The 57671-nt window shown below is 63.4% G+C and carries 47 protein-coding genes and 1 pseudogene (1 of these 48 running past the window's edge); 29 read left to right on the plus strand and 19 right to left on the minus strand.

The window, feature by feature from the left end; genetic code table 11:
* The 5 genes and pseudogenes from ACIOTL_RS16490 to ACIOTL_RS16510 all read left to right on the plus strand — a co-directional run.
* Window positions 1–185, plus strand: a pseudogene (locus ACIOTL_RS16490) (serine hydroxymethyltransferase); the annotation flags it as partial.
* Window positions 186–187: 2 nt separating this feature from the next.
* Entirely contained in the window at window positions 188–1405 is a 1218-nt protein-coding gene (locus ACIOTL_RS16495; RefSeq protein ID WP_359192659.1) for a sarcosine oxidase subunit beta family protein, read from the plus strand.
* 11 nt (window positions 1406–1416) lie between these two features.
* Window positions 1417–1731: a sarcosine oxidase subunit delta gene (locus ACIOTL_RS16500; RefSeq protein ID WP_388025298.1), complete on the plus strand. Its 315-nt coding sequence runs from the start codon at window positions 1417–1419 to the stop codon at window positions 1729–1731.
* Window positions 1728–4625 (plus strand): sarcosine oxidase subunit alpha family protein, encoded by a 2898-nt coding sequence (locus ACIOTL_RS16505; RefSeq protein WP_400343740.1) that lies wholly within the window; start codon window positions 1728–1730, stop codon window positions 4623–4625. The genes ACIOTL_RS16500 and ACIOTL_RS16505 overlap by 4 nt, the downstream gene beginning before the upstream one ends.
* Entirely contained in the window at window positions 4618–5226 is a 609-nt protein-coding gene (locus ACIOTL_RS16510; protein ID WP_388025294.1) for a sarcosine oxidase subunit gamma, read from the plus strand. The genes ACIOTL_RS16505 and ACIOTL_RS16510 overlap by 8 nt, the downstream gene beginning before the upstream one ends.
* 41 nt (window positions 5227–5267) lie before the next feature.
* Here the strand turns inward: ACIOTL_RS16510 and ACIOTL_RS16515 are convergent, their stop codons facing one another.
* Both ACIOTL_RS16515 and ACIOTL_RS16520 read right to left on the minus strand, forming a co-directional pair.
* Window positions 5268–5501: a hypothetical protein gene (locus ACIOTL_RS16515; protein WP_388025292.1), complete on the minus strand. Its 234-nt coding sequence runs from the start codon at window positions 5499–5501 to the stop codon at window positions 5268–5270.
* Window position 5502: 1 nt separating this feature from the next.
* Window positions 5503–6693 (minus strand): S8 family serine peptidase, encoded by a 1191-nt coding sequence (locus tag ACIOTL_RS16520; protein ID WP_400343744.1) that lies wholly within the window; start codon window positions 6691–6693, stop codon window positions 5503–5505.
* Window positions 6694–6916: 223 nt separating this feature from the next.
* On the opposite strand from ACIOTL_RS16520, the gene ACIOTL_RS16525 reads away from it, so the two are divergent.
* From ACIOTL_RS16525 to ACIOTL_RS16535, 3 genes are all read left to right on the plus strand, one after another.
* Window positions 6917–8806, plus strand: a complete 1890-nt coding sequence (locus tag ACIOTL_RS16525; protein ID WP_400343747.1) for a BCCT family transporter — start codon at window positions 6917–6919, stop codon at window positions 8804–8806.
* 164 nt (window positions 8807–8970) lie between these two features.
* Window positions 8971–10176: an NAD(P)/FAD-dependent oxidoreductase gene (locus ACIOTL_RS16530; protein ID WP_400343750.1), complete on the plus strand. Its 1206-nt coding sequence runs from the start codon at window positions 8971–8973 to the stop codon at window positions 10174–10176.
* 50 nt (window positions 10177–10226) lie between these two features.
* The gene (locus ACIOTL_RS16535) at window positions 10227–10676 is read left to right on the plus strand and encodes a universal stress protein (protein WP_105658893.1); all 450 of its coding nucleotides are present in this window, start codon (window positions 10227–10229) and stop codon (window positions 10674–10676) included.
* On the opposite strand, the gene ACIOTL_RS16540 is transcribed toward ACIOTL_RS16535, so the two are convergent.
* Window positions 10673–11026 (minus strand): CHY zinc finger protein, encoded by a 354-nt coding sequence (locus ACIOTL_RS16540; protein WP_400343754.1) that lies wholly within the window; start codon window positions 11024–11026, stop codon window positions 10673–10675. The two genes, ACIOTL_RS16535 and ACIOTL_RS16540, sit on opposite strands and share 4 nt — an antisense overlap.
* A gap of 171 nt (window positions 11027–11197) precedes the next feature.
* On the opposite strand from ACIOTL_RS16540, the gene ACIOTL_RS16545 reads away from it, so the two are divergent.
* Both ACIOTL_RS16545 and ACIOTL_RS16550 read left to right on the plus strand, forming a co-directional pair.
* Window positions 11198–12577: an MFS transporter gene (locus ACIOTL_RS16545; protein ID WP_388025282.1), complete on the plus strand. Its 1380-nt coding sequence runs from the start codon at window positions 11198–11200 to the stop codon at window positions 12575–12577.
* A gap of 321 nt (window positions 12578–12898) precedes the next feature.
* On the plus strand, window positions 12899–13441 hold the full coding sequence (locus ACIOTL_RS16550) for a hypothetical protein (protein WP_388025280.1): 543 nt from the start codon (window positions 12899–12901) through the stop codon (window positions 13439–13441).
* Between the two features lie 7 nt (window positions 13442–13448).
* Here ACIOTL_RS16550 and ACIOTL_RS16555 read toward each other — a convergent pair whose 3' ends face one another.
* Window positions 13449–14378 carry a LysR family transcriptional regulator gene (locus ACIOTL_RS16555; RefSeq protein ID WP_400343759.1) on the minus strand — a complete coding sequence of 310 codons (930 nt, stop codon included), beginning with the start codon at window positions 14376–14378 and terminating at the stop codon, window positions 13449–13451.
* 141 nt (window positions 14379–14519) lie between these two features.
* Between ACIOTL_RS16555 and mmsB the strand changes: the two genes are divergently transcribed.
* The 5 genes from mmsB to ACIOTL_RS16580 all read left to right on the plus strand — a co-directional run bounded on the left by mmsB (window position 14520) and on the right by ACIOTL_RS16580 (window position 19362).
* On the plus strand, window positions 14520–15464 hold the full coding sequence (gene mmsB / locus ACIOTL_RS16560) for a 3-hydroxyisobutyrate dehydrogenase (protein WP_388025276.1): 945 nt from the start codon (window positions 14520–14522) through the stop codon (window positions 15462–15464).
* A gap of 2 nt (window positions 15465–15466) precedes the next feature.
* Complete coding sequence (locus ACIOTL_RS16565; protein ID WP_400343833.1) at window positions 15467–16564, plus strand: alcohol dehydrogenase catalytic domain-containing protein; 1098 nt, start codon at window positions 15467–15469, stop codon at window positions 16562–16564.
* 31 nt (window positions 16565–16595) lie between these two features.
* On the plus strand, window positions 16596–17660 hold the full coding sequence (locus tag ACIOTL_RS16570) for an ROK family transcriptional regulator (RefSeq protein ID WP_105658888.1): 1065 nt from the start codon (window positions 16596–16598) through the stop codon (window positions 17658–17660).
* Window positions 17661–17730: 70 nt separating this feature from the next.
* Window positions 17731–18540 carry a polyphosphate--glucose phosphotransferase gene (ppgK, locus tag ACIOTL_RS16575; protein ID WP_400343762.1) on the plus strand — a complete coding sequence of 270 codons (810 nt, stop codon included), beginning with the start codon at window positions 17731–17733 and terminating at the stop codon, window positions 18538–18540.
* Window positions 18541–18546: 6 nt separating this feature from the next.
* Entirely contained in the window at window positions 18547–19362 is an 816-nt protein-coding gene (locus tag ACIOTL_RS16580; RefSeq protein ID WP_105658886.1) for a Cof-type HAD-IIB family hydrolase, read from the plus strand.
* 104 nt (window positions 19363–19466) lie between these two features.
* On the opposite strand, the gene ACIOTL_RS16585 is transcribed toward ACIOTL_RS16580, so the two are convergent.
* The 3 genes from ACIOTL_RS16585 to ACIOTL_RS16595 all read right to left on the minus strand — a co-directional run bounded on the left by ACIOTL_RS16585 (window position 19467) and on the right by ACIOTL_RS16595 (window position 22186).
* Complete coding sequence (locus ACIOTL_RS16585; RefSeq protein ID WP_105658906.1) at window positions 19467–20633, minus strand: amidohydrolase; 1167 nt, start codon at window positions 20631–20633, stop codon at window positions 19467–19469.
* Between the two features lie 70 nt (window positions 20634–20703).
* On the minus strand, window positions 20704–21423 hold the full coding sequence (locus ACIOTL_RS16590) for a hypothetical protein (protein ID WP_400343765.1): 720 nt from the start codon (window positions 21421–21423) through the stop codon (window positions 20704–20706).
* Window positions 21424–21445: 22 nt separating this feature from the next.
* Window positions 21446–22186 carry a DUF5058 family protein gene (locus ACIOTL_RS16595; protein WP_105658905.1) on the minus strand — a complete coding sequence of 247 codons (741 nt, stop codon included), beginning with the start codon at window positions 22184–22186 and terminating at the stop codon, window positions 21446–21448.
* A gap of 223 nt (window positions 22187–22409) precedes the next feature.
* Here ACIOTL_RS16595 and ACIOTL_RS16600 point away from each other — a divergent pair, with 223 nt between their 5' ends.
* From ACIOTL_RS16600 to ACIOTL_RS16620, 5 genes are all read left to right on the plus strand, one after another.
* Complete coding sequence (locus tag ACIOTL_RS16600) at window positions 22410–23864, plus strand: amidase (protein ID WP_105658884.1); 1455 nt, start codon at window positions 22410–22412, stop codon at window positions 23862–23864.
* Window positions 23865–23888: 24 nt separating this feature from the next.
* The gene (locus ACIOTL_RS16605; RefSeq protein ID WP_400343768.1) at window positions 23889–25085 is read left to right on the plus strand and encodes a CaiB/BaiF CoA transferase family protein; all 1197 of its coding nucleotides are present in this window, start codon (window positions 23889–23891) and stop codon (window positions 25083–25085) included.
* Window positions 25086–25087: 2 nt separating this feature from the next.
* On the plus strand, window positions 25088–26644 hold the full coding sequence (locus tag ACIOTL_RS16610) for a carboxyl transferase domain-containing protein (protein ID WP_400343771.1): 1557 nt from the start codon (window positions 25088–25090) through the stop codon (window positions 26642–26644).
* Window positions 26641–27603, plus strand: a complete 963-nt coding sequence (locus ACIOTL_RS16615; protein ID WP_286134385.1) for an Lrp/AsnC family transcriptional regulator — start codon at window positions 26641–26643, stop codon at window positions 27601–27603. The genes ACIOTL_RS16610 and ACIOTL_RS16615 overlap by 4 nt, the downstream gene beginning before the upstream one ends.
* Window positions 27604–27863: 260 nt before the next feature.
* A complete protein-coding gene (locus tag ACIOTL_RS16620) occupies window positions 27864–30599 on the plus strand; it encodes an aminotransferase class I/II-fold pyridoxal phosphate-dependent enzyme (RefSeq protein WP_400343774.1) in 2736 nt (911 codons plus the stop codon).
* A 172-nt stretch (window positions 30600–30771) separates the two neighbouring features.
* Here the strand turns inward: ACIOTL_RS16620 and ACIOTL_RS16625 are convergent, their stop codons facing one another.
* The 5 genes from ACIOTL_RS16625 to ACIOTL_RS16645 all read right to left on the minus strand — a co-directional run bounded on the left by ACIOTL_RS16625 (window position 30772) and on the right by ACIOTL_RS16645 (window position 38037).
* Window positions 30772–32013 carry a serine hydrolase domain-containing protein gene (locus tag ACIOTL_RS16625; protein ID WP_400343777.1) on the minus strand — a complete coding sequence of 414 codons (1242 nt, stop codon included), beginning with the start codon at window positions 32011–32013 and terminating at the stop codon, window positions 30772–30774.
* Entirely contained in the window at window positions 32003–33628 is a 1626-nt protein-coding gene (locus tag ACIOTL_RS16630; RefSeq protein WP_400343780.1) for a biotin carboxylase, read from the minus strand. Before ACIOTL_RS16630 ends, ACIOTL_RS16625 begins: the two co-directional genes overlap by 11 nt.
* A gap of 226 nt (window positions 33629–33854) precedes the next feature.
* Complete coding sequence (locus ACIOTL_RS16635; RefSeq protein WP_400343782.1) at window positions 33855–35258, minus strand: NAD-dependent epimerase/dehydratase family protein; 1404 nt, start codon at window positions 35256–35258, stop codon at window positions 33855–33857.
* A gap of 174 nt (window positions 35259–35432) precedes the next feature.
* Window positions 35433–36938: a sodium/proline symporter PutP gene (gene putP / locus ACIOTL_RS16640; RefSeq protein WP_133834892.1), complete on the minus strand. Its 1506-nt coding sequence runs from the start codon at window positions 36936–36938 to the stop codon at window positions 35433–35435.
* A gap of 136 nt (window positions 36939–37074) precedes the next feature.
* On the minus strand, window positions 37075–38037 hold the full coding sequence (locus ACIOTL_RS16645; RefSeq protein ID WP_400343785.1) for a LysR family transcriptional regulator: 963 nt from the start codon (window positions 38035–38037) through the stop codon (window positions 37075–37077).
* 233 nt (window positions 38038–38270) lie between these two features.
* On the opposite strand from ACIOTL_RS16645, the gene ACIOTL_RS16650 reads away from it, so the two are divergent.
* The gene (locus ACIOTL_RS16650) at window positions 38271–41789 is read left to right on the plus strand and encodes a proline dehydrogenase family protein (protein WP_400343788.1); all 3519 of its coding nucleotides are present in this window, start codon (window positions 38271–38273) and stop codon (window positions 41787–41789) included.
* 73 nt (window positions 41790–41862) lie between these two features.
* Here the strand turns inward: ACIOTL_RS16650 and ACIOTL_RS16655 are convergent, their stop codons facing one another.
* Window positions 41863–42462, minus strand: coding sequence for a hypothetical protein (locus tag ACIOTL_RS16655; RefSeq protein ID WP_332727621.1), 600 nt, complete (start codon window positions 42460–42462; stop codon window positions 41863–41865).
* Window positions 42463–42556: 94 nt separating this feature from the next.
* Here ACIOTL_RS16655 and ACIOTL_RS16660 point away from each other — a divergent pair, with 94 nt between their 5' ends.
* The 4 genes from ACIOTL_RS16660 to ACIOTL_RS16675 all read left to right on the plus strand — a co-directional run bounded on the left by ACIOTL_RS16660 (window position 42557) and on the right by ACIOTL_RS16675 (window position 47764).
* On the plus strand, window positions 42557–43465 hold the full coding sequence (locus tag ACIOTL_RS16660) for a LysR family transcriptional regulator (protein ID WP_400343791.1): 909 nt from the start codon (window positions 42557–42559) through the stop codon (window positions 43463–43465).
* Between the two features lie 162 nt (window positions 43466–43627).
* Window positions 43628–44974, plus strand: a complete 1347-nt coding sequence (locus tag ACIOTL_RS16665; RefSeq protein WP_359192590.1) for an MFS transporter — start codon at window positions 43628–43630, stop codon at window positions 44972–44974.
* Window positions 44975–45011: 37 nt separating this feature from the next.
* A complete protein-coding gene (locus ACIOTL_RS16670) occupies window positions 45012–46295 on the plus strand; it encodes a M20 family metallo-hydrolase (RefSeq protein ID WP_400343793.1) in 1284 nt (427 codons plus the stop codon).
* A complete protein-coding gene (locus tag ACIOTL_RS16675) occupies window positions 46292–47764 on the plus strand; it encodes an amidase (RefSeq protein WP_359192585.1) in 1473 nt (490 codons plus the stop codon). The genes ACIOTL_RS16670 and ACIOTL_RS16675 overlap by 4 nt, the downstream gene beginning before the upstream one ends.
* A 60-nt stretch (window positions 47765–47824) precedes the next feature.
* Here ACIOTL_RS16675 and ACIOTL_RS16680 read toward each other — a convergent pair whose 3' ends face one another.
* The 4 genes from ACIOTL_RS16680 to ACIOTL_RS16695 all read right to left on the minus strand — a co-directional run bounded on the left by ACIOTL_RS16680 (window position 47825) and on the right by ACIOTL_RS16695 (window position 51936).
* A complete protein-coding gene (locus ACIOTL_RS16680; protein WP_359192582.1) occupies window positions 47825–48997 on the minus strand; it encodes an ABC transporter permease in 1173 nt (390 codons plus the stop codon).
* On the minus strand, window positions 48994–49875 hold the full coding sequence (locus tag ACIOTL_RS16685; protein ID WP_400343797.1) for an ABC transporter ATP-binding protein: 882 nt from the start codon (window positions 49873–49875) through the stop codon (window positions 48994–48996). The genes ACIOTL_RS16680 and ACIOTL_RS16685 overlap by 4 nt, the downstream gene beginning before the upstream one ends.
* A gap of 79 nt (window positions 49876–49954) precedes the next feature.
* Complete coding sequence (locus tag ACIOTL_RS16690; protein ID WP_105658871.1) at window positions 49955–50620, minus strand: response regulator transcription factor; 666 nt, start codon at window positions 50618–50620, stop codon at window positions 49955–49957.
* Window positions 50617–51936, minus strand: coding sequence for a sensor histidine kinase (locus ACIOTL_RS16695; protein ID WP_400343800.1), 1320 nt, complete (start codon window positions 51934–51936; stop codon window positions 50617–50619). Before ACIOTL_RS16695 ends, ACIOTL_RS16690 begins: the two co-directional genes overlap by 4 nt.
* 200 nt (window positions 51937–52136) lie before the next feature.
* Here ACIOTL_RS16695 and ACIOTL_RS16700 point away from each other — a divergent pair, with 200 nt between their 5' ends.
* Complete coding sequence (locus ACIOTL_RS16700) at window positions 52137–52688, plus strand: acyl-CoA thioesterase (protein WP_359192574.1); 552 nt, start codon at window positions 52137–52139, stop codon at window positions 52686–52688.
* Window positions 52689–52739: 51 nt separating this feature from the next.
* Here ACIOTL_RS16700 and ACIOTL_RS16705 read toward each other — a convergent pair whose 3' ends face one another.
* Together ACIOTL_RS16705 and ACIOTL_RS16710 are read right to left on the minus strand one after the other, a co-directional pair.
* On the minus strand, window positions 52740–53366 hold the full coding sequence (locus ACIOTL_RS16705; RefSeq protein ID WP_400343803.1) for a phosphoribosylanthranilate isomerase: 627 nt from the start codon (window positions 53364–53366) through the stop codon (window positions 52740–52742).
* Window positions 53363–54349, minus strand: coding sequence for an acyl-CoA thioesterase (locus ACIOTL_RS16710; RefSeq protein WP_400343805.1), 987 nt, complete (start codon window positions 54347–54349; stop codon window positions 53363–53365). Before ACIOTL_RS16710 ends, ACIOTL_RS16705 begins: the two co-directional genes overlap by 4 nt.
* Window positions 54350–54467: 118 nt before the next feature.
* Here ACIOTL_RS16710 and ACIOTL_RS16715 point away from each other — a divergent pair, with 118 nt between their 5' ends.
* The 3 genes in view from ACIOTL_RS16715 to ACIOTL_RS16725 are tightly spaced (each overlapping or abutting the next) and all read left to right on the plus strand, a layout consistent with a single transcriptional unit that may run on beyond the window.
* Complete coding sequence (locus ACIOTL_RS16715; protein ID WP_400343807.1) at window positions 54468–55451, plus strand: ABC transporter transmembrane domain-containing protein; 984 nt, start codon at window positions 54468–54470, stop codon at window positions 55449–55451.
* On the plus strand, window positions 55409–56206 hold the full coding sequence (locus ACIOTL_RS16720) for an ATP-binding cassette domain-containing protein (RefSeq protein ID WP_400343809.1): 798 nt from the start codon (window positions 55409–55411) through the stop codon (window positions 56204–56206). The genes ACIOTL_RS16715 and ACIOTL_RS16720 overlap by 43 nt, the downstream gene beginning before the upstream one ends.
* Window positions 56206–57671 carry the 5' portion of an amino acid ABC transporter ATP-binding/permease protein gene (locus ACIOTL_RS16725; protein WP_400343811.1) on the plus strand. Its footprint extends 295 nt past the window's final position, so the window shows 1466 of its 1761 coding nt (coding positions 1–1466); the start codon lies at window positions 56206–56208; its stop codon lies off the right edge, out of view. Before ACIOTL_RS16720 ends, ACIOTL_RS16725 begins: the two co-directional genes overlap by 1 nt.

A 57671-nucleotide genomic window follows, 5' to 3' on the forward strand; every position in this document is an offset into this window, starting at 1 on the left:
CCCCGGCACTGGCGACCCGCGGCTTCTCTGAAGAGGCATTCGCCGAGGTTGCGGAGATTATTGCTCAGGCGTTGATTGCTGGTGCTGAGGGTAATGCGGCGGTGTTGCCGGAGCTGAAGGATCGTGTTCTGAAGCTTGCCGCGGCCCACCCGCTGTACCCGAACCTGAAGAAGATTGGAGAATAGCCATGGCTGATCTGCTGCCTGAGCACCCGGAATTCCTCTGGGCCAACCCGGAACCGAAGAAATCCTACGACGCAGTGATCGTCGGAGGCGGCGGCCACGGCCTGGCTACCGCCTACTTCCTGGCCAAGAACCACGGCATCACCAACGTCGCCGTCCTGGAAAAGGGCTGGCTGGCCGGCGGGAACATGGCCCGCAACACCACCATCATCCGTTCCAACTACCTCTGGGACGAGTCGGCGGGCATCTACGAGAAGTCGCTGAAGCTGTGGGAGCAGCTGCCCGAGGACCTGGAATACGACTTCCTGTTCTCCCAGCGCGGCGTGATGAACCTGGCCCACACCCTGGGCGACGTGCGCGAATCCGTGCGCCGCGTGGAAGCGAACAAGCTTAACGGCGTGGATGCCGAATGGCTGGACCCTTCCCAGGTCAAGGAAGCCTGCCCGATCATCAACATCGGCGACGACATCCGCTACCCGGTCATGGGCGCGACCTGGCAGCCGCGTGCCGGCATCGCCAAGCACGACCACGTGGCCTGGGCCTTCGCCCGCAAGGCCAACGAGCTGGGCGTGGATATCATCCAGAACTGCGAAGTCACCGGCTTCATCAAGGACGGCGAGAAGGTCACCGGCGTGAAGACCACCCGCGGCACCATCCACGCGGGCAAGGTCGCCCTGGCTGGGGCAGGGCACTCCTCGGTGCTGGCCGAAATGGCCGGCTTCGAACTGCCGATCCAGTCCCACCCGCTGCAGGCACTGGTCTCCGAGCTGTTCGAACCGGTGCACCCGACGGTGGTCATGTCCAACCACATCCACGTCTACGTCTCCCAGGCCCACAAGGGGGAGCTGGTCATGGGCGCGGGCATCGACAACTACAACGGCTACGGGCAGCGCGGCGCTTTCCACGTCATCCAGGAGCAGATGGCCGCGGCCGTGGAGCTGTTCCCGATCTTCGCCCGGGCGCATGTGCTGCGCACCTGGGGCGGCATCGTGGACACCACCATGGACGCCTCGCCGATCATCTCCAAGACCCCGATCCAGAACCTGTACGTGAACTGCGGCTGGGGCACCGGCGGATTCAAGGGCACCCCGGGTGCCGGATTCACCCTGGCGCACACCATCGCCAACGACGAGCCGCACGAGCTGAACAAGCCGTTCAGCCTGGATCGCTTCGAAACCGGCCACCTGATCGACGAGCACGGCGCAGCAGCCGTCGCACACTAGGAGCAACCGCCATGATGCTGATTGATTGCCCGAACTGCGGGCCACGCAATGAGAACGAATTCAAGTACGGGGGAGAAGCCCACGTGGCCTACCCGGCGGACCCGAGCTCCCTGAGCGACAAGGAATGGTCCCGCTACCTGTTCTACCGGCAGAACAAGAAGGGCATCTTCGCCGAACGCTGGGTCCACGCCGGCGGCTGCCGCAAGTGGTTCAACGCCCTGCGCGACACCGTCACCTACGAGTTCAAGGCCATCTACCAGGCCAGCGAACCACGCCCCGAACTGAGCACCACCGACATCCGCAGCGCCGAAGGAGGCACCCGATGAGCAAGCCGCAACGCCTGCCTGCAGCGCAGAGCACCCGCGCCCGCATCAACCGCGAGGAACCACTGGCCCTGTCCATTGGCGGCGCGCAGCTCTCCGCTTTCCGCGGCGACACCGTGGCCAGCGCCATGCTGGCCAACGGGCTGCGCAAGGCCGGCAACTCGCTGTACCTGGACCGCCCGCGCGGCATCTTCGCCGCCGGGGTCGAGGAGCCCAACGCGCTGGTCACCGTCGGCGCCCGGCATGAGCAGGACATCGACGAGTCGATGCTGCCGGCCACCACCGTTGCGGTCACCGACGGGCTGGACGCCACCTTGCTTTCGGGCCTGGGCGTGCTTGACCCGGCCACCGATCCGGCCTACTACGACCACGTGCACGTGCACACCGACGTGCTGGTGGTCGGCGCCGGTCCGGCCGGCCTGGCCGCGGCCCGCGAAGCCTCGCGCTCCGGGGCCCGGGTGATGCTGCTCGACGAGCGCGCCGAGGCCGGGGGTACCTTGCTGGACACCGCCGGGGAGCAGATCGACGGCCTGGACAGCAGCCAGTGGATCGAGCAGGTCACCGGCGAACTGGCCGCGGCCGAGGAAACCACCCACCTGCAGCGCACCACCGTCTTCGGGTCCTACGACGCGAACTACCTGATCGCCGCGCAGCGCCGCACCGTGCACCTTGACGGTCCGTCCGGGCCCGGGGTATCCCGCGAGCGCATCTGGCATATCCGCGCCCAGCAGGTGGTGCTGACCACCGGCGCCCACGAGCGCCCGATCGTCTTCGAGAACAACGACCGCCCGGGCATCATGCTCGCCGGCGCGGTGCGCAGCTACCTGAACCGCTACGGCGTGCGCGCCGGGCAGAAGATCGCCGTGGCCACCACCAACGACTCGGCCTACGAGCTGGTAGCCGAACTGGCGGCCAGCGGCGGGGTGGTTGCCGTGATCGACGCCCGGCAGAACATTTCGGCCGCCGCCGCGGCCGCCGTGGCCGAGGGAGTCACCGTGATCCCGGGTTCGGTGGTGGTGGATACCGAAGCGGATGCCGAGGGCGAGCTGTCGGCCATCGTGGTCGCAACGCTCGACGAGCACCGCGAACTGGGGGCCGCCCAGCGCTTCGAAGCCGATGTGCTGGCCGTGGCCGGCGGCTTCAACCCGGTGGTGCACCTGCACTCCCAGCGCCAGGGCAAGCTGGACTGGGATACCACCATCCACGCCTTCGTCCCGGCCGCCGCGGTGGCCAACCAGCACCTGGCCGGCGCGGTGACCGGGCGCCTGGATACCGCCAGCGCCCTGTCCACCGGGGCCGCCACCGGCGCCGCGGCTGCCACCGCGGCAGGATTCGCCACCGTGGCCCGCACCCCGCAGGCGCTGGAGACCGCGCTGGGCCAGACCCGTCCGGTCTGGCTGGTGCCATCGGCCAAGGGCGATGACGCCGCGAACTACACCGCCCACTTCGTGGACCTGCAGCGCGACCAGTCCGTGGCCGACGTGCTGCGCGCCACCGGTGCGGGCATGAAGTCGGTGGAGCACATCAAGCGGTACACCTCGATCTCCACCGCCAACGACCAGGGCAAGACCTCCGGGGTAGCGGCGATCGGCGTGATCGCCGCGGTGCTGGGCATCGAGAACCCGGCGCAGATCGGCACCACCACCTTCCGCGCCCCCTACACCCCGGTGGCCTTCGCGGCCCTGGCCGGGCGCAACCGCGGGCAGCAGCTGGATGCGGCGCGCATCACCGCGATGCACTCCTGGCACCTGGCCCACGGCGCGGCCTTCGAGGACGTCGGGCAGTGGAAGCGCCCCTGGTACTACCCGCAGCCGGGGGAAACCATGGACCAGGCGGTCTACCGCGAGTCCGCCGCGGTGCGCGCTTCGGTGGGCATGCTCGATGCGAGCACGCTGGGCAAGATCGAGATCCGCGGGGCGGATGCGGCCGAGTTCCTGAACCGCATCTACACCAACGGCTACACCAAGCTGAAGGTCGGCATGGGCCGCTACGGCGTGATGTGCAAGGCCGACGGCATGATCTTCGACGACGGGGTAGCCCTGCGCCTGGCGCAGGACCGCTTCTTGCTGCACACCACCACCGGCGGCGCGGGCGACGTGCTGGACTGGCTGGAGGAGTGGCTGCAGACCGAATGGCCCGAGCTGGATGTCGTGTGCACCTCGGTCACCGAGCAGCTGGCCACCGTCGCGGTGGTCGGGCCGAAATCGCGCGAGGTGATCGCCAAGGTCGCCTCCACCGTGGACGTGTCCAACGAGGGCTTCAAGTTCATGGCCTTCAAGGACGTGGTGCTGGATTCCGGGATCGAAGCGCGCATCTCGCGCATTTCCTTCTCCGGGGAGCTGGCCTTCGAAATCGCGGTGCCGGCCTGGCACGGGCTGCGCGTCTGGGAAGACGTGTACGCCGCCGGCCAGGAATACGGCATCACCCCGTACGGCACCGAAACCATGCACGTGCTGCGCGCCGAGAAGGGCTTCATCATCGTCGGGCAGGACACCGACGGCACGGTGACCCCGCAGGATGCCGGCATGGAATGGGTGGTCTCCAAGGTCAAGGACTTCATCGGCAACCGCTCCTACTCCCGGGCGGACAACCTCCGGGAGGACCGCAAGCACCTGGTCTCGGTGCTGCCGGTGGACAAGTCCCTGCGGCTGCCCGAGGGCGCCGCGCTGGTGGCCGCCGACGCGGTGGCCGCCGAGGGCATCACCCCGATGGAAGGCTGGGTCACCAGCTTCTACGACTCGCCGGCGCTGGGACGCACCTTCGGCCTGGCGCTGATCAAGAACGGGCGCAGCCGCATTGGCGAAGTGCTCAAGACCCCGGTGGGCGGCCAGCTGGTCGACGTCGAAGTCTGTGAAACCGTGCTCTACGACCCGGAAGGAAGCCGTCGCGATGGCTAGCAACACCATGATTGACAGCGAAGTACGCCGTTCCCCCGCGCAGCACCTGGCCCAGGAAATGGAAGCGGCCAGCATCGCCGGCCGCGTGGGCCTGCGCGAAATCGCCTTCGCCACCCAGATCTCGCTTCGCTGCGCGCCGGGCAGTCCGGCGCATGCGGCGGTGGCCGCGGCCACCGGCGTGGGCTTGCCCGCCGCGGTGGGCCAGGTGGCCGGCGAGGTGCCGGGCATTGCGGTGCTGTGGCTGGCGCCGGATGAGTTCCTGGCCACCAGTGCCGGGAACGCCGAGCTGGCCGGGGCGCTGACCGCGGCCCTGGGCGAGCAGCCCGGGCAGGTGGTGGACCTCTCGGCCAACCGCAGCGTGCTGGAACTTTCCGGCCCGGATGCGCCGCTGGTGCTGCGCAAGAGCTGCCCGGCGGATCTGCACCCGCGCGCCTTCGGGGTGAACCAGGCGATCAGCACCTCGCTGGCGAATATTCCGGTGCTGCTGTGGCGCACCGGTGAGCAGAGCTGGCGGATCATGCCGCGCGCCTCGTTCACCGAGCACGCCGTGCGCTGGCTGCTCGATGCCATGGCAGAGTTCGCCGCGCCAGCGGTGCCATAGCCCGGCCTTGCGCGGTGCGCGCAGCGCACGGTGATCCTGCGCTAGCTGCCCTCGTCGATGGCCCGGTAGCGCTGCTGGGCATCAACCGATTCGACCGCGTCGAGATCCCGCAGCGCTGCGGCTACCTGCTCGCTGCCCTCGCCAATAATCTGGCCCAGGGCAGCGAGCACCTGCTTAACCTGCAGTCCGCGGGCTTGCAGCTGGTCAACGATGGATTCGGGGGCCACGCTGGCCACCACGGTGACCACGTAGATGTGCACCTGGACGCCGCACATCCTAGTGGCCTTCCGCCCCGGCCGGGGCTTGGGCCAGCCCGGCACCGGCATCCTCAGCAGGCAGCGCGGCATCGCGGGAGGTGGACAGGAGCTTGTCCCACAGCTCTTGGGCACGCAGCCCGGTGGATTCGGCCAGCAGCGCGGCCACGCCGGCCACATGCGGGGTGGCCATGGAGGTGCCGCTGATCGTGTTGTAGCGTTTTTCTCCCGGCCAAGCAGAGTAGATGTCCACGCCGGGGCCGGCGATATCCACTGCGCCGCCCTGGGCATCCAGCGCCTGTGCCGAGAAGTCGGCGACGGCCAGGTGCGGATCCACGGCGGCCACCGCCATGATGTAGGGGCTGTTGGCCGGGGCGCCGACGAACCCCGGGTTCCCGGCGGAGCGCTGCGCGTTGTTGCCGGCGGCGGCCACGATCAGCGAGCCCAGCTCCAGGGCGCGCCGCCCAGCGGTGACATAGGGCGGGTGCACGGTTCTCACGTCGGCACCGAGGGACATCGAGATGACCTCGCACTTGTTTTCCAGCGCCCAGTTGATTCCGGCCAGGATCGTGGAGTCGGAGCCCGATCCGTTGCTGCCCAGCACCTTTCCGGCGAAGATATTGGCCTCGGTGGCGACCCCATAGCCCGGTCCCTGCCGCGGGTCGCGCGGACCGCAGGCGGTGCCGATGCAGTGGGTGCCATGCCCATGGCCGTCGTTGGCGTCCTCGCCATCGACAAAGGACTTGGCATCCACGGTGCGGCCGGCGAAATCCGGGTGCGCGCTGTCGAAGCCGGTATCCAGCACAGCCACGTTGATTCCCTTGCCCGTGTAGCTGGACAGCTCTGCGCCCACCGCTTGCAGGCCCCAGGTGAATTCCGCGGTGTCCGCGAACGGGGACTGGCCCGGGGCCTTGGCGGCATCGGGCAGAATCCGGTAGACCAGTTCCGGCACCACCGAGGCCGGCAGCCGATGCCCGGCGCAGCGCTGGCGGAAGTCCTCCAGCTGCTCGGTGCCGCTGGAGACCACCGCGATGCCCAGCATCGGGAAGTATTCGCTGGTGGAGTAGCCCTGCTCGGCCAGCAGCTGGGGCAGTTCGGTGTCGCGTTGGACTTGGGCCAGGCCAGAGGCGCCGGCAGCTGGCTGGTCGAAGACGAGCACGTAGCGGCCCGGGACTTCAGCGGCTTCGGTGCTTTGGTGGCGGGAAGTATGCATGGCTGGCTCCTTAGCTGGTTTTCCGGCACACGCCGTGCGTGCTTGGCGAGTTACTTCGCACCCTACCCGCTGCGCCAGACGTTTAGCCCGGGGCGGTGAGGACTTTGCGCAAACTCCCATTCCCGGCTTCGCAAGCTTTTTATCGCAGATCAGCTTGCTTCTGGGCGCACAAGCTACAAGGGTGTAAAGCAGAAGGACAACAATGCAAGGAAGGTTGGAGACGATGACCCAGAAAATCGACGACTCGGACTCCGCGGAGTCCAACAGCGAGCTGCCAAGGCCGCTGGACGCGGAGCCGGAGGCATCCCCGCATACTGCGCCGATTCCGGTGCATATGCATATTGCAGAAAATGACACCGACGCGCAGATCACCGCGAAGCTGCGCCGGCAGGGCGTGCGCCTGGGCAAGGGCGGGATCGCTCCGGCGGTCTTCTGGCCGGCGCTGGTCGTGATCCTCGCGGTGGCCGTGTTCGCCATCGTGCTGCCGGATACCGCAAGCACTACGTTCAACGCGATGCAGAACTGGATCGTGACGAACCTGGGCTGGTACTACATGCTGATCATCGGCGGCTTCGTGGCTTTGGTGATCGTCATCGGCTTCTCCAAGCTGGGCCGGATCACCCTGGGCAATGACGGGGAGAAGCCTGAATTCGGGCTGTTCAGCTGGTTTGCGATGCTCTTCGCCGCCGGCATGGGCATCGGCCTGGTCTTCTACGGAGTGGGCGAACCGCTGATGTACGCCACCGTCGACCCGAAGCCCGGATGGGAAGGCACCGAAGGGGAACTGGCGGGCTTGGCCATGGCCCAGACCTTCATCCACTGGGGCTTGCATCCGTGGGCCATCTACGCAGTCATCGGCTTGGCCCTGGCCTATGCGATCCACCGCCGTGGCCGCCCGGTCTCCATCCGATGGGCGCTGGAACCGGTGCTCGGGGAGCGGGTCAAGGGCTGGCTGGGCGATGTGATCGACGTGCTGGCCATCTTCGGCACGGTCTTCGGCATCGCGACCTCGCTGGGCCTGGGCGTGCAGCAGATCAGCTCGGGACTGCAATCCATCGGGCTGGTGGATTCGGTGGACAACACGCTGCTGGTCATCCTCATCGTCGTGATCACTTTCCTGGCCACCATGAGCGTGGTCAGCGGCCTGGGCGCAGGCATCAAGTGGCTCTCGAACATCAACCTGTCCATGGCCGGGCTGCTGATGATCAGCGTGCTGCTGTTGGGCCCGACGCTGTTCCTGTTCCAGAACTTCGTGCAGTCCCTGGGCGTGTACCTGGCCAATTGGATGAACATGACCTTCGACGTCGGCGCCTTCCAGCAGAGCGAGGAAGCGCAGACCTGGTTCTCCGGCTGGACGGTCTTCTACTGGGGCTGGTGGATCGCATGGGCCCCGTTCGTGGGCATCTTCATCGCCCGCATTTCGCGCGGCCGCACCGTGCGCCAGTTCGTTTTGGGCGTGCTGCTGGTGCCGACCATCGTCGGTTTCCTCTGGTTCTCCGTGATGGGCGGCGCGGGGCTGTACCGCCAGTTCTTCGGAGCGGGGGACATGGTCCAGGACGGGGCGGTTTCCGCCGAGGGCTCGCTGTTCCAGATCCTGCAGGACCTGCCATTGGGATCGATCCTCTCGGTGATGGCAATCATCCTGGTGGCGATCTTCTTCATCACCTCCTCGGACTCCGGGTCGCTGGTGGTGGACATGCTGGCTTCCGGCGGGCACCCGAACCCGCCGACCTGGTCCCGCGTGCTGTGGGCGGTGCTCGAGGGCTTGCTCGCCGCGGCGCTGCTGATGGCTGGCGGATTGCAGGCGCTGCAGGCCGGTTCGCTGGCCACGGCGCTGCCCTTCAGCATCATCATGATCATGATGGCGGTGGCGACCATCAAGGGGCTGCGCCACGAGAGCAAGACGCTGGAGATCATCGAGGCCAAGCTCCGCCTCGAGCGGGTCACCGAGCACGTCTCCGACGAGCTGTGGGCCACGCTCGAAGACCAGCCGGAGCTGCGCCGCTACGTCGATGACCGCATCGACTACCGGGTGACGCGCACCCGCGGTGCCTTTGGCCGCCGCGAGGAGAACGCAGACCGCGGGCGCCGGAAGAAGGACGGCGAGCGGTAGCATCCGCCAGGGCAGGCGGATGCCTGACAGCCGGCGAGCTGGCCGCAGGCAGCGGCCCGCTCGCCGGTTTCTTCTTTTCCCGGCAGTGAACTGGCCAGAGGTTGCCAAGCTGGCCATGGGGTGTGAGGATCAAAGTACATCGTCGTTGAGCAGTGGGGTGCAGCATGGAATCGATCGTTGTCCTTGGTGGCGGCCTGGCCGCCGCGAGCGTTGTCGGCGAACTGCGCGAGCTCGGCTACACCGGGGCGCTGAGCTTGGTCAGCGAGGAAACGCAGCTGCCCTATGAGCGCCCGCCGCTGTCCAAGGGGTTCTTGCAGGGCAAGGAGGAACCGGCGGACTTCACCGTCCATGACGCGTCCTGGTACGCAAGCCATGATGTCGCATTGCGCCTGGGCGTCGCCGCCACCAGCATCGAAACCGCCAAGCGGCAGGTGCTGCTGGCCGATGGCAGCGCACTGGACTACGACCAGCTGGTGCTGGCCACCGGTTCGCGGGCCAGCCTGGGCGGCCGAACCCCGATACCCGGTTACGACCTGCCCGCAGTGCACGTGCTGCGCACCTTGGACGATGCGAAGTCCCTGCGTGCGGAACTGGTCGAGGGCGCCCAGGTGGCGGTGGTGGGTTCGGGCTGGATCGGCATGGAAGTGGCGGCCGCCGCCCGCCAGCGCGGGGCAAGGGTGACTGTCTACTCGCCCTCCGAGGTCCCTTTGGCCAAGGTGTTCGGCGAACGGCTTGGAAATCACCTCTTGGAGCTGCACCAGTCCCATGGCGTGGACGTGCGCACTGCACGGGTGCACGGCATCGAAGAAGCCGACGGGCACCTGCAGGTGCTTTCCGATGCGGGCTCCTCGCGTGCCGATCTGGTGCTGCTGGCCATGGGCGCGCAGCCGAATGTGCAGCTGGCCGAGGCTGCCGGGCTGGAAGTGGACTCCGGCGTTGTGGTGGATGCCTCGCTGCGCAGCAGCGACGCGCGGATACTTGCCGTGGGGGACATTGCCCAGGCCTTCAACACCGTATTGCACAGGCAGCTGCGCGTCGAGCACTGGGATAACGCGATTCGCCAAGGCAAGCTGGCCGCGGCCACACTGGCCGGGGAGGAAAGGTCCTATGACTGGCTTCCCTACTTCTTCACCGACCAATTCGATCTCGGGATGGAATATGTCGGCCATGGTTCGCCCGGGGATACAACGGTGGTGCGCGGGGATATGGAATCCGGGGAGTTCTTCATGTTCTGGCAGGACGGGTCGGAAATCACCGCTGCGGCGAACGTGAACATCTGGGATGTCAATGGCACCCTGCGCGGTCTGGTGGGCCGGGAGATCGACGCTGACCGGCTCAGCGATCCTGCCATAGCGCTCAAGGATTTGTGAACCGCAGTTCCTTCGACCGGAACTGCCAACAAGGGAAGCAGGTAGAGCTGATGAGCACTATGGTCATGGGCGTGGAATCGGGCATGTCCCCGGCGGTATTTGCTGCGGCCGGTTCGCTGGCACGCGGGCTGAATGCACGATTGGTGTGCATCCACGTTGATTCCGGGCGCCTGATTACCGACAAGCTGTCCGAGGGCGACCTGCTGGCTTCGGCCAGCCCGGTCTCCGAGGAACTCGCCTGGGAAATCACCTCGGTGATTACCGGTGTCGAGCTCGAGAGCTATACCGTGGCCGGCGACCCTGCCAAGGTGCTGGCCGCGGTAGCCGAGCAGCTCGATGCGCAGATGATCGTCGTCGGCACCCGCCGTCCGGGGATCCGCAGCAAGATGGCCCAGCTGATGGACGGGTCGATCGCCGTGGCGCTGGCCCACAAGCAGCATCGTCCGGTGCTGGTGATCCCGCAGCAGCCTGCACAAGAGAACGAACTGCCCTGGGACTAGCTGGCTGGCTTCATCTCGAAGTACAAGTCCAGATGCAATTTGCAGCCGGGATTGAACAGGGCCTGGCAGTTCGGGCAGGAACTGGCATCGAGGTACTTCGCCGGGCTCAGCTGCGTGCTGCAGACCCCGCAGAGCACGGCGGGTTCATCGAACCGGTCCGCCGGCCACGGCGTTGCCTCGTGATCGGCCAGTTCGCCATGGCATAGGTGGCAGGGGCAGAAGGTGGCGCAGCAGTCGTGCTTCAGCGCGATCACATCGAACAAGGAGCGGTAGTGGGCGCAACGGGTTTGCGCATCCATGCGCACGCCTCGCAACGCCACCTCGTGCACGGGGTTTTCCCAAGCCGTCATCCTCGACCTTTCATGCAGCCGCCGCTGCGTGTGCAAAAATGCACGCTGAATGTGCAGAATCCGCCTCCCAGTATGCCTCGTTTCGCCTATCTTTCGCGATGTGATCTAGGCCATACTCGCTGATGAGGCCGGTTCCAAAGGGGGGACTGGCGTGGGCGGAAGGAACGCACAGTGGCAAGCGAAACGTCATCGAAGGCCGAGCGCAAGGGATTGCGCCGGGTCGTAGCAGCCTCCATGGCTGGCACCGTCGTCGAATGGTATGAATTCTTCCTCTACGCGACCGCGGCAACCCTGGTCTTCAACAAGATCTTCTTTCCGGATACCGGCAACGATCTGGATAACATCATCAAGGCCTTCCTGACCTACGCGGTCGGTTTCATTGCCCGCCCCATCGGCGGCATCGTCTTCGGCCACTTCGGCGACAAGTACGGGCGCAAGCACCTGCTGCAGGTGGCGATCGTGCTGGTCGGCGCAACCACCTTCCTGATGGGCTGCCTGCCCACCTTCGACTCCATCGGCTATGCCGCACCGATCCTGCTGATCGTGCTGCGCTTCGCCCAGGGCTTCGCCGTGGGCGGGGAATGGGGAGGCGCGGTGCTGCTGGTGGCCGAGCACGCGCCGAACACGGAACGCGGCTTCTGGTCCTCCTGGCCGCAGGCCGCAGTGCCGGTGGGCAACCTGCTGGCCACCGTGGTGCTGCTGGTGCTCTCGGCAACGCTGAGCGAAGCGGCCTTCCTGGCGTGGGGCTGGCGCATCGGCTTCTGGCTCTCGGTGGTGATTGTGGTCGTCGGCTACTACATCCGCACCCGCGTTTCCGATGCCCCGATCTTCAAGGAAGCCAAGGCTGAGCTGGAGCAGAACGCGGCAGCCGGCTACGGCGTGGGCGAAGTCTTCAAGCGCTACCCGCGCGGGGTGTTCACCGCCATGGGCCTGCGCTTCGGGGAGAACATCATGTACTACATGGTGGTGACCTTCTCCATCACCTACATGGCCACCCAGCTGGACATGGACACCTCCACGATCCTTGGCCTGATGCTCATTGCCCACGTGATCCACGCGATCCTGGTGCCGATCGTCGGCCGTTTCACCGACACTCTCGGCCGCCGCCCGGTCTACGCCACCGGCGTGGTGCTCATGGCCGTCTGGGGCGTGGCGGCCTTCCCGCTGTTCAATACCGCCAACGATGCGGTCATCCTGGCCACCATCGTGCTGGGCTTGGGTGTGCACGCGCTGATGTACGCCGGGCAGCCGGCCATCATGGCCGAGATGTTCCCGACCCGCATGCGCTACTCGGGCGTCTCGCTGGGCTACCAGGTCACCTCGATCGTGGCCGGGTCCATGGCCCCGATCATCGCCACCTTCTTGCTCAAAGTCTACGGATCCTGGGTTCCGGTGGCCGGCTACATCGTGTTCGCCGCCCTGGTCACCCTGGTGGCCGTGTTCTTCATGAAGGAAACCAAGGGGCTGGACCTCGGCGAGATCGACGAGGCGGACCGGCTGGCAGTGAACGGCGAAAATGCCGCCCGCGATGAACTGAAGATGCAGAAGTAAGCCGCAAGATCCAGCACGACGCCGAAGGCCAGCTCCACGGAAGGGGCTGGCCTTGGGCGTGTTCGGTGGCCTGCGGGCTGGTCATTGGCTTGCGCTGCCGTTGCCGATCTGCGAGTCTGGCAGCCAAGAAGGATGGGGTTTGAGTGGACATCACTGTCCCCAGCATGATGCGATTGCGGGGTGCACGGGCAGATGGGAATCGAGTACCTGTTGGCGTTCCTGTTCGGTATTGGCTTCGTTGCCGCTTGCGCTTCATACGGGCGGCGCCGGAGCAGCAAGAAGAATAATGAAAAGTAGCCAAGTTTGCCGTCGGGGTTCGGCATGAAGCGGTGCAGGCTGCATATCTTCGGTGCCAGCGGCAGTGGCACCACGACCCTCGCGCGCGCCGTGGCCGATGCCTGGTCCGTGCCGCATGCCGATAGCGACGACTACTTCTGGGTTCCCACCGATCCTCCATACCGCCAGCAGCGTGCGCCGGCTGCCCGAACCATGCTCATGAACCAGGTCTTCGTTCCGCGCAAAGCCTGGGTACTGTCCGGATCAGTGCAGGGATGGGGAGAAGAAGTCCTGTCGCAGTGCGATGCCTTCGTTTTTCTGGCGCTGGATCCCCAAGTGCGCCTGCGCCGTCTCGCAGAACGCGAGAAGCAGCGCCTGAGCGGGCAATCCCTGGAACGCGGAGCCCTGGAAAAATTCATGGCGTGGGCAGCTGGCTACGATGACCCGGACTTCAGCGGACGCAGCCACGCCCGCCATGAGGCCTGGCTGGAGAACGAAGTCCGTCCGGTGCTCCGTCTGGACAGCGCCCGATCAGTGGCGCAGCTGCTGCAGGCCATCGTGGACTGGGAACCGGCCGGGCCAAGGTGAACGGCGCCTAGCCGGAGGACAGGTTGTACGCCGGGAATGGCGGGATGAACCAGTCGCCGGCGGTGGCCGCATCGTTGAGCGCGCGCACCGTTTCCTGGACGGCGCGGCTGCGCAAGGCTTCTTCGCGGCCCACCAGCCAGTACTCGGAATGGTAGGTGAACTGGTCATGGAGCACCGGCACCATATTCGGGTAGTGCTCCGAGAGGAAGGTGGGGAGCAAGCCGATGCCTGCATGGTTCATGGTGGCCGCGTATTGCACCGCGATGCTGGTGGAAGAAATCGCGCGGTGCATCGGCGGCAAGACGCTGGTGGCCTCGTCGAGCTTGTCCACCGTCAGTGCGGTGTCGATGTAGTAGTTCAGGCTATGCCCGGCCAGATCTTCCAGATGTTCTGGGGTGCCATGGGATTCCAGGTATTCGGCCGTGGCGTAGAGCCGCAACTCGTAATCCAGGAGTTTCGTGGAGGCTGCCTTGCGGACGCTGGGTTCGCCGATGACAATCTCCAAATCCATGCCGGTCCGCGTCTGCCGGGCCCTGGTGGTTTCCGAAACGATCTCGAAGACCAGTTGCGGATGCTTCGCCTGGAGCTTTGCCAGGGCCGGAGCCGCCAGATGGGCGCTGAAGGCGTCGGGGGCAGCGACGCGCACATGGCCGGCCAATGCGCCGGTGTCCTTCTCGGAGCCGATGGCTTCCACGGCCTGCTCGATGGCTTCCGCGCTCGACATGGCCCGGCGCCCCAGATCCGTCAGTTCCCAGCCGTTGGGGGAGCGCGTGAGCAGGTGGCCGCCCATGGCTTTTTGCAGTGCGTCGATGCGACGGGAAATCGTCGAGTGGTTCACCCCGAGAACGTTCGCGGCGGCGGTGTAGCGGCCCAGGCGCGCAACGGTGAGCAGGGCAATGAGGGATTCGAGATGGCGGTAATCGATCGGACGGTCCATGGTCCACAGTCTGCCATGCCTGGTGTGCGCTAGCGCACACTAGGCTTGCGCAATTGGCGTGCCCCAGTGCATTGAGTCTGGCACACCGCGCCCCCTACGCTGGCCTGACAAGGACAATACTCAAGGATGAGGGGTGTGCAGATGAGCACGTACGCATGGATTGGCCTAGGCAACATGGGCGGACCGATGACCGCGAATCTGGTGGCCGCAGGGCACAGCGTGCGCGGCTACGACCTGGACGAGCAGGCCTGCGCCGCCGCGGCCGACGGCGGGGTCCAGATTGCCGGATCGATTGCCGAGGCCATGGACCAGGCCGACGCCGTGTTCACCATGCTGCCCAAGGGCCAGCACGTGCGCGCGGTGTACGAAGGCGAGGCAGGCATCTGGGCCAACGCCAGCAAGGACATGCTGCTGCTGGATTCCTCCACGGTGGACATCGAAACCTCCCGCTACATCCACGAAGGCTCCGCGCAGCGGGGCCTGCACTTCGTCGACGCCCCGGTCTCCGGCGGCATCTCCGGGGCCGCGGCCGGGACCCTGGCCTTCATGCTCGGCGGGGCACCGGAACTGATGGAGCGGGCCACCGGATTCATCGCCCCGATGAGCGGGAAGACCATCGTCGCCGGGGGCCCCTCCATGGGCATCGCGGCCAAGATCTGCAACAACATGATGCTGTTCATCGACCTGATGGCCAGCGCCGAAGGTTCCCAGCTGGCCGAGGCCCTGGGCCTGGACCCGGAAGTCTTCTGGCAGATTGCCTCGGTCTCCTCGGGCCGGTCCTGGGCGCAGCAGACCTGGTACCCGGTACCGGGCATCATCGATACCGCCGCGGCGAACAACAACTTCGAGGCCACTTTCCGCACCGACTTGGCCCGCAAGGACATCGGGCTGGCCCTGGACGCGGGCGCAAGTACCGGGGTGCAGCTGCCGGCAGCCAGCTTGGCCCGCGAGCACTTCGACGAACTGATCGAGCAGGGGCTGGGGGACAAGGACTGCTCGCTGATCGTGAAGAACTTGTTGCCAGATGGTGCCGTGCGCGGGTGGAACCCGGAGACGGCCGAGACCAGCACGGCAGCTGCGGGCTGATCATGCGCCGGATCCATGCCGCGGTGCTTGAGCGCCGGGAGAACCAGCGCCCCTATGCCCAGCATCGGCCGCTGGCGATGCGCCAGCTGCAGCTCGAAGAGCCCGGGCCCGGCGAAGTGCTGGTGCGCATCACCGCGGCCGGACTGTGCCATTCGGACTTGTCGGTGATCGACGGGAACCGGCCGCGTCCGCTGCCGATGGTGCTGGGCCATGAGTCAGCAGGCATCGTCGAGCAGGTGGGTGATGGGGTGGATCTGGACATCGGCCAGCAGGTGATCTCGGTCTTCCTGCCGCGCTGCGAGAAATGCGAAGCCTGCGCCAAGGGCGGCAAGCTGCCGTGCAGCGCCGGCACCGCGTCCAACGGAGCCGGGACCCTGCTGACCGGCGCTCGCCGGTTGGCCCTCGAGGGCCAGCCGGTCCATCACCACCTCGGCGTTTCGGCCTTTGCCGACTATGCGGTAATGGATGCGCGCAGCCTCATCCCGGTGGGCGCGGATGTTCCAGCTGAAGTGGCCGCGGTGCTGGGCTGCGCGGTGCTCACCGGCGGCGGTGCACTGCGCAATGCCGCCGGGGCAACCGGTGCCCAGGACGTAGCCATCGTCGGCCTGGGCGGGGTAGGCATGGCCGCCTTGCTGGTGGCCGCGGGGCAAAGGAGCACCGGCAGGATCCTGGCCGTTGACGCCAATGAGGACAAGCTGGCCACCGCGCTGGCATTGGGCGCCGATGAAGCCTTCACGCCGCAGGCCCTGGGGCAGCGCACCGCCGAAATCGTGATCGAGGCCGCGGGGCATCCGCGTGCCTTCGAAACCGCCTTGCAGGCCACCGGCGTGGGCGGAACCCTGGTGACCGTGGGGCTTCCGGCTCCGGGCGCGATGAGCAGCATCGAGCCCCTGGGCCTGACCGCAGGAGCACGCACGATCATCGGCAGCTACATGGGTTCTGCCCTGCCGAAGAAGGATATTCCCTACTACGAGCAGCTCTGGCGCTCCGGCAAGCTCCCTGTGGAGAAACTCGTGGAAACCAGGCCGCTGGCCGAGGTCAACGACGCCCTGGATGCACTAGCCGAGGGACGGTCGGTGCGCCAAGTTCTGCTGCCCTGAAATCAGGGCAGAAGGCCAGTAGGATTGGTGGGTGACTGATTCCACTGCGGGGCCCCGTGCCCTGGCAACGCTGACTGACATCCGGGTATTCGATTACCTTTGCCAAGCCCCGGCGACCCGTACCCAGATCGCTGCGGATCTGGGGATCTCCAAGCCCACCGCATCGCAGGCGATCTCGCGCCTGCAGGAGAACGGCCTGGCCTCGGCCATCGAGCGGGACAACGAGCCCAAGCGCGGCCGCGTTCCCGAGCACTATGCGCTGGACAGCGGCTTCGGCCACCTGCTGGCACTGTGCCTGCAGGCAGAATTCCTGCAGGTCCGCGCCACCGACTTGGCCGGAAAGACGCTGGTGGACCGCTTCTACCCGCTGACGGCGCAAACCACCGCCGCGCAGGTAGAGCAAATGGGAGCCCGCGAGATCTCCCGCGTGGCCGCTGAGCTCGGCTCCCCATTGCTGGCCGGGGCCGTGAGCCAGTCAGCCCCGGTGCAACGCGATGGCGGGCTGCGAGTCCTGGCCACCCCGATTTTCCCTTCCTCCGGGGCCAACCTTGCCGGCCAGTTCGCCGGCGGGGTTCCGGTGCTGCTGGATAACGACGTGAATTGGATGGCCCTGGCCGAAGCCGGGGAGCTGGCCGGTTCCTTGATGATGATCTACATCGGTTCCGGCCTGGGCGCAGGCCTGGTCATCGACGGTGCGCTGCACCGCGGCAAGCACGGCACCGCCGGCGAGCTGGAGACCCAGCTGGTAGGCACCGCGAACCTGCGCGATGCGCTCGGCGAGGCCGGGATGTTCCAGACCCGCGTGCTCTGGGAAAAACTGGCCGATGAACGGAACTGGCCAGCCTTCCTGTCCCCGTTCGGCCGTGTCCTGGCCAATCTGATCGGCTTCGTCGATCCGCAGCGAGTGGTGGCCATCGGCCCGGGGCTCACGCCTCAATTGTGCGCGGCGCTGGAAAGCGAACTGAACAGCTTGCTGCCCAAACCGGTTCATGTTCAGCTTTCCACCTTGGGAACCGAGGCCGCGGCACGCGGCGCTTTGGCCGGCGCCCGGGAGCTGGCCTTGGCCAACTTATGGGAAAACTACCGGGTACGTTGACCAAAGTGATCCAAGCTATATATTGTAAAGAGTCCTTAAAATTTTATTTGCTTCACCGGGGAGACCACTGATGGCACCATCTGACGCATCGGCATCCACGTCGCAGTTCGCTGCCATCGGGCTTGATCTGGGCGGCTCGTCGATCAAGTACGGATTGGTTGGAACCGACGGCAAGCTTGTTGAGAGCACCTTCAGCAAGGCAGCTACCCCTGAGGGCGCGCATCCGGATGCTGTCGCCCAGGTGATGGCGGGCATCGTTGCCGACCTGCAGGAGCTCACCGGCGACGAGCTGGCAGGAATCCCCGCTGGCGTCACCGTGCCTGGCATCGTCATCGACGGCGTCGTGCACTCGGCGGCCAATATCGACAAGGCCTGGATCGGCTTGGATGCCACCGCCAGCTTCAGCGCGCTCCTGGGCCGCGACGTCTTTGTGCTCAACGACGCGGATGCCGCCGGCGTGGCCGAGATCTACGCGGGTGCCGGAGCCGAACGTGGCAAGCCGGTCAAGGGCAGCACCTTGCTGCTGACCCTGGGCACGGGCATCGGCTCGGCCTTCTTCCGCGACGGCGTGCTCTTCCCGAATGTCGAATTCGGCCACCTCGAAATCGACGGATTCAATGCCGAGAGCAAGGCCGCCGCGCGAGTCATGCACGAGGAAAACCTCAGCTGGGAGCAGTACATCGCCCGCCTGCAACGCTACCTGTCCCACGTGGAATTCCTGTGCAGCCCGGATTTGATCATCATCGGCGGAGCGATCTCGGAAGACCATGAAAAGTTCCTGCCGCAGCTGGAACTGCGAGCCAGGATCGTGCCTGCCCAATTCAACAACGCCGCCGGGGTACTGGGCGCTGCGCATCGCGCGCTGAAACCCGGCAACTAGGAACCTATGCATACGATTGACCCGAAGGCCCAGATCAAGCTCGTCGCCGTCGACATGGACGGCACTTTCCTGGACGGCGAAGGCAAGATCCCCGAGGCATCGTGGGCTGTGATCGACAAGCTCCAGGCCCGCGGCATCAAGTTCGTGCCAGCTTCCGGGCGCCAGTTCGCGACCCTGCGCGAGCAGTTCGCCCCCTTGGGGGAGATCGCGATCATTGCCGAGAACGGAACCGTCGTGATGCACGGCGAGAATGAGATCTACTCCAACATCATCGATCCGCCATCGGTAGCCGCCGTGATCCAGGCCGTGCGCGGGCAAGCCGCGCTGGACGCCGGATTGGTGCTGTGCGGACGCCGCACCGCCTATGTGGAGCGCGCCGATGAACGGTTTGCCAACGCCGTGGCCCCGTACTACCGCGCCGTGCAGGTGGTTGACGACCTGGCCCAGGTCGAGGACGAGATCATCAAGATGGCCGTCAACGTCGGCACCGGCGCCGTGCAGGAAATGGCGGCAGCGCTGCAGGTGCCGCTGCAGGTGGTGATCTCCGGCAGCCACTGGGTGGATGCCATGAACCACGGCGTGCACAAGGGACTGGCCCTGGCAGCCTTGCAGGACAAGCTGGGAATCAGCGCGGATGAAACGGCAGTTTTCGGCGACTACCCCAATGACCTGGAAATGATCAAGGCCGCCACCTACTCCTTCGCCATGGCCAATGCGCATCCGGTGGTGGCAGAAGCCGCGAACTTCACCGCGCCTTCCAACCTCGAGCACGGTGTGCTGCAGGTGCTCGGCGCCTACCTCGATGGGCGTACCCGGCTCTAGCCAAACCGGCAAGAACATTCCGAAGGCCCGGGCGGAAGGAGTGTTCCTCCACCCGGGCCTTGGCATGCCGCCGGCGGCGCGATCGACTTGGGAACCGGAGTCCGCTACCTGGCCAGGTAATGCCCCAGGCCCGCCAGCGCGGCGCGAACCCCTGTTGCCAGGGAAAGCTCGTAATCAGGCAGGAAATACGGCGAGTGGTTCACCGGTGGCGCCTCGTCACGGGGCAGGAACCCGCCGAAGAACCAGTAGACGTACGGCACCGAAATCTCATCTCCCAGAGCCCCGAAATCCTCGGATCCCATGGCAGCGGGCAGGTCGACAACTTTGCCTTCCCCGAGTTCCCGGCTCAAAGCCTCCTTGACCTGCTCGGTGTGGCCCGGATCATTGTGCAGCTTGGGGAAGGAATTCAGCGTTTCGATCTCAGGTGCCGGAGCATTCGACGCGGCGGCTTCGGCGCTCACTATGCGTGAGACCCCATCCAGGATTTGGGTGCGGGTCTGCTCATCGAAGGTCCTGATGTTCAAGGTGAATTCGGCGCGATCCGGGATGATGTTCTCCTTCAACCCGGCGTGGAAAGAGCCGCAGGTGAGCACCGCAGGAGTCTGAGGGTGCAATTCCCGCGAAACCAGGCTCTGCAGGCGCGTGATCGTGTGCGCGCCCTGGACGATCGGGTCGATGGAGTCCTGCGGCTGTGAGCCGTGGGACTGCTTGCCGTGCAGCGTCACCTTCAGCGAATCAGCCATTGCCATGGCGGGGCCGCTGGTCAGGCCCACCGAGCCCGCGGCGAAAGGAAAGACATGCTGGCCGAGGATGACCGAGGGTACCGGGGCCTTGTCCCACAATCCGTCTTCGAGCATGGCCCTGGCACCAGCGCTGGTTTCCTCGCCGGGCTGGAAAATCCACACGATGGTTCCGTTCCACGCCCCCGTCTGCTCGGCGAGCCGGGCAGCGGCGGTCAGCGCCGCGGTGACATGGGTGTCGTGACCGCATCCGTGCATGACCGGGACGTCAGTGCCATCGGCCAGCTGTCCGCGAGCTTCCGAAGCATAACTGGCTCCGGTATCTTCCGCGATGGGCAGGCCATCGGTATCGGCGCGGAAGCCTACCACAGGCCCCTCGCCATTGCGTTGGATGCCGACGACGCCGGTACCGCCGCAGACGAAGTTCTCGATTCCCATGGTGTCGAGTTGCTTGCCGATATAAGCGGCGGTCGCGCGTTCCTGCATTGACAGTTCGGGATTGGCATGCAGGTGGCGATACATTTCGTGCATGAGCTCGGCTTGCTCGCCAGTCAGGACGGTTTGCAATGCGCCAGCGGGTTGGGTATTCAAAGTGACTCCTTTAGTCAGCAACGGGCATGTGGACTGCTTTGCGATCGCGCACGATCCACGAAACGATGATGGAGAAGAGCACAACCAGGGCTGTGCCGAACAGGGCCAAGGATGGAACCAGCGGGATGACCACGAAATACATGGTCAGCGACAGCACGATGGCAACTATGGTCGGGCGAACCTGCTTCATGGCGACGATGGCCTGGACAAGTACCGCTCCCATCAGGGAGGGCAAGATGTAGATTCGGGCTACCTCGATCATGTCGTTTGGAATGATCGAGACCAGCCAGGACCCGAAGATCCCCACGAAGACCAGCAGGCTGGTCAGGTGGACGGTGGCCGCGCCGCCGATGGCCATCACCGAGGCCAGATCGCCGCGCCTGGTGCCGGGCTTGGCATTGATCGCGGACTGGGCCACGATGGCGGCAGGCAGCAGCTTGTTGGAGATATTGCCGATCATGAAGGCCTGGTACATAGCTGCCGAACCCAGGATCGGGAAATAAGTCAGTGGTTCGACAAACCAGAAAATTCCGAAGGTGGCCGCAACGGCGGCGAAGGCGACCCAGATCATCGAAGGGCTGATGTCGAGGTCCGTGAAGAATACGAGGTAGATCGGGCCGAGCAGCGAGAGGATCAAGCCGGCTGTCATGGTCAGTGAACCGTAGCGTGTGGTCTGCTGCTCGAAGCGGGCCATCGAGGCGTCCGCAGTGGTCATTGCTGGTGAGCTCATGGGTTCTGTCCTTTCTAATTCGCTATGCGGTGTGCATCAGGTAGCCGGCGGTGATCGAGATCAGGATCGCGAATCCCAAGGCCCATTCCTTGAGCCATTTGGCTTGGAGCACTTTGGCCAAGAAGAGGAACAAAGCCATGGAGGCTGCCGAGATCAGCACCAGCGTCATGTGGATGCTGGACTTGGGAATTTCGGCGATGGTCAGCATGCTGAACGCTCCGAGCAGGGCTGCGGTGGGGATCAGGGCCATGGCCGCTGGGTTGCGCTTGGCCAAGGACTTGCCGCCGCGTTTCAAGACCGGGGTCAGCAGCAAGGTGCAGAGCATCCACATGCCTCCCGATAGGCTCATGGCCATGAAGGCCACGGCGAAAACTTGTTGGGTGTAGGTATCCCCGCCGAGCATCGAGCCCATGGATTGGGCTGCCAAGTTGGCGCTGGCCGTTTCCGTGGAGGCCGAGCCGATCAGCCCGATGCGGACAAGAACGGCTGGCGTTCCGAACAGAGCCAGTAATGCGATGGCGACCAGCACCACCGAGAGGGATGGCCCGATCGAGGCGACGGCACCGGCACGGAAGGCTTCCTTGACTTCGCGGACGGGCATATCGACATGGGGTGCTGCGGCCTTGGCAGCACGGACATAGAGAATGGTCTGGACGAAGATCACGGCGAAGACGCCCAGAGCGCAGAACCACAGGAAAGGGCTGTTGGCGACGGCCCAGATGTCAGTTGAAACTGGATCGCCGGCTGCAAGGGGGAAATGCATCGGAACTCCTTCGATATTCACCAGCATGATGTGATGCCGGTCTCATTGAATTCAAGGTTCCTCCTATTGGAGGCCTTCGGCAAGGAATGTCGGAATTAGCCATATTTATGGCGAGATCCCCCAAAATGGCGAGTTTTCTTGAGGAGTATTCCATTTGCGGTCAACGTAGACGGAAGATTGTGACACATATCGCAATGCAGTCATCCTTTAGAAAGGCACGGCCATGAACGAGATCCAGCAATTGAGCGCCACGGAGCTCACGGCAAAGATCCGCAACCGCGAGTTGTCGGCGCGTGAGGCCTTGGAGAGCCATATCCAGGCAATCGATGAAGTTAACGCCCAAATCAACGCCGTGGTCATCACGGATTTCGAACGCGCGCGAATCCTCGCTGCTAAGGCCGATGAAGCCACGGCGGGAAACGAGCCGACTGGAGTGCTCCACGGTCTGCCGATGACGCACAAGGACACGTTCAACACCGCCGGCTTGCTGTCCACCCAGGGGTCGCTGGCATTAAAGGACAACGTCCCAGAGCAGGACGACTTGCAGATCGCCCGACTGGCAGCAGCAGGCGCGATCAGGACGGGGAAGACCAATGTCCCGGAATTCGGAGCCGGATCGCATACCTTCAATGAATTGTTCGGCACCACGACGAATCCCTATGCGGTGGATCGATCGGCAGGAGGCTCCTCAGGCGGCGTAGCCGCCGCGGTCGCCGCTAGGATCCAGCCGCTCGGTGACGGCTCAGACATGGGCGGTTCGCTGCGCATTCCGGCCAGTTTCTGCAATGTCATTGGTTTCCGGCCCTCCTACGGGGTCATCCCGCTGGAGGCGGAATCCAATGCCTACTCCTGGCTGGCCCGTTCGGGACCGATCGCACGCACAGTGGAGGATATCGCGCTGTTCATGCGAGCCAGCGCAGGTGACGACAGGCTTCCGACCCCGAACAAGCTCTCAGCCAGCGATTTCGGCACTCCCGAACCAGAATTGCGCGGAGTCCGCATCGGCTATAGCTTCGATTTCGGGATCGGTGTTCCGATCGAGCGCGAGGTCGTAGAGGTATTGCATCGCCAACTCTCGGTTTTCGAGGCCGCTGGCGCAATTGTCGAAGAGGCGTGCATTGACTTTACCGATGCCGACGAAGTCTTCGGCAACACCAGGGCCTTCGATTTCGCCACTAATCTTGGCGGACTAGTGCGGAGCCACGGCTCGCTGATCAAGCCCGAGGTCCTCTGGAATGTCAAGAAGGGGACGGACCTCGACGGAGAAGCCATGATTTCGACGATGGCGGCCCGAACCCGGCTGGAACGAGCAGTTCAGCGCTACTTCTCGCGCTACGATCTGTTCCTCTCCCCGGCAACCCAGGTCTTGCCCTTCGACGCAGCGCAGCGCTGGCCTGAGCAAATCGCTGGAACCCGCGCCGAGACCTATCTGGACTGGATGCGATCTGCCTGCCTGCTCTCGGCCACGAGCCTGCCGGTCATCGCCATGCCAGGAGGCTTCACCGAGTCCGGGCTTCCGGTGGGATGGCAGCTGGCGGCGAATCACTACAAGGACGCCCAGCTGCTCAATTGGGCTGCCGGCTACGAGGAGCAGAACCGCTTCGCGGACGTGATGCCGGTTCTGGCCACTGATCCGCAGTCGGTGGCCGTCAATGCAGTCAAGACCGCCAGCGCCTGATACCGGAATTCTAGAGAGGCAAATATGAACAAGGAACAGCACAGCACCGGACCGCTGTCCGGGTACACCGTCATCGACTTGTCGCGGGCCTTGGCTGGACCGCATGCCACGATGATGCTTGGCGATCTGGGAGCCCGAGTAATCAAGGTGGAAAATATCCAGGGCGGCGATGACACCCGAGGCTGGGGTCCGCCCTTCGTCGGGCCGGAGGAGGACCGCCAATCGACCTATTTCCTCTCGTGCAACCGCAACAAGGAATCCATTGCCCTGGATCTGAAGAGCCCCGACGGAATCCAGACCCTGCGCAGCCTGCTGACGCAGGCCGATGTCCTGGTAGAGAATTTCCGCCCCGGAGTGCTGGACCGGCTCGGCTTCGACGATGCAGCCCTGCAGATGATTAGCGGAAAGCTCGTGACCCTCTCGATTTCCGGCTTCGGCCATGACGGCCCTGAAGCCTGGCGCAGCGGATACGACCAGATTCTGCAGGGCGAGGCCGAGCTGATGTCGCTGACCGGTTCCGGACCGGAGGACCCGCAGAAAGTCGGCGTTCCCATCGGAGACCTGCTGGCCGGGATGTATGGATCCTACGGCGTGCTGGCGGCCCTGCTGGAACGCGAGCGCACGGGCAGAGGCCAGCATGTGCGCACCTCGCTGCTCGCATCGATCATCGGAGTGCATGCCTTTCAGGGCACCCGCAGCACGGTTGCAGGACAGGTTCCGCGCGCCCAGGGCAACCACCATCCATCCATCGCGCCCTATGGACTGTTCCGCAGCGCCGATGGCTTTGTGCAAATTAGCGTGGGCAGCCCGAAGCTCTGGGATTCACTGGTGGCGGCATTCCAGCTGCCAACCGAGGGGTTCGAAACCAATGAGCATCGCGTCGAACGGCGTGACGAGCTCATCGAAGCCATCGAAGAAAAGTTCAAGCGCCACGGTACCAGCCAGCTGCTGGAAATGCTCGGTGAAGCCGGCGTCCCTGCCGGCATCGTCAGAACCCTGGATGAGGTGTACGAATGGGACCAGGTGCGCTCGCAAGGCCTGGCATTGAATGTCCAGCACCCGTTGCTAGGGGAGCTGACTCTCCCAGGCGCGCCGCTGCGGTTCTTCGAGGGCGGCAAGGAAGTCACCCGGACCGGGCACTCCGCTCCGCCACTGCTGAACCATGACGAGCAGCGGATCCGGGAATGGCTCAAGACCCGCGCGCAGCAGGCGGTGCGTTGAGTATGGTGCAGGAGAAAATCGAGCACATCAGTGCACAGCACATGATCGACCAGGTGCTCGATGTGGGCAGCTTCGAGAGCTGGGATGAGCCGGCGGATTATTCTTTTGCCGATGACGCCTACCGGGCCCAGCTGGAAGAAGTCGCGCGCCGTTCCGGGGCCGACGAAGCGGTACTGACCGGATCCGGCACAATCAATGGCCGCAAAGTGGCCGTCGTCCTCTCCGAATTCGGATTCCTGGCCGGATCAATTGGCCAGGGCACCTCCCGCAGGATTGCTTCGGCATTCGAAAAAGCCGCCGCATTGGGACTGCCGGTACTGGCTTCCCCGGCCTCGGGCGGAACCCGGATGCAGGAGGGAACCCCTGCGTTCGTGTCGATGGTGCACATCACGGCCGCGGTTAGGGCGCATTCTGCTGCCGGGTTGCCATACCTGGTGTACCTGCGGCATCCCACCACCGGAGGGGTTATGGCGTCGTGGGGATCCACCGGGCACATCACCATCGCACAGCCCGGTGCCCTGCTGGGATTCCTTGGTCCGCGCGTGTACGAGACCATCTACGGCAAACCCTTCCCGCAGGGAGTGCAAGTCTCCGAGAATCTCCACAAGCACGGGCTGATCGACGCCGTGGTCCCGGTCCATGAGCTGGGCGGGCTGGTCAACCGGGTGCTTGCAATCATCGCCCCGGGAGATCCGATCGACTCGATTGCCGGCTACCCCTTGGCAGATGACCGGAGACTCACCGAATCCCAGGTGTGGGATGCCATACTCGCCACGCGCAAATCCCGACGCCCCTCGGTGCGCCACGTCATCAAGTACGCCGCCAGCGATGCGTTGCAGCTTTCCGGGAGCACCGAAGGGGAAAGCGATCCGCGGATGTACCTGGCGCTCGCGCGCATCGGGGGCCAGCCGGCGGTGGTCATCGGCCAGGACCGGTCGCGGATAGACCACTCCGAAAACCTCGATCCGCTGGGGCCTGCCTTCCTGCGCGAAGCCCGGAGGGGGGCGCTGCTGGCACAGAATCTGGGCATAGCGATGCTCACCGTGATCGACACCGAAGGAGCGGCGCTGAGCCGTGAGGCCGAGGAAGGCGGCATGGCCGGGCAGATTGCCCGCTCGCTGAGCACCTTGGTGGGCATTGGCGTTCCGAGCGTTTCGCTGCTGCTGGGCCAGGGCACCGGAGGCGGCGCACTTGCCTTGCTGCCGGCTGATATCTCCATAGCCGCAGCAAACTCCTGGCTCTCCCCGTTGCCGCCGGAGGGAGCCAGCGCGATCATGTACCGGGACACGGAGCACGCCGCACCGTTGGCTTATGCCCAGAAAACCGATGCATACTCGCTGCGACGTGCGGGGATAGTACAGGTGATCGTCCCCGAGGAGTATGATGTGACCACCGCTCCGAAGCGCTTCTCGCTGGAAGTCGGAGCGGCAGTGTCCACGGCGCTTGCGCAGCTTGCGGCGACAGATGCCGCGCAGCTGCCTGGCCGGCGCGCGCTGAAGTATGCATCGATTGGCCGGCCGAAAACGGCCAACCAGGAGGTGCGGGACGCCGCTGGATGACTAGAACAGAGGAACGGATGATCGAGCTGAGCACGGTGCAACGCCGCATCATTGCCGCCCTCCAAGTGGACGGGCGAGCCACCTGGCGGAAGATAGCTGCCGTGCTTGACCTGCCTGAACGCTCGGTCGCCCGCCATGGCGCGTGGTTGCTGGAGAATGGGCTGGTTACGGTTGCGGCGATCCGCCACCGCGAGCATTCGCTGCTGATCGCGTGCACTTGCGCCCCGGGCACCGGGCGGATTGCCAGTGAATCCTTGTCTTCCCGGCCGGATACCAGCTTTTCCTACCAGGTCACTGGCCGGGAGGATCTCGTCGTGGAAATGCACTACAACGGAGATGTGACCGAAGTGCTCTCCCTGGAACTGCCTGCTACGCCGGGGGTCTCGTCGATTGTCGTGTATCCGGTGTTGAAGTACTTCAAGACGATCCGCGGGTGGCGCCTGGGATCCTTGAAGCCCGCAGAAGAGCTTGCCTTGCAAAAGGACCCGGATGTCACGAGCTGGCGCATCCAGCCGAACCTCAACTCCAAGGACGAGCAGATCATCGATGCTTTGCACGATGACGGCAGAGCCAGCTTCGAGTCGATTGCCCGCCGGGTGGCGATGAGCGAGACCTCTGTTGCGCGGCGGATCGATTGGCTCCTATCCACCGGGCAGATCGCCATTCGCGCCCTGGTTGAGCCCCTGGCCGTGGGGTTGCCGGTCGAGGCATTGCTCTGGGTTTCGACGACGCCATCCCAAGTCGAAAAATTGGGCCAGCGACTCGCCACCCGACCGGAAGTTCGCTATGCAGCGGCCGTGGCCGGGGATTGCCAGTTGGTGGTCGACGTGACGGTGGCCAACCAGGCCGAGCTCTATGACTTCATTTCCCACAGCGCCTGGGGGAACTCGATGCTGCAAGTTAAGGCCTCTCTGGTGGTTAGCGCCCGCAAACGCGGTGGGCGGCTGATCAGTAGCTGAACCAGACCAGGAAACCGCGTCGTGCAGCACCAGAATTCAACTGGAGTCCAACTCGTCTTTGGCCGCTGTTCGCCGCTGGGCCCAGGAAGGTGAACGGCAAGTGAACACTTCCCCGAAAGGCGATAATAATGCGTAATATCGCCTCAACGGTTCGGAACCGCTTCGGAAGTGGCATAGTCTCACGATACCGGGCGGCATGGCTTCGCTCGCGCTGTTAACAACCAGTTAACGCTGCAGGGGTGAAAGGAATACCGGCAACCGTGAGCAAGAGGTTGACCTACGGGACGAACCAGGGAACGGCTACGCCTGAAAGCGCGTGGCGCAAACGCAAGGACGCGTGGGAGCACTTGGGCTATGTGCTCAGCGAGATCTCTTCTGAATACCAGGAGGAAGACCGCCGCACGGAGCACGAACTGGAGGCCGGCCGGTTGCTGGGGCTGCTGGCAGCCATAGAACCGTACTGGGCGAATCCCGGCATCGAATACTTCAACGAGGTTTCCCGGCTCATGTCCGGCGGGCAGTACGAAGATGCCATGAAGCTGGTCTACCAAGCGAACCAGACCTTCAGGACGCTGACCCAGTACATTGACCTTGAAGGCCATGACGAGGCGGAACAGGATCCATCCCAGCTGGGCAACGGTGCACCTGGCAACGCCAGGGTGCAGGCCCCGATGGTGGAAATCCTGCTGGTGGATAATGGCCCGGCGGAGGAGATCGAGCTTTTCAAGGAAGAAATCGCCGAACAGCGCCAGCGCACCGATCCGTTCCACTACAACTTCGTGGTGGTGCCCAGCGTGGAAGACGCCCTGGCCGCGATCCTGATCAACCCCGGCATCCAGTCCGTCGTGCTGACCGCCCGCTTTGATGTGCGCACGCGTCGCCGGCTCTCCTCGACGCTCAAGAATTTCATAGCCCGGCGGATGGAAGGCTACTTCCAATCCACCAGGCAGATCCAGGGCCTGCTGGATCTGGAAAACATCCTCGATGAACTGCGCCCCGAAGTCCCGGTGTACCTGATCGCCGGGGTCGCCCTGGAATCGATTGCCCACGAGATCACCGGGCGTTTCCGCCGGATCTTCTCGCGCAATGACCGGATGGATCTGCACCTGTCGATTGTCTCGGAAGTGCTCGAACGCTACCAGACCCCGTTCTTCAACGCGCTGCAGAAGTACGCCAAGCGGCCTGGCGGGGTTTTCCACGCCATGCCGATTTCCCGTGCAGGTTCGGTGCAGAACTCCCCATGGGCCAGGGACCTGGTGGACTTCTATGGCAAGAACCTGCTGCTGGCCGAAACCTCGGCCACCTCCGGCGGGCTTGATTCCCTCCTGGACCCGCAAAGTTCCATCAAGAAGGCCCACGAGCTGGCGGCCCGGGCTTTTGGCAGCCACCGCACCTACTTCGTCACCAATGGCACGTCGACCGCCAACAAGATCGTGCACCAGTCGATTCTCGCTCCGGGGGACATCGTGCTGGTGGACCGTAACTGCCACAAGTCCCACCACTACTCGCTGGTGCTCGCCGGGGCGAACGTCAGCTACCTGGAGGCCTACCCGCTCAACGAGCATTCGATGTACGGGGCGGTGCCGCTGGAGGAGATCAAGGGACGGCTGCTGCAGCTGCGCCGCGAGGGCCTGCTGCACAAGGTCAAGATGCTGACCTTGACCAACTGCACCTTCGACGGGATCATCTACGACCCGCGCCGGGTGATGGAAGAATGCCTGGCCATCAAGCCGGATTTGGTGTTCCTCTGGGACGAGGCCTGGTTCGCCTTCGCAGGATTCCACCCGGTGTACCGCCAGCGCACCGCCATGACCGTGGCGGCCGTGCTCGAAAAGCAGCTGGAGACCGCGGATTACCACCAGCGCTACGCCGCGCAGCGTGCGGCCCTTCCATCACCGGGCACCGTGGAGCACCCGGAGAATGACCAGGCCTGGCTGGAGACCCGGTTGATTCCGGATCCGGAGCAGGTCCGCTTGCGGGTGTACTCCACGCAGTCCACGCATAAGACCCTGACCTCCTTGCGCCAGGGCTCGATGATCCACATCTACGACCAGGATTTCGCGGTGCGCAACCTCAACGCCTTCCGCGAGGCCTACATGACCCACACCTCCACCTCGCCGAACTACCAGATCCTCGCTTCGCTGGATATCGGCCGCCGTCAGGCGGAGCTGGAAGGCTACGCGCTGGTGCGGCGCCAGGTCGATTTGGCGCAGTCGATTTCGCGGGCCATGGCGCGCAACGAGCTGCTGGGCAAGTATTTCAAGATCCTGCATTCGACGGACCTGATCCCGCAGAAGTACCGCCAGTCCACCACGCAGAACCCGGTGCGCGACGGGCTGGCAGCCTGGGACGAAGCCTGGGCGGAAGACGAGTTCGTGGTCGACCCCTCGCGCCTGACCCTGGACATCAGCCGCACCGGCGTGGACGGGGACACCTTCAAGCACGAATACCTGATGGATGGGCATTCGATCCAGGTCAACAAGACCAGCCGCACCTCGGTGCTGCTGATGACCAATATCGGCACCACCCGTTCGGCCGTGGCGCACCTGATCGAGGTGCTGGTGAAGATCGCCGAGGAACTGGACCGCAAACGCCGGCTGGATGGGAGAGTGCTGGCACTGGGCAAGAAGCCTGCGGCCGAACAGATTCCCTTGCCGGACTTCAGCGCCTTCGCTCCTGAATTCGCAGGAGGCGGTGGAAGCGGGGACATGCGCTCGGCCTACTACCTGACCTACCAGGACCCGGCGACGCATTTCCTGTCCTCCGCGCAGATCCGCACCCAGCTGGTGAACGGAGAACGCGTCGTGTCGGCGGTATTCGTCACCCCGTACCCGCCGGGATTCCCGGTGCTGGTCCCCGGCCAGGTCATTACCCTGTGCATTCTGGATTACATGGACCGGCTCGATACCAGAGAGATCCACGGCTACCACCAGGACCTGGGCTACCAGGTGTTCACCTGCGAAGCCCTGGAACAGGTCGCGGAGCAGCAGCCCTGAGCGGGTTGAGCGGATTGCCTTGAACGCAGCTTGCGGACCCACCCGGCATCCCCGGGTGAGTTCCGGCTTCCGCGGCGAAGAACGCTGCACGCAAGAACAGGTGCCGTCATGAACCGAAAGGCCCTGATCCGCGCACCGAATGCGCAAATCAGGGCCTGAGTCCCGAGCAGCCCTAAGGCTGTATTTTCCGTCCGGCCAGATGCGCCGAGATCGCCTCGAACGCACGAATGGTCGGGAACAGCTTGGAAGCATCCTGCGGCAGCGGCCAGCTGGAAAGCTTGACCGCGACCAGCTTGGTCGCCGGATCCATATAGATCATCTGGCCATGGATGCCCAGGGCCACCGCGGCCCCGGTGGCAGGGTTCGGGAACCAGATCTGGTTCCGGTAGTGCCCGCCGGGCATCATGTTGTCGCCCGGGGACTGGGCGAACGCCTGGACCAGTGCGGGATCGGTGGCGAAGGTGTCGGCGATCCATGCCTCGGAGAGAACCTGCTTGCCGGTCAGCGCACGCCCGCCATTGACATAGAGATGGCCGAAACGCGCCAAATCGCGCAGGCAGGCGTTGAATCCGCCGTCGAACATTCCGGTGCCGAATTGGTCAACGCCCATCACCAGATCCTGCTGGGCACCGAGCTTGGACCAGACATAATCCGAAAGCAGCTCCTGCAGCGGGGCGCCGCCGGCGGCTTCCAGCACCCAGCCCAGGGCGTCGGTCTCGCAGGAACGGTATTCGAAGACCCCGCCGTGCGGTCCCTTGGCCTGCAGGGTCAGCAAGAACTCGTACATCCCGATAGGCCCGATGCCGCCACGCGACGGGGCCCAGCCGATGGCCTCCTCCAGCTGGCGCACCTCGGCATTGGGATCCAGATACTCTTCGGAGAATTTGATCCCGGAGCGCATATCCAGCAGGTCGCGCACCCGGGCGCCGGCATAGCCGCTGCGTTCCAACGCCGGCACGTAGGTGGCTACCGCCTGCTCGGCATCAAGCATTCCGGCGTCCACCAGCGCCCCGGCCAGGGAACCCACCAGGGTCTTGCTGACCGACATCAGCAGATGATCGGTCAGCGACGTCATGGTGTTGTAGTACTTCTCCCAAAGGATCCGTCCATTGTGCATGACCAGCACGGCGTCGGTATTGGTCGCGTGCATTACCCCGCGCACGGTCAGCGCCGGGTCGGTAATGCTCGCCTTGGCCACTTCCAGTTTGCCCAGCTTCTCCTCGGCCAGGTGCAGTCTGACGATCGGGCCATCGCCGCGCGAAACCTTCACGGTGGGATGGATCCTGGCGATGTTCTGGAATGAGCGCTTGATATTCTGCGGGTACTGCCAGGTGGCGATGTTCAGCGCCTTGCTGGGAGGACCTGCCAAGTTGGCCGCCATGTGCCCGGCGGCATCAGTCGCTTCAGTTGCCATGCTCTGATGGCGGAACGTCAATTCCCTTGTATTGGGATCGGATACAGGAGATGAAGTGCTTGGCATCGATGCTGAGCTTGGTTTTCTTCTTGCCTTCGTACTGCAGCTTGGCCTTGGTGACCAGGACCCCAAGATCGGCTCCCTTCCATCGGTAATCCTCTACGCCGTAGATGCGCAGGAAGAATGCTTCCTTGTGGGTCTGTAGCGGGTGCCAGTCCAATGCGGAACGGGAAAATTGCAGCTTGCCGCGCGAGTCGAGGTAATAGTTTCCGGTGCGTGGGGCATGGGTGATGTACTGCAGGATGTCATCGGTTTCCTTGATGATCATGTGGCTCCAGACATCAGCCCCGCTCATCTCTTCCCAGCGAGCATTGATCTCGTCAACGTCCAGCTCGAATTCCACATCAAGGAATTCAAGCAGGTGGAAGAGGAACAGCGGCACGTCGGCATAGGCTCCGGCGGTGACGTTGGTGATGGCGCTGGCCCCGGAGATGCGCGGGTTCAGTTCGCCCAGGTACACCTCGTCGGTGTCGGTGTCCACCAGCACGTCCACCTCGAAGAAGCCGCGGTAGCCGGTGTCCTTCAGACCGTTGCCCACCTTGCGGACCAGATCGATGGCGCGCGAACGCTGCGAGTCGGTGACCACATCCGGGTGCATCTCATTGCCGCACCAGCCGCCCTTGTACGGAGTCAGTTCCTTGTAGCCGGCCAGTTCGGTCAGGATCGGCCCCACCACCGTGCCGCATTCGGTCAGCACTGCCTCAACGGCTACCGGCTGGTTGTTGATGCGCTTCATGATCTTGAGCTGTTCGCCGATGATGTTCTTGGCATGCGCCTTGAACTGCGCCTTCGAGTCGATGAAGAAGGTCGTCTTGCCCGAATCCCCGTAGGGGGTCTGGACCACCAGGTCCTTGCCCAGGCCGGCTTCCCCGGCCAGTTCCATGAGCTCGTCGTAGTTATCGGCGGTGCCCAGCACGTTGGGCACCGATGGTGCGCCGGCGGCATTGCCCAGCTTGGTGGTAACGATCTTCGAGTCCAGTTCGGTGCGCAAGGCGGCCGAGGGCAGGATCAGGTCGTAGCCCAGTTCCTCGCAGATTGATTCGGTTTCCTCGTCGAAGAAGACCATCGCGATCTTCGGCCGGGGACCGCCCGGGGTGCACTGGGAATCGATGTATTCGCGGACCTCGGAGTTCTCCAGCAGCCAGTTGTTGATCTCTTCGGCGCTCTGGAAATCGACATAGGGCTTCTCGGCGGGGGTGAAGACCCGCGGGTGGTGGCCGTCCCAGCCGTCGTAGTAGGTGATGTAGCTGAATTTGCGGACCCATCGGTCAAGGCCCAGCAGATTGACCGGGGTGGCGCCGAGGAAGAAGATCGGAGTGGTATTGGTGCGGAAGAAATGGCGAACTTCGCTCATGTTCTTCAGCTTGCGGTCCATGCGCAGGACCTTGGCCGGGAGATTCGCGGGTTCGGACTCGTTGTAGGCCGCGTCGACGGCGACGTTGGCGCTGAGCTGATCGGTAACAACGCGCGCTTTGTGGCGCAGCTTGTCCAGATCGCTGGGTTTGGGCATGCGGTGGCGAGAAGCCGGGGCGTGGGCTTCAAGAATGTTGGCCATGATGTGGAGATGTCCTTTGAAACTGTCCGAAGAAGGGCGGTTGCACGGCACAATGCGTGACAGTTTCATGCTCAGCGCTCATCGTAAGCACCGGCACACGTTCTGCTTAACGCGTGGTGAACATTGAGCCCGCCCCCGCCGCTGCGGCTTGTGACGTGGCATGCAACGGCAGGTTCGAGCCCAAAGCGAGGTAAAGGTTACTCCTTATTGCGGCAGCTGGCGGCCGCTAGCCAGCCACTGTCGAGGCGAAATCCAGCTGCTGGAATTCGAATCCGGCCTGCTGCAGGACTTCGCTGGTGACCTTGCGGCCGGTCAACGCGACCCGGGCATTGGTTCCCATGACCGCGGCGCCGATCTTGGGCAGCACCGACCCAGTGGGCAGGCCAGGCAGCCCAGCGATGGATCGCAAGGCGGCCATGACCTCGGCATTGCGCAGCGGCTTCGGGCTGGCGGCATGCACCAGGCCGGCAGGGATGGAGGGCTCTTCGAAGCCGAGCAGGCACCGGATCAAGCGCAGCCAGTCTTCTAGCCCGATCCAGCTGAACCACTGCTTGCCGTCCCCCAGGGGACCACCCATGCCGGTATTCACCAGCAGGTTCAGCGGGCCAAGCAGGGGAGCGTCGGGGTGCATCACCAGCGAAGTGCGCAAGAGATAGCGCTGTTCGGCGTTGACCGCGGCTTCGGAGAAGGCCTGCTCCCAAGCCGAAGCGACCCCGGTCATTTCCGGCAGGGCGCGCTGGTCGCTGGGAACGGGGCTGGACTCGGTCAGCTCTTCCTCGCCGGCGTCACCGAAGATGGCGGTGGTGCTGGCCTGGATCCAGGTGGCCAGCTGGGGCGCCGAGGCTGCGGCTTCGGCCAAGGTCTTGGTGGAGGCCACACGCGAGTCGGTGAGCGCTGCGATGTCATCCGGGGTGTTGCGCTTGTCGACGCGCTCGCCGGCCAGATTGACCAGGTGCACCGGATTCTTGCTGGACAGCGCGCGGGCCCAGGGCCCCTGGTGCACGCCATCCCAGCTGTACTGCTCGGCAGGGAAATCGTTTTCTGGGTTGCGGGTCAGCACCGATACTGAAATTCCGCGGCAGACCAGATCGGCGACGAGGTTGCGGCCAAGGAATCCGCGACCACCGGAGATCACCACATGGGCATCGCGCTTGCGGTGCGCACCCGGGGCGATGATCCGGTACAGGCGGGCCGCCGCGATGGCGAAGTCCTTGCACAGGGCGTTGGCCACGGTGAATTTGAAAGCGGTGGTGCCCGGGCCGTTGAGCTCAGCGGTGAAGTGCAGCACGGATCCGTGCTCATGGGGCTCTACCTGCCAGCGCAAGACCATTTCACCGGCCGGCTGCGGTTGGGTGAATTCCACCATGAGGGTGTCCTGGTTGCGCCGGGTGATGGAGCCCGAAGGCGCGGTGCTGCGGTGCAGCGGGCCGAAGAACTTGCCCGGCGGCAGCAGGTCCACCTTGGTGCCCACGCCGCGCTGGTCGTCATGCACGACGAAGCCGTCGAAGCTCTTCATCCACTGGCCGGTCTGCGACAGGTTGCCCACGATCGAGTAGACGGCCTGCGGGTCAGCGGCCAGGAACTGTGACTCGGTGCGCTGCCAGTGCGTGAATTTACTCGTGGTGCTCATCTTGGAATAGTTCCTTCCAGCTCGGTTTCTCGGGCATAGCTCTAGGCTACTGTGCCCGGTGCACTTCGGCAGGATAGACATCGAAGCCTGCCTGAACTGTTACACCAGGGTCCGGGAACGGGAAAAGCTCCCTTGGTCCATGCGGACCAAAGGAGCTTTGCATCGGGGCGTTGGCTAGGCGGTAACCTTCGCGCCGACTTCCTGTTCCATTTCGGTGAACTCGGCATCGATGGTCGGGTTCGGGCGGTAGGTTGCCCGGGAAACCAGCCATGCGACAACCAGTGCGGCGAGGAAGCCCGGGACGATCTCGTACATGGCCGAGGCCAGCACGTCCACGTTGCCCCAGATGAACACCACGACGGCGCCGGTGACCATGCCGGCGAAACCGCCCACGGCGGTCAGCTTGCGCCAGTACAGGGCCAGCAGGACAACCGGGCCGAAGGCGGCGCCGAAGCCCGCCCACGCGAAGGAAACCAGCTCAAGGATGGAGGAGTTCGGGTTCAGCGCCAGCAGGGCGGCGATGACGGCCACCAGCAGCACGCCCGAGCGGCCCAGCATGACCAGGGCCTTGGGCGAAGCCTTGCGGCCGGTGATGTTGTACAGGTCCTCCACCAATGCCGAGGAGCAGACGATCAGCTGCGATGACATGGTGGACATGATGGCCGCCAGCACCGCGGCGAGCACCAGGCCGGCGATCAGCGGGTGGAAGAAGATCTGGCTCAGCAGCAGGAAGACAGTTTCGCTGCTGGCCTTGTCCAGCGGCTGATCGGCGAAGTACGCGACGCCGATGAACGCGGTGGCGATGGCGCCCAGGGTGGTCAAGAACATCCAGCCGATGCCGATGCGCCGTGCGGTCTTCGCCTCGCCCGGGGTGCGCAGCGCCATGAAGCGCACGATGATGTGCGGCTGGCCGAAGTAGCCCAGGCCCCACGCTGCGGTGGAGAAGATGGCCACGGCGGCGAGGATCGCGCTGTTGTCGCTGAAGGAGGAGAACAGGTTGAACGCTTCGGGATTGACTTCGGTGACCTTCGAGGTGATGTCCCCGATGCTGCCGATCTGGATGACTGCCACAATTGGCACGGCAATCAGTGCGGCGAACATCAGCACGCCCTGGACCATATCGGTCAAGGATGCTCCGAGGAAGCCGCCGAACAGGGTGTAGAGCAAGGTGATTCCTGCCACGAAGAACATGCCCGCAAGGTACTGCCAGCCGAAGGAAGCCTCGAAGAACTTGCCTGCAGCCACCATTCCCGAGGATACGTAGAAGGTGAAGAACACCAGGATGATCACCGATGCGCCGATGCGCAGCAGGTGGCTGTTGTCCTTCAGGCGCTTTTCGAAGAAGCTCGGGATGGTGATGGCGTTCTGCGAGATCGCGGTGTAGGAACGCAGCCGCGGGGCGACGAACTTCCAGTTCAGCCACGCGCCGATGAGCAGGCCGATGCCGATCCATGCTTCGTGCAAGCCACCGAGGTAGATGGCGCCGGGCAGGCCCATGAGCAGCCAGCCGGACATGTCGGATGCGCCTGCGGAAAGGGCTGCGACCCACGGCTTCAGGCCGCGGTCGGCCAGCATGTAATCGTCAATGTTGTTGGTGCGGCGATATGCAATATAGCCGATGCCAAGCATGGCGGCCATGTAAATTGCGATCGCAATCATCTGGAAAGTCTGGTCGGACATTTTTCCTCATTACCGTTTGTGCCTGGGGCTTTTCTCAGCCGCCATAGGCGCGGATTTCTGTGGTGCGAGTCACCACTATGGCACTAATTCTCCGGTTTGTCGCCGGGTGCCATTTGGTCTGTGATCATTCTGTTATCTAGTCGACCGTATCGAAGTCTGCAGGGGTAGCCAAAATCGCGGAGTTGCTTGCATCACTCATTCCGGGCTGCGCGTGCAGCGATTTGCGCACCGCGCGGATGGCCGGGGACTGGGTGGAGGAATGCCGCATGGCGGTGAAGATGGTGCGCTCCGGAGAGCCGGGAAGATCCACCGTGCGCAGGCTGCTGCGCTGGTCGCGCAGGACCAGCTCTGGGAGCATCGCCACGGCGTTGCCCGAAGCGACTAACTGCACGTGAGCCTGCAAATCAGCGGTTTCGTAGCGCAGGTCCGGCTCGAACCCTGCAAGCCGGCAAGCCTGCAGGGCCCAGTGCCGGCTGGCGGCACCCGCGGGTTCCACCACCCAGGGCAGGGAGTTGGCATGCTCCAAGGTGTGCACCCGGTCGAATTCTGCATTTCCGGCCGCGCCTCGTGCCGGCAAGGCCAGGCGGATCGGATCGTGAGTCAGAACACGCCGATCGAGGTTGTCGTAGTGCGGCGCGGAATGCCCCGAGTACTGCTCCGCGACCACCAAATCGAAACTTCGGCTGCTGGTTTCATTCAGCGCGTCGGCTGGTTCCTGCTGGCTCATTTCCACCCGCAGATTGGGGTGCCTGGTGCGCAGTTCGCGCAGTACCGGCGGCATGAGCCGGAGCATGGCCGTCTGGAAAACCGCTAGCCGGACGGTTCCGGACACCGTGGACATGGCCGCGGACAGATCCGCTTCGGCACGTTCCATGGAATCGAGCAGCTCTTCGGTGTGGGCCACCAGGATCTGGGCCTGCGGGGTGAGCTTGAGGGTGCGTCCCGTGCGCCGCAGCAGCTCCACTCCGGTTTCCGATTCCAGCTGGCTCAGCTGCTGCGATACCGAGGAGGGGGAGTAGCTCAGCGCATCGGCCACCTCGGCAATGGTTCCGCGGATATGCAATTCGCGAAGCAAGCGCAATCTTCTCAGTTCAAGCACGGATTTCCCGCCATTCAGTTAATGGGGACTCACGGAGTCCAGACACTTCGGCAAAACCGAACGAACATCTTCGGTTTTGTTCACTTTTGCTTAAGACAATATAGGTTCATACTCGATCTTGCACACAGCTTTTCTTATCGGCCCACTGGCAGCAGCAGGCCGCCGGATTAGCCATAACGACATCAGCGTTCGGTGCCGAACCACAAGTACGAATTGCATCGAAGGGACCACCAGTGTCTTTCACCTCCACCCAGCACGTAGTGCCAGCCGCACTAGATGCCGACGGCAACCCGCTCACCTCGCCGGCCGAACTCGCTGACGACGTCATCAAGCTGGTGCGCCGCTGGCTCACCGAAGCTTCCGAATACCCTGTAGATGCTGCCGCTGCCCGCCTGGCCGGTGTGCTCAAGGACCCCAAGGGCCTGGACTTCACCGTAGGCTTCGTCGATGGCGTGATCCGCCCCGAAGACCTGAAGGTCGCGGCAGCCAACCTCAAGCAGCTGGCTCCCATGGTGCCAAGCTTCCTGCCCTGGTACATGCGCAAGGCCGTCGCAGTAGGCGGCGCCATGGCCCCAGTCGTGCCGCAGGTAGTAGTTCCCATCGCCCGCAAGGTCTTGCGCGAGATGGTAGGCCACCTGATCATTGACGCCTCGGATGCCAAGCTCGGCGGCGCGATCTCCAAGATCAAGCGCGAGGGCGTAGACCTGAACGTCAACCTGCTCGGCGAGGCCATCCTCGGCGAAGGCGAAGCAGCCCGCCGCCTGGATGGCACCACCAAGCTGCTGGAACGCAACGACGTGGACTACGTGTCGATCAAGGTCTCCTCCACCGTCGCCCCGCACAACCACTGGGCGTTCGACGAAGCCGTGGAGCACATCGTGGAAAAGCTGCAGCCGCTGTACGAGCTGGCTGCCAACAGCCCGAAGAAGAAATTCATCAACCTGGACATGGAAGAGTACAAGGACCTGGAGCTGACCATCGCGGTCTTCACCAAGATCCTTTCCAAGCCGGAATTCAAGGACCTGCCCGCCGGCATCGTGCTGCAGGCCTACCTGCCAGATGCCCTAGGTGCAATGATCCAGCTCCAGGAATTCTCCGCGGCCCGCGTGGCCGAAGGCGGCGCACCCATAAAGGTCCGCGTGGTCAAGGGCGCCAACCTGCCAATGGAAACCATGGAAGCCGACATCCACGGCTGGCCGCTGGCCACCTGGCACACCAAGCAGGACTCTGACACCAGCTACAAGTCCGTGCTGGAATACGCGCTGCGCCCCGAACACGTGAAGAACATCCGCATCGGCATCGCCGGGCACAACCTCTTTGACGTTGCACTGGCTTGGCTGCTGGCCAAGTCGCGCAATGCCACCGACGGCATCGAATTCGAAATGCTGCTGGGCATGGCTACCGGCCAGGCCGAAGCGGTGCGCAAGGACGTCGGCTCGCTGCTGCTCTACACCCCGGTGGTGCACCCGCAGGAATTCGACGTGGCCATCGCCTACCTGATCCGCCGCCTCGAAGAGGGCGCCAGCCAGGAAAACTTCATGTCCGCAGTCTTCGAGCTGGCCAAGAACGAGGCCTTGTTCGAACGCGAGAAGAACCGCTTCCTCGCTTCCCTGGAAGCCATGTCCTATGTGGTCCCTGCCCCGCACCGCGTGCAGAACCGCCAGGTCCAGGATCCGGCGCTGAGCACCCGCGTGGCCGGTTTCGCCGATGGCTCCACCGAATTCTTCAACACCCCGGATACCGACCCGGACCTGAACCAGAACCGTGCCTGGGGACGCGAGATCCTGGCCAAGATGCAGGAATCGCCGCTGGGCAAGGAACTGGTCAAGAACAACACCCTGAACAGCGCCGGCGAACTCGACGAGTCCATCGCCATGGGCGTGGATGCCGCCGCCGGCTGGCAGCAGCTGGGCTCGGCCCAGCGCGCGCAGATCCTGCACCGTGCCGGCCTGCTCTTCGAGGAGCGCCGCGCCACCTTGCTCGAGGTCCTGGGCTCCGAATGCGGCAAGACCATTGACCAGGGCGATGTGGAAATTTCCGAGGCCATCGACTTCGCGCACTACTACGCGGAACTGGGCCGTGAACTGGATACCGTGGATGGCGCGAAGTTCGTCCCGTCGAAGCTGACCGTGGTCACCCCGCCATGGAACTTCCCGATGGCGATTCCGGCCGGTTCCACCCTCTCGGCGCTGGCCGCCGGTTCCTCGGTGATCATCAAGCCTGCCAGCCAGGCCGCCCGCGTGGGCGCCGTCATGGTGCAGTGCCTGTGGGATGCCGGCGTGCCCAAGGACGTGCTGCAGCTGGTCTTCGTGGGCGATCGCTCCCTGGGCCAGCAGCTGGTCTCCGATGAGCGCGTGGACCGCCTGATCCTCACCGGCGGCTACGAGACCGCGGAACTGTTCCGCTCCTTCCGCAAGGACCTGCCGCTGCTGGCTGAGACCTCCGGCAAGAATGCCATCATCGTCACCCCGAACGCCGACCTGGATCTGGCTGCGCGCGACGTCGTGCAGTCGGCCTTCGGCCACGCCGGACAGAAGTGCTCGGCAGCTTCGCTGGTGGTGCTGGTGGGCTCGGTGGCTGAATCCCGCCGTTTCAACAACCAGCTGATCGATGCGGTGAAGTCGCTGAAGGTCGGCTACCCGTGGAACCCCGAATCCCAGATGGGTCCATTGATCGGCGAGCCGGGCGAAAAGCTCAAGCGGGGCCTGACCACCCTGGGCGCCGGCGAGCGTTGGGCCATTGAGCCGAAGCAGCTCGATGACTCGGGCAAGCTCTACTCGCCGGGCGTGCGCTACGATGTGGCCCGCGGCAGCGAGTACCACAAGACCGAATACTTCGGCCCGATTCTCGGCGTGATGACCGCCAAGACCCTGGAAGAAGCGGTGGAGATCGTCAACGAGGTGGACTACGGCCTGACCTCGGGCCTGCATTCGCTGGATTCGGCGGAGATGGGCTACTGGCTGGAGAACATCCAGGCGGGCAACATCTACGCCAACCGCGGCATCACCGGTGCCATCGTGCAGCGCCAGCCGTTTGGCGGCTGGAAGAAGTCGGCCATCGGCGCAGGCACCAAGGCCGGCGGCCCGAACTACCTGGTCGGCATGGGCTCCTGGGTGGACGCCCCCGCCACGCAGGGCGCAGCGCTCTCGGCATTCGACCAGCGCCTGCTGAACACCTCAGAACTGGATTCGGAGCAGGCGCAGTGGCTGGGCTCGGCACTGGCCAGCGACAAGCTGTGGTGGAACAACGAGTTCAACCAGGCCAAGGACCGCTCGGGGCTGGTCGCCGAGCGCAACATCTTCCGCTACCGCGCGGTTGACGTGACCGTGCGCTTCGAAGAAGCCACCAGCGGCCACGGACTGGCCGAGGCGCTGCGCGTCATTGCCGCCGGCGTCACCGCAGGTTCCCGCGTGATCTTCTCCGCTGACGTGCAGCTGCCCTTGGGCGTGCGCAACCTGTTGGCCGAGAACTCGGTCACCGTGGTGCGCGAAGACGCTGCGGCATTCGCCGCCCGTGCTGCGAAGCTGGCTGCGAAGACCGGTCCGGAGTCCGCTGCCCGCATCCGCCTGATCGGCGGCTCGATGAAGGCTGTCGCCGAGGCAGCCAACGGCAAGCCGGATGTGGCCATCTACGCATCGCCGGTGACCGCTGCCGGACGGGTGGAGATGCTTCCGTTCCTGCATGAGCAGGCCGTATCCATCACCGCTCACCGCTTCGGCACCCCGAATCACCTCAGTGATTCGCTGATCTAGCAGGCAAGCGCATAAAGCAGTGGCCAGCATCCATTTATTTGGATGCTGGCCACTGCTTTATGCCGGATGCTCTTTACTTCTTGCGTACCTTGTACTTGGCGACCAGAAGATCCGCGGTGGCGGAGAGGATCGCCGGAAGAATGTAGCGCGCCAAGGTCACCAGGGTAAAGGCGAGTACGGATCCGCTGGCCGAACCAGCCACGGACAGGGCCGCAAATCCCAGGCCCACCGCGGAGAGCAGGCCGACGATCCAGCCAGCGAGCTTGCGGGGACGCAGGACGAACCAGCCAACTAGCGAAAGCACCGGCAGGAGCAGGCCCCAGACGGTGAAGTAGCCGGTGTACATTCCTTGCAGATCCAGCGCGGAGACCAGGAACCAATCGCCATATTCCACGGTGTCCAGTACCGGCAGCTTCAGCAAGATGTCCAGGACCAGCGACAGCAGGACCAGCAGCATCGCGAAGACCTTGGTGTCCTTGCGCGCTTCGAGCAACCAGAAGCTGCCGATGGCCACGAGCCTGATCACCCATAACGCGATCAGGGAGAGCAGGCTGCCGCCGGTGACATAGTCGGCGGTGGACAGCAGCGTGGATCCGGTGATGCCGGCGATCAGCACCAGCCAAACAATGATCAGGCGGGCCGGCAGATGCAACAGTGGTTTTTCTTCGCTCACTTAGCCAAGTCTAATGAAGCTGGCTGTGCATCGACTTGGTTTCACCCTAATGGAGTACCGATTAGTAGGCCAATACAGGGCTAGGATGACTTGCATGGCGCGTTCATTCACTCTGATCCAGTTGCGGTATTTCATTGAAGTTGCGCGGTTCGAAAACATGCGTGCCGCAGCAGCGTCCTTGAATGTCTCGCAATCGACATTGTCTGCCGCGATCAACCATTTGGAACGCGATTTAGGCGTGCAGCTGTTCCTGCGGTTACCAAACCGTGCGTTGAACCTGTCCGAGGACGGGAAGCGACTTGTGGCAGGTGCCCGGAACCTTTTGGAAAATGCGGAGATCTTGCACTCGTCATTGAGCGGAGCGAGCCATGAACTTAGCGGAAGACTGCGCGTCGGAATTTTCGCGCCGTTGGCACCCTTCGTTGCACCGAGGTTGTTCGCAGCATTCAAATCCGCATTCCCCGGTATCGAATTGCAATTTATCGAAGGCGAGCAACAACAAGTTCTAGATGCCTTGCGCAAGGGCGAATGCGAAATAGCGCTCATGTATGACCTCGGCGTCGGAGCAGAATTCTCGATGGAGCAGGTAGACCGGTTAGGTGCGCACGTCATCGTGGCCCAAGAACATCCGCTGGCGCAAGGCAACGGAACTGTATCGCTAGAGGACCTCGTTGACGAGCCGCTAGTTCTGCTCGATCAAGAACATTCAAGAGAGTACTTTCTCAAGCTCTTCTCCTCGTTGGGACTCCAACCCAATGTGGCCCATTGGGTTTCAGGATACGAGACCGTCCGTTCCTACGTGGCCATGGGGTTGGGATATTCGGTTCTGAACCGGCGTTTGTCGCATGACCTGACCTACACCGGCAAAGCCGTAGTGCCCCTGCAAATCAGTGATCCGGTCATTCCCATTTCAATTGTGGTCGCCTATCCGAAGGAGATGCAGATGACGCGGAAAGCACGGGCGTTCGCAGACCTTGCGGGCGAGATCCTGAACGACGGGTAACTTCTGATCGCTTTTAGCGATCACGCCAATAAAACTTTTGCGTTGGACGACATGACGTGGATCACAGATCGTTGAGTACTAAGAGGCCGGACTGCTCGTCCGCTCCTTCCACAGCAGCTTCCTGAGAATTCGGCGGAGCTTAGCCCGAAAGAAGGCAGACTCGTGACCCTGAATAGCATTGATGCCGGCGCGGTGCCGTCGACGACGAAATCCGACATGAAACAGAAGCGTCGCGTGCTGGCCGGTGGCAGCATCGGACAGTTCATCGAATTCTACGACTTCACGCTCTACGGGTTATCGGCAGTCACGCTGTCCGCACTCTTCTTCCCATCAGACAGCCCGCTGGCAGGCCTGCTCGCGACGTTCGCGACGTTCGGTGTCGCCTTCTTCGTCCGGCCGCTTGGCGGAATGTTCTTCGGCGTGCTGGGAGACAAACTCGGTCGCCGTAAGGTCTTGTTCATCACCTTGATGACTATCGGACTGGCAACATTCGCTATCGGACTGTTGCCGACCTTCGCGCAAATTGGAGCTCTGGCTCCAGCACTTCTGGTGTTGTGCCGACTCGTCCAGGGATTCTCGGCCGGCGGCGAATCTGTCGGTGCACCTGCCTTCGTCTTCGAACATGCGCCAATTGATAGACGAGGCTTCTGGCTGAACATCACTCTGGCAGCTACAGCATTGCCGTCGGTGATAGGTGGAACCCTGATCCTGGTGCTGTCCACGACGATGGACTCCGAAGATTTTGCATCCTATGGCTGGCGTATACCATTCCTGCTCGCCCTCCCGCTCGCACTCTTCGGCCTTTGGATTCGCTCCAAGACCGAAGAGTCGGAAGCATTCCAGCAGGTGCTCAAGAAAAACGAGCACAAGGAGTACAGCCCTTTGCGCCAGACGTTCGCAGAGAACAAGCTCCGGATGCTTCAGGTCATCTTCGTCATGGCGCTGACAGCCATGGGGTTCTACTTCCTCTCCGGATACTTCGTTTCCTATGTCCAGGTAACCGGAAACCTGAGCCTGGAAATGTCGCTAGTGGCAAATGCCGTAGCCATGGCCAGCTACGCGATCCTGCTTCCTATTGGCGGACGGTTCAGCGACCGCTTCGGACGCAAGCCGATGCTCATCGCAGGTTCCGCAGCGCTGATGATACTCAGCATTCCATGCTTCATGCTGGTAACCAGCGGTTCACTCGCCTTGGCAATCATAGGGCAACTGCTCTTCGTGGTTCCCATGTGTATTTATGGCGGCGGTTGCTACACCTTCTTCGTGGAAATATTCACCACCAGAACTCGGTACACTTCCTCAGCCATCAGCTACAACGTTGCCTACGCAATCTTTGGCGGCACTGCTCCATTCGTCGGGACGTGGCTGGTCTCGGGCACCGGTATTGCGATGATCCCAGGCGTGTACATGGCCACAGCCGCACTTATCGTGCTGTGTCTGCTGGTCTTCACCCCAGTGCCGGAAACCCATCCGCTATATGCCAAGTCTTCGCCAGCCACCGGCCAGTAAAAGCGCCGTACTCTAACTTCACAGAAAGGAATTCACCATGCACAACGAATTTCTCGTTGACTTCCACCACGTTGCCGAATTCGGCGCAACGGATAAAAACGGTGTCGACCGGCAAGCAGCCACACCCGAGGACAAACTCAGTCGAGATTGGTTCGCGCGATTCACCAGGAACCACGGCTGGGAACTTCGCGTCGACACTATCGGCAACATGTTTGCATTGATCGAACTTACGCCAGGGGCCCCCTACATACTGCTGGGATCGCATATGGATTCGCAACCACTGGGTGGACGCTTCGATGGTGCCTACGGTGTCCTCGCAGGCCTGCATGCTGCCAAAGCCATTGAGTCAAGGTTGAAAGCGGAATTACAGCAGCCGGCCTTCAACATAGGGGTAGCCAATTGGTTCAATGAAGAAGGCGGCCGGTTCGCCCCGTCCATCATGGGCTCTTCTGTGTTCGAGGGCTCCATGGACGAACAACAGATGCTGCAAACCCGGGATTTGGCGGGGATCAGCGTCGCAGAAGCCCTGGAATCTATTGGATACCTCGGCCACGATCAACGTCCTGAAGTGGCAGGCTACGCGGAGATCCACATCGAACAGGGACGCATCCTGGAACGAGAGTCGATCAACATCGGAGCTGTCGATTTTTCCTGGCACACGCAGAAGCTGGACGTCGAAGTGCTTGGGGAACAATCCCATACCGGTGCAACGGCCATGGCCGATCGTCATGACGCACTTGTCGCTGCGAGCAAGGTGATACTGAAAGTCCACGACGTCGTGGGACACTTTGCTGAGGGCAGCATCGTGTCGTCGGTCGGGCAAATGACGTTGGAACCGAATTCTCCGATTGTCGTAGCTCGTCGGGTGCACTTGGTTGCTGACCTTCGCGCCGAGATGAAAACGGACGTATTGCGAGCGCGACAAATTCTAATTGGGCAAATTGCGGAGATTGCCCGTGAACACGACATTCGGATCAACGTCAATGATTTCGACGTGCGCGAGATTCAGTACTATCCGGAGTCTGGCCTTGAATTAATCGAGAAAATAACCGCCAATCTGGGCAAGAGCGTTCGTCGTATACGCACGATGGCTGGGCATGACTCGGTAGCGATGAACCGAATGGTGCCGACGGTCATGCTCTTCATTCCCTCAATCGACGGCGTCAGCCATTGCGAACGAGAATTCTCTACTGACGAGGACATGATCCACGGGTTGGAAGTCCTCACTGAGATTGGCTGGGAAATGATCTTTGGCGCCCTAGATGAGAATGCAGCGTTGGCTGGCAACGAGAGCAAAGCAATCCATGGGATTTCCGCATGATGGATGATCTAGCTTTCCTCAGCGCAACAGAGCAGTTATCAGCTTTCCGCAGTGGAGAAATCTCTCCTGCAGAGGTCCTTGAAGCCCAGTTTGAATTGATCAATGCCGACAGGGACCGTGGGGTCGAAAGAATCAACGCGCTGACCGAGACGATGGAAACCGACGCATATGCTGAAGCTGCCAGAAACACGGAGGCGTACGCCAAAGCCCGTCGCGCAAATGAAGTGCAACAGTTGCCGGCATTGTTAGGCATCAGTGTCGTCGCGAAGGAAAAACACGGGCTAGCCGGGCACAGCCTTTCGATGGGACTGCTCTCGCAGAAACAGTCTGTTGCCGAGGTCGACCATCCGATCATCGAACGGCTCCGAACTGCCGGAGCCATTATCCACGGCCGAGCGACGAGTCCTGAGTTCAGCTGCGCCACTGTAACGCACTCTCCTATCTGGGGAGTTACCCGCAACCCTTGGAACCCCCAAATGTCACCGGGCGGATCCTCCGGGGGATCGGGTGCAGCGTTGGCAGCCGGATTTACCACGTTGGCTACCGCCTCGGACATTGCAGGATCAACTCGAATTCCGGCTGCCTTCACCGGAACCGTTGGGTACAAGGCCCCATACGGAAGGATCCCCGGGGCTGGGGAATTGGCCGCTGATCGTTACCGCGGCGATGGGCCGATGGGACGAACCGTCGCGGATGTTCTGCTTATGTCATCAATCATCAGCGGTACGCACCCGGCTGATTCGAACTCTTGGGGATCGACAAATCCCAGCCAAGAATTTGAAGAAGCGTCTCTCGCCGACTTGAAGATCGGGGTCTCCCTGGAGCTGGGCAATTACCCCGTAAGCCAAATGGTTGCCGCAGCGTTCGCCTCGACGATCCAGCGGCTGCGGGATCTGGGCGCGAATATTGTGGAAGTCGACCTGCCCTGGACAACAGACCAGGTCAGGGAAACAAGCTTCGCCCATTTCGGACAAATTCTTGCCCCGGCGATGACCCAGATCATCGGGAACTCTAAAAATCCGAGAGCTGCTTATACCGATCAATTCATTGCCGATGCGCTGGCTCAGGCGGAATCAGTGTCATTGGTCGATTCCCTTCGCTTGGACGCACTGTTCAATCAGCAATTGAACACGGCTATGTCAGGCGTGGATGTCTTGCTTTGCCCGACGAACGCAGTCGATTGGCTGCAGGCCGACGGAGACTACCTGGACGGGATCAGCGTGGCAGGACGGAAGCTTAAGCACTATTGGGAGGGCCATATGACCAGTCCTTTCAACATCGCCAATCATCGACCGGTGATGAATCTTCCGTGCGGTGTGGGTGAGGCCAACGTTCCGATTGGACTGCAGATTGTCGGTCAGCCATGGGATGAAAGGACCGTATTCCAGGCTGCGCTCGCTATGGAACGAGTCATCCAGTTTACCAGTGGTAATCCATACCCAGCACTGGCAGGAACACCGACCGGTTAACATCAGGGAATATGCGGGGACCAGTCCAGAATGGACTGGACCCCGCCTATTCTTGCAGGCTCAGACCTCGAGCTTCAGTGCCTTGCGCAAGGTCAACGCGCCACCGGTGTGCATCACTGCCCTGCCGTAGATCTTCTCGGCAAACAGCAGCACGAGCCAGCAGGCAGCCAGGAGAATTGCCAGCGAAAGAATCGGCTCCCAGAAAGCGACCTCGCCGGAGAGCAGGCGGCTAGGCATCGCCGCCGAGGAGACGATAGGAATGTACGAAGCGACCACCAGGAAGCTGCCCTTGGCATACAACCCGATAAACAGCACCGCCATCAGGAGGCCCACCACGGGCCCGCTGGATTGCTGCAGATCCTCGGTACGGGTAGCCAAGGAGCCCAACGCTGCCCAGATCCCGGCCAGAAGCAGGAAACCGCCGAAGAAGAACACCACGAACCACCCGGCCACCTGGGTGACAACTCCGAGGAACGGGATCTGGATCGGGGAAATGTAGGCAGCCAGCAAGCCAATGCTGAGGAAGGCCAGGAGCTGGATCATTGCGAGAACGACATTCCCGATGATTTTTCCTGCCAGCAGCTGGCGCAGCCGGATGGTGCTGGCCAGGATCTCGACCACGCGGTTCTGCTTCTCCTCGATGACCGAGTTGGCGATGGGCATGCCGAAGAGGAATGCGGCCATGTAGAAGAGGAACGAGAAGACCAGCGCCATGGCACTGGCCATCGCGGCCCGTTCGGAATCGCCATGGAGCTGATCGAGAATGAGGTCCTCGTTATCGGGCAGGCCAGCTGATTCCAGTCCGGCCTCGGCCAGCAGCTGATCGGTCTTCACGGTTTTCATTGCCTCGCGGACCAGGGAACTGAGCTCTTGGTCGACCGCGTTGAAACCGGTCAGCGTGAATTCCTGCGCATCGGCCGAACCGGACAAGGTCGCGTTCAGCCGCTCAGCGGATAGCTGCTGCTCGGCTTGTTCAGGGGCGAGCCTGGAAATGCTCAATTCCACGTCTTCGGGGCGATCCTGGATCACCTGCTCCAGCACCCGGAAACTGGCATCGTCGGTGGCAGCCACGGCGAAATTCGACGTGCGATTGGCGAGGAATCCGGTAACGGCGACCGATCCGATGATGAATAGCAAGGTCACGATGGTGCTGATGATGAAAGCTTTGTCGCGCAGCTTGGTTTCGACTTCGCGCAAGGCGACAATGAGCCATGGAGCCGTGGTGGTGTTCACTTGATGATCTCCCGGTAGATGTCGGCCAGCGAAGGGCGATGGACCGCGAACTCTGCGACGGGCCCGCGGCTCATGGCGGTGGCGAGCACGCGTTGGGCATCGGCTTCGGAATCGAAATTCACCAATGCGTCATGGCCTGAAATATCGATAACGATGACCCCCGGTTCATTGCGCAGCCAGCCCGTGTCGGAGCCCAGGGACAACCGGTGCCGGGATGCCTGCGTCGCACGGAGCCCGGCTGCCGATGAATTGGCCAGGATCCTGCCGTCCTGGATGATCACCAGATGGTCCACCAGCACATCGAGCAGATCCAGCTGATGCGAAGAGAAGAGCACCGGTACGCCACGCGCTGCATAGTCGCGCAGGATGGAGCTCATTGCGTCCACCGCGATCGGGTCAAGTCCGCTGAAAGGTTCGTCGAGGATGAGCACGTCGGGTTCGTGCAGCAGTGCTGCGGTGACTTGAACGCGTTGCTGGTTGCCCAGGGACAGGGATTCGAGTTTCGACTTGGCGCGGTCAGCCAATCCGAAACGGGCCAGCAGTTCCATGGCCCGTTTGCGTGCTCCGGAGCGGGACAGGCCATGGAGCTGTCCGAGGTAGACCAGCTGGTCAATGACCGGCTGCTTGGGATACAGGCCGCGTTCCTCGGGCATGTAGCCGAAGTTGGGGCGGGTGGCTCCATTGAGCGGTTGGCCGTTAAGCGAAACAGAACCGGAATCGGCGCTGAGCAATCCCATGATGATGCGCATGGTGGTGGTCTTGCCGGCACCGTTGGCACCGACGAATCCGGTGAGCGCGCCGCCAGGTACGGTGAAGCTGATGTCATCGAGCACCAAATTCTGTGCAAATGACCGTGACACATGGTTTAGCTCAAGCATGTTTTCCTCTGCCAAGTATTGTTTCTACTCATCAGCTTAGGAAACGAAGCAGCATTTGCGCTCCGTCTGGAGAATGAAACTATTGGATGAGTCCGGCGCGGTGGGCGAATAGCACGCCCTGCACCCGGTCGCGCAGGTGCAGCTTCGCCAACAGGTTCGACAGGTGGGTTTTCACCGTGGCTTCCGACAGGGAGAGCACTGCGGCGATTTCCTGGTTGTTCTTGCCCTGGGCCAGTTCGCAGAGTACCTGGCGTTCGCGTTCGGTGAGTTTTTCCAGCTGCTGGGCCTCGGTAGTTGCCGCTGCCGAATCCGCGGCAGGGACCGCGCCGGTGCCACGCTGGATGAGCTTGAGCGTGACTTCGGGGGAGAGCAGCCCGTGGCCGGCGGCCACCTGGTGCACGGCGGCCACCAGCATTTCAGGCTCTGCATTCTTCAGCAGGAACCCGCTGGCCCCGGCATCCATGGCCTCGAAGAGGTAGTCGTCGCGGTTGAAGGTGGTCAGCACAATGACCTTGGTCTGGGTGGTGCTGGCGATGAGCTTCGTGGCTTCGATGCCGTCCATCTGCGGCATTTGGATATCCATCAGCGCCACCGTGGGGTTCAGCTCGCGAACCATTTCCAGGCCCGCTTGGCCGTTGCCTGCCGTGCCAATGACCTGGATCTGCGGATCGGTTTGCAAGATCAGTTTCAGCGACGAGAGGATCAACGACTGGTCATCGCAGATCACCACGGTAATTTTGCTCATGTTGCCAGTCTAGTTGCCGCGTCGGAAACCACGCGCAAACGGGCCCGGGTACGCCAGCCGTGCGGAATGCGCGGGCCGATTTCCACCAGCCCGTGATGCAGCTTGGCGCGTTCGCGAATGCCACGCAGGCCGTAGCCGCCACCGGCGGAATCCGGCCGTGGACGGCCGCTGTCGGTGACCTCGACTTCTATCCATGCGCCATCGGCATCGGTTCCCGAACGCAGCGACAAGGTAGCTGTGCGGGCCGTGGAATGCGCACGGACATTGGCCAAGGCTTCGCCGCTGATGCGGTAGAGCGCGAGCGACAGGCCTGCCGGCAGGGTGGAAATGAAGCCGGGCTGGTGTTCATCGCGGGAGATCTGGATGCTCAGTCCCTGGCGTTCATTGGCTGCGATCAGCTCATCGAGCTGCGCCATGGAGGGTTCGGGGTTCCGTGCCCCCTCCGCGGAGCTCGGCGAATCCTCCGGTCCACCGTGTTCGCGCAATACGCCCAGCAGTGCCCGCGTTTCGCTGACTGCACTGCGTGCCGAGGACTCGATGCCGCGCATCAGTTCGATGGACTGCTGGGGATCGCGCTCATGCACCATGCGGGCGGCCGACGCCTGGATTCCCACCGAGGCAATGTGGTGGGCAATGACATCGTGCAGCTCGCGGGCGATGCGCAGCCGTTCCTCGTTGACCGCACGGTCTGCCAGCTGCTGGGACTGGTCGGCAATGCGCTGGGCCTGGGTTTCCACTATTTGGCTGGCGTAGGCATTGGTCCAGCTGACCATGCCCAGGAAGATCGCGCCGCCGAAGTACAGCAGGTTCATCAGCAGGTTGTAGAAGATGAACGCCGTTGACGTCGGCAGCACGCCTGCTGGATCCTCGACCATGGAAGTTCCGGTGGCCGTGAGCAAGTCGGAGGTGAAGAAGGTGACGATCACCCAGGTAGCCATGAACAGCAGCACCACGCTCATCGCTATCCACAGTCCCCGGCGGTTCTTCGACCACGTGACCGCGGTGTAGATGCCGATGAAATAGGCCAGCTGCGCGCAGAGCTCCATGCCGACTTGGTAGGTATTTTCGCTTCCGGCGCCCACGAACGCAGCCGAACCGATGAGCATCATGGTTATGGGCCAGCGCCGGCGGAACATCAGCGGCACGATCAGGGACACAAGCACGAGATAGGCGAGAAGAGGATCGGGCGCGTTCTCTTGCTCGGTCAGGGAGAGCAGCAGTTCGTGCATGGCCAGCGCCAGCAGGAGGAAGCCCGAAGCGACGATAATGTCGCGGCGCAAGCTCTTCTTATCCGGAGACGGACGTTCCCAATCCACCGGAGGCAGCGTCGGGAGCCTCCGGTGTACTAGCTCGGGGAGTCGGTACATGGTGTTCCTTGATCATCTCGTTGGCCAGGCATTGGAAACGACTTTACCGGTCTGCGGTTTTCCGGGCATGAGCCTGGAGGCTTATCCCTGGCGTTGACCCGGGAGGAAATGCGCTAGGCAGAAAGGTTACTAGGCAGTAATGTGATGGTATGCACATGATTTTCCGAATCCTCATGGTTTACCTGAACAGCAAGAAGGCTTCCAAGCTGTCCATGTTCGACACCAGCTCAGTGGGCATGCGTGCCACGCTGACCGATATCGACTTTGCCGGCCACATCAACAACGGCATGTACTTCTCGATCTTCGATCTCGGACGCTTCGACTTGATGTTCCGTTCCGGTGTCTGGGACATCATGTCCAGGAATAAATGGGTTCCGGTCGTGCAGACCGAGACCATCACCTTCCGCAAGTCGGTGCGCCTGGGAACCAAGTTCTCCCAGGAAACCCGGCTGATCGGCATGGACGATAAGTGCATCTTCTTCGAGCAGCGCATCGTCGTGAAGGGCGAAATCTACGCTCGCGCCTATGTCGCCACCCGGATGACCTCGACAAAGGGTGCGGTTTCCAACGAGGAAATCCTGGCAGCAGTCGGCTTGGAACTGCCAGCAGACATGGTGCTGCCCGAGTGGCTGCACCAGTGGCGCCAGGACGGAGCGCTGCCCAGCACCCGCAAGCCGGCCCCGCACAATTGGATCCGCTGAATCAATTCACTCGCGCAATTCCTGCTGGACCGTGCCGGGGGGGGGGGGGACTCAATGTGCGGGATTCGGCGAAGCCTTGGCCGCATCAATGAACATGGCGATCAGTTCGGGATCCTTGACTCCGCGCGATGATTCGACGCCGGAGGAGACATCGGCGCCGAAAGCGCTGGACGCAGCCAAGGCATCAGCGACATTCTGCGGGGACAGTCCGCCGGCCACCAGCCAGCGCCGACCAGCGGCCAGATCCTTCACTGCCGCATAATCCCAGCTTTCGCCGCTGCCGGGGACCGAGGCGTCAATGAGCAGCAGATCTTCGCCCCAATCGGCAAACTGCTCCTCCGGGTCATCGCGCCGCACCGCGCGGATGACCTTGAACCCGGCCTCATGGGCGGTGCTCACATCCGTTGCCGTGCGCTGCCCGTGCAGCTGCACCCAACTCACGCCGGCTTGCGCCGCAAGCTGAAGCACCGTCTGGATCTCTTCGCCGCGGAATACCGCCACGGTGGCAATGCCTGCGGGAACCGCCTTCACCAATGCGGCGGCGCGCTGCGCGGAAATTTCCCGGGCACTGGGCGTGAGCACGAACCCGATGGCATCAGCACCATGGGCCGCAGCGGCTTGCACGTCCTGGGCCGTGGACAAGCCGCACACTTTGACGAAGGGCTTTGCTGCACTCACTTCGCGTTCTCCTTGGCCATATGGATCGGGGTGTAACCGCCAGGCGCGTTGGCGCGGATGGCCAACAAGTCGCGGGCGTGATTCCACAGCCGCTTGTCCTCCCCGGTGACGGGCACCCAGGGCTTGACCGGAACAGCGGTGCCGGTTTCATCGCGGGTCACCATCACGGTCAGGCAGTAGGTCGTCAACTGCATTTCCCGGGTCTTCGGATCGCCAGAGCGCACATGCACCGCAACGTGCATTCCCTTGTTCCCGGTGTAGACCAGGCGCGCCTCCACCTCCACCAGGTGGCCGATCAGCAGCGGGCGGTAGAAACGCACGCCGCCGGAGAACACTGCAACGGTTTCCTGCTGGCAGTAGCGGGCCGCGCACAGCTCAGCGGCATCGTCAATCCACTTCATCACGATGCCGCCGTGGACCTTGCCGCCCCAGTTCACATCGGTGGGCGCCGCCAGGAAGCGCAGCGTCACGCGTTCGGCGGTTCCCTCATCGGTGTATACCTGATCGTTCATGGACGCGACGATCTGCTCGCGGATCTCAATGCGCGCCAGCGCATTCTCGCGCATGGCGATTTCCCGGGCCGTACCCGGGGTGAACGCCGGAACCGGGGTCGGCTTCCCATTCTCGCCGACGGCTACGAAGATCACCAGGCAGCTGCTGGACTTCACCGGCCGCAATTCGCGCGGATCGCTGAAGGACACCTCGGTATGGATGTGCATGGAGCTGGTTCCGGTGTACACCACTGAAGCGGTCACTTCCACCAGATCCCCGGAGTGGATCGGGTCTTCGAAGTGGATATTTCCTACATAGGCGGTGACGCAATAGCTGGAGGACCATCCCACCGCCGCGGCGTAGGCGGCCTTGTCGACCCACTCCAGAACGGTGCCCGCAGGAACAATCCCGGTGACATCGACGTCGGTTGGTGCCGCGAGGAATCGCAAGGTGACAGAATGCGGACGTTGTTTCAGCTCCGGGGTGCTCATGCACTCCAGTTTCGCGCACAACGCGCATCACGGGCAATGTATGACGCTTCACGGCCCAGCCTGGCCGGCAAGCCCCACGGCGCGGAACTGCCGGTGTGCTCTGCCCTAGGATAGGAGGGTGCGTAGGGTCTTTGGAATATTTTCGGCTGCAACAGCCATCGTGGTGGCACTGAGCCTCAGTGCCGCGGCCGGAACCGCCGGCTTGGTGATCGTCGTGGGCCAAGGCCTGGATGAACTCATGGCCCATCGCCCGCTGGGCACCCAATGGTATGCCAGCGCCTTCGGCGAACTGCTGATCATGGCGGTTGCCACCTTCTTGATCCCGGTCGTGATCTCGCGCAACAGCCTCGACCTGACCGAGTACCACCGCATGAAGCTGCTCAAGCACTATCTGTCCATCGGCCCGCTGGCGGTGCGCGCCTCCGGCGATGGGGAGCTGCTGCATGCGGCGATGGACTCGGTGGAGCGGTCCGTGAAATACCGTTCCAGCTTCATCGGGCCGGCAATCTCCGCGGTAGCCACCCCGGTATTGATCCTGTGCTTCATCGCCTTTGCCATCGACCCGCTCAGCGCACTGGTACTGCTGGTTCCCACCGCGCTGGTCCCGGTCATCGTCCTGGGCTTCCAGCGGCGCTTCGGCTCCTCGAACGGAGGGTACCGCCGAGCCCAGGGCATCCTCTCGGCGACCTTCCTGGACGCACTGCGCTCGCTGGGCATGCTCAAGCTCAACGGCGGCAGCCGGTGGATGGGATCGCGCATCGAGCAGGCCACCGAACGCGTACGCCAGCAAGTGATGAAACTGCTGGCCCGCAACCAGTTGATCTTGCTGGTCATCGATTCCAGCTTCGCCGTGCTGCTGCTCGCCAGTGCCGCCCTGCTGGCCTGGTGGCGCGCCAGCTCCGGGGCCATCACCCCGGGTTCTGCCCTGTCACTGGTGATCCTGAGCTTCCTGATGCTCGCCCCGGTCAACTACGTCGGCAGCTTCTTCTACATCGGGATGACCGGCAAGGCCGCCGAGAAGAAACTGGCCGAAGTCGCCGACATCCCATGCACCGTTCCATGGCCAATCCGCTGCCCGTGGACCTGCGCCACCGTGATCTGATCCTGGAAGAAGTCAGCGCCAGCTACGACAGCGGGCACCACGCGCTGGACAAAATTTCCTGGCATTTCCCGGCCGGTTCGCGTACTGCCATCATCGGCCCCTCGGGCAGCGGCAAGACGACGCTGCTGCGCGTGCTCCAGGGCCAGCTCGAAGCTTCCTCCGGCACCATCCGCGATGCCCGGCAAGCCATGGGCCCGGCAACCTTGAAGGCCAATACCGCCGTAGTGGAACAGCACGCCACGCTCTTCGGCATGAGCCTGCGCGAAAACCTCCTGCTCGGTGCGCCCCGGGCTGCCGACGGCGAACTGCTCCTGGCGCTGCGCCAGGTCGGCATGGGAGCGTGGTTCGAGGCGCAACCCGGGGGATTGGCGCAACGCCTGGGCGAGTCAGGGGCACGGCTTTCTGGCGGCCAGGCCCAGCGCCTGTCGCTGGCCCGCGCCCTGCTGGCGCAGCGTCCCGTGCTGCTGCTCGATGAGCCCACCAGCGCCTTGGACGTCCAGACCGAGGCGGACGTGCTGGGAACCCTGCGCTCCTTGGACCGCAGCACCACGGTCATCACCGTCACCCACCGGCTGGGGTTGCTGGCCGACTACGACTATGTTCTGGTCATGGACCACGGACAGCTCATCCAGGCCGGACGCCGTGACGAGCTGCTGGCCGCCGACGGCTATCTCAAGGAAGCCATGGACGGATTCCGCCAACGCGCTGATGCGCTGCATGCCAGTGGCCGGAGCCAGCTGGGGGAGGGGAACTAATGCGCACGCAGAAAATCTCCACTATCAAAACCGTCGCCTGGCTGATTGGCAGCACCAAGGACCTGCTCCCGCCGCTGCTGCTGGCCTGCGTGCTGGCCTGCGCCACTCGCCTGGCTTCGCTGGGTATCTACGCCGTGGCCGGGTTCGGCCTGGCCAAGGCCCTGCACCTGGGCGGTGAGCAGCTGCCTATGGTCCTTGGCTGGGGACCGCTGATCGCTGTGGTCATCCTGCTGGGGCTGGTCAAGGGAGCGGTGCGCTACCTGGAGCAGTATGTAGGGCACCGGGTGGCCTTCCTGTCCCTGGCGCGGCTGCGCAACCGCATGTACCAGGCATTTGAACGCCAAGCGCCCTTCGCCGCGGACAGCAAGAATTCCGGCGGCATGCTCGCCAAGGCCACCAGCGACATCGACAAGGTCGAAGTGTTCTTCGCCCACACCCTGCCCCCGGCCGTGGCGGCAGTGGCAGTCAGCGGCCTGGCAACCTGGGGAACCTGGGCGGTATTCGGCATGCAACCGGCCCTCGTGCTGCTCGCCGGCTATGTGCTGATCGGGCTGGCCATCCCGGCCATTGGCGTCGGCGCCCTGCGCCGTACCGCGCGGGCCACCGCCAGTGCTCGCGGCACCCAGAACCAGCTGCTGGCCGACACGCTTGCCGGCATCGACGTGATTCACGGATTCAATGCCGGCAAACCCGTCATGGCGCGGATGCGCGAAAGCCTGCACGAAAGCCGGCAAGCGGCGCGATCGGCCGGAACCCTGGGCGCGGTACGGGCCACGCTGACACAGCTGGTGGTCTGGGGCAGCCTGCTCGCGCTCTTTGTCCTGCTGGGAACCGCCGGGCAGTTCGGCACGCTGATCGTGCTGTGCTGTGCCCTGGTCCCTTCCTATGAAGCGGTGCGCGCGGTAGACGGGTTCATCCTGGGCCTGCAGGATTCGCTGGCCAGCGCTCGCCGGCTGTACGCCACCGCGATAACCAGCCATCCGGTTTCCGAACCCGCCAACCCGGTTCCCCTTCCTGCTTCCGGCACCTTGCGCGTGGCGGATCTGTCGGTTGACTTCGAGGGCCATCGGGTAGTTCGCGGCGTGGATTTCGAACTGGAACCAGGCTCCCTGCTCGCACTGGTGGGCGAAAGCGGCTCCGGCAAATCGTCGGTCGCGGCAGCCCTGGTGCGCTCGGTGGAAGCTGCCGGCACCGCCAGCTTCGGCGATGTGCCGCTGGAGGCCGCAAGCTTGGCGCAGCTGCGCACCCGGATCATCCTGGTCTCACAAGAGGCGGTGATGATCCGTGGAACGCTGCGCGAGAACCTCTTGCTGGGTGCGGAAGGGATCAGCGACGCCGAGATGGAGCAGGTCCTCGATGAACTGGGCATGGGTTCCTGGCTGCGCCAGCAGAAGGCCGGATTGCAGACCCGGTTGGGGGATCGCTTTGCCCGGCTTTCCGGTGGCCAGCGCCAACGCGTGGCCCT

It is taken from the genome of Glutamicibacter sp. NPDC087673 (assembly GCF_044743255.1).
Lineage (GTDB): Bacteria > Actinomycetota > Actinomycetes > Actinomycetales > Micrococcaceae > Glutamicibacter.

Coding starts and splice junctions, on each gene's coding strand:
- ACIOTL_RS16700 (WP_359192574.1), top strand. CDS start 52,137: ATGCACATGATTTTCCGAATCCTCATGGTTTACCTGAACAGCAAGAAG.
- ACIOTL_RS16615 (WP_286134385.1), top strand. CDS start 26,641: ATGACTAGAACAGAGGAACGGATGATCGAGCTGAGCACGGTGCAACGC.
- ACIOTL_RS16525 (WP_400343747.1), top strand. CDS start 6,917: ATGACCCAGAAAATCGACGACTCGGACTCCGCGGAGTCCAACAGCGAG.
- ACIOTL_RS16685 (WP_400343797.1), bottom strand. CDS start 49,875: ATGCTTGAGCTAAACCATGTGTCACGGTCATTTGCACAGAATTTGGTG.
- ACIOTL_RS16690 (WP_105658871.1), bottom strand. CDS start 50,620: ATGAGCAAAATTACCGTGGTGATCTGCGATGACCAGTCGTTGATCCTC.
- ACIOTL_RS16600 (WP_105658884.1), top strand. CDS start 22,410: ATGAACGAGATCCAGCAATTGAGCGCCACGGAGCTCACGGCAAAGATC.
- ACIOTL_RS16510 (WP_388025294.1), top strand. CDS start 4,618: ATGGCTAGCAACACCATGATTGACAGCGAAGTACGCCGTTCCCCCGCG.
- ACIOTL_RS16580 (WP_105658886.1), top strand. CDS start 18,547: ATGCATACGATTGACCCGAAGGCCCAGATCAAGCTCGTCGCCGTCGAC.
- ACIOTL_RS16535 (WP_105658893.1), top strand. CDS start 10,227: ATGAGCACTATGGTCATGGGCGTGGAATCGGGCATGTCCCCGGCGGTA.
- ACIOTL_RS16585 (WP_105658906.1), bottom strand. CDS start 20,633: ATGCACGAAATGTATCGCCACCTGCATGCCAATCCCGAACTGTCAATG.
- ACIOTL_RS16625 (WP_400343777.1), bottom strand. CDS start 32,013: ATGGCAACTGAAGCGACTGATGCCGCCGGGCACATGGCGGCCAACTTG.
- ACIOTL_RS16675 (WP_359192585.1), top strand. CDS start 46,292: ATGATGGATGATCTAGCTTTCCTCAGCGCAACAGAGCAGTTATCAGCT.
- ACIOTL_RS16710 (WP_400343805.1), bottom strand. CDS start 54,349: ATGAGCACCCCGGAGCTGAAACAACGTCCGCATTCTGTCACCTTGCGA.
- ACIOTL_RS16515 (WP_388025292.1), bottom strand. CDS start 5,501: ATGTGCGGCGTCCAGGTGCACATCTACGTGGTCACCGTGGTGGCCAGC.
- ACIOTL_RS16605 (WP_400343768.1), top strand. CDS start 23,889: ATGAACAAGGAACAGCACAGCACCGGACCGCTGTCCGGGTACACCGTC.
- ACIOTL_RS16555 (WP_400343759.1), bottom strand. CDS start 14,378: ATGGACCGTCCGATCGATTACCGCCATCTCGAATCCCTCATTGCCCTG.
- ACIOTL_RS16520 (WP_400343744.1), bottom strand. CDS start 6,693: ATGCATACTTCCCGCCACCAAAGCACCGAAGCCGCTGAAGTCCCGGGC.
- ACIOTL_RS16550 (WP_388025280.1), top strand. CDS start 12,899: ATGAAGCGGTGCAGGCTGCATATCTTCGGTGCCAGCGGCAGTGGCACC.
- ACIOTL_RS16610 (WP_400343771.1), top strand. CDS start 25,088: ATGGTGCAGGAGAAAATCGAGCACATCAGTGCACAGCACATGATCGAC.
- ACIOTL_RS16595 (WP_105658905.1), bottom strand. CDS start 22,186: ATGCATTTCCCCCTTGCAGCCGGCGATCCAGTTTCAACTGACATCTGG.
- ACIOTL_RS16530 (WP_400343750.1), top strand. CDS start 8,971: ATGGAATCGATCGTTGTCCTTGGTGGCGGCCTGGCCGCCGCGAGCGTT.
- ACIOTL_RS16590 (WP_400343765.1), bottom strand. CDS start 21,423: ATGAGCTCACCAGCAATGACCACTGCGGACGCCTCGATGGCCCGCTTC.
- ACIOTL_RS16505 (WP_400343740.1), top strand. CDS start 1,728: ATGAGCAAGCCGCAACGCCTGCCTGCAGCGCAGAGCACCCGCGCCCGC.
- mmsB (WP_388025276.1), top strand. CDS start 14,520: ATGAGCACGTACGCATGGATTGGCCTAGGCAACATGGGCGGACCGATG.
- ACIOTL_RS16495 (WP_359192659.1), top strand. CDS start 188: ATGGCTGATCTGCTGCCTGAGCACCCGGAATTCCTCTGGGCCAACCCG.
- ppgK (WP_400343762.1), top strand. CDS start 17,731: ATGGCACCATCTGACGCATCGGCATCCACGTCGCAGTTCGCTGCCATC.
- ACIOTL_RS16635 (WP_400343782.1), bottom strand. CDS start 35,258: ATGAGCACCACGAGTAAATTCACGCACTGGCAGCGCACCGAGTCACAG.
- ACIOTL_RS16500 (WP_388025298.1), top strand. CDS start 1,417: ATGATGCTGATTGATTGCCCGAACTGCGGGCCACGCAATGAGAACGAA.
- ACIOTL_RS16660 (WP_400343791.1), top strand. CDS start 42,557: ATGGCGCGTTCATTCACTCTGATCCAGTTGCGGTATTTCATTGAAGTT.
- ACIOTL_RS16540 (WP_400343754.1), bottom strand. CDS start 11,026: ATGACGGCTTGGGAAAACCCCGTGCACGAGGTGGCGTTGCGAGGCGTG.
- ACIOTL_RS16670 (WP_400343793.1), top strand. CDS start 45,012: ATGCACAACGAATTTCTCGTTGACTTCCACCACGTTGCCGAATTCGGC.
- ACIOTL_RS16565 (WP_400343833.1), top strand. CDS start 15,467: ATGCGCCGGATCCATGCCGCGGTGCTTGAGCGCCGGGAGAACCAGCGC.
- ACIOTL_RS16720 (WP_400343809.1), top strand. CDS start 55,409: ATGGCCAATCCGCTGCCCGTGGACCTGCGCCACCGTGATCTGATCCTG.
- putP (WP_133834892.1), bottom strand. CDS start 36,938: ATGTCCGACCAGACTTTCCAGATGATTGCGATCGCAATTTACATGGCC.
- ACIOTL_RS16630 (WP_400343780.1), bottom strand. CDS start 33,628: ATGGCCAACATTCTTGAAGCCCACGCCCCGGCTTCTCGCCACCGCATG.